Source organism: Ancylomarina sp. 16SWW S1-10-2, from assembly GCF_009669305.1.
In the GTDB taxonomy this organism is placed as follows: Bacteria; Bacteroidota; Bacteroidia; order Bacteroidales; family Marinifilaceae; genus Ancylomarina.
The window spans coordinates 1-57671 of the sequence record NZ_SADB01000009.1; the positions used below are offsets into that span (position 1 = coordinate 1).

41 protein-coding genes and 1 pseudogene (1 of these 42 running past the window's edge) are annotated in these 57671 nt (G+C 32.7%); 23 read left to right on the forward strand and 19 right to left on the reverse strand.

Translation table 11 applies throughout. The annotated features are described in order from the left end of the window. From EMN46_RS19635 to EMN46_RS08885, 7 genes are all read left to right on the forward strand, one after another. A partial coding sequence (locus tag EMN46_RS19635) for a transposase (RefSeq protein WP_368667511.1) occupies positions 1-204 on the forward strand: 204 nt, incomplete at its 5' end. Then, a complete protein-coding gene (locus EMN46_RS08860; RefSeq protein ID WP_154200449.1) occupies positions 201-686 on the forward strand; it encodes a hypothetical protein in 486 nt (161 codons plus the stop codon). The genes EMN46_RS19635 and EMN46_RS08860, both read left to right, overlap by 4 nt. A gap of 1012 nt (positions 687-1698) precedes the next feature. After that, the gene (locus EMN46_RS08865; RefSeq protein ID WP_154200450.1) at positions 1699-3291 is read left to right on the forward strand and encodes a DUF4435 domain-containing protein; all 1593 of its coding nucleotides are present in this window, start codon (positions 1699-1701) and stop codon (positions 3289-3291) included. Positions 3292-3468: 177 nt separating this feature from the next. After that, on the forward strand, positions 3469-5850 hold the full coding sequence (locus EMN46_RS08870; RefSeq protein ID WP_154200451.1) for a hypothetical protein: 2382 nt from the start codon (positions 3469-3471) through the stop codon (positions 5848-5850). Positions 5851-6021: 171 nt separating this feature from the next. Beyond that, the gene (locus tag EMN46_RS08875; RefSeq protein WP_154200452.1) at positions 6022-6306 is read left to right on the forward strand and encodes a hypothetical protein; all 285 of its coding nucleotides are present in this window, start codon (positions 6022-6024) and stop codon (positions 6304-6306) included. Positions 6307-6550: 244 nt separating this feature from the next. After that, entirely contained in the window at positions 6551-7282 is a 732-nt protein-coding gene (locus EMN46_RS08880; RefSeq protein WP_154200453.1) for a hypothetical protein, read from the forward strand. Positions 7283-7349: 67 nt separating this feature from the next. After that, positions 7350-7922 carry a GRAM domain-containing protein gene (locus tag EMN46_RS08885; protein WP_229130320.1) on the forward strand — a complete coding sequence of 191 codons (573 nt, stop codon included), beginning with the start codon at positions 7350-7352 and terminating at the stop codon, positions 7920-7922. A gap of 193 nt (positions 7923-8115) precedes the next feature. On the opposite strand, the gene hcp is transcribed toward EMN46_RS08885, so the two are convergent. Genes hcp through EMN46_RS08900 form a run of 3 tightly spaced genes read right to left on the reverse strand, consistent with a single transcriptional unit; the run spans position 8116 to position 10700 of the window. Further along, positions 8116-9771 carry a hydroxylamine reductase gene (gene hcp / locus EMN46_RS08890; protein WP_154200454.1) on the reverse strand — a complete coding sequence of 552 codons (1656 nt, stop codon included), beginning with the start codon at positions 9769-9771 and terminating at the stop codon, positions 8116-8118. 37 nt (positions 9772-9808) lie between these two features. After that, positions 9809-10498: a DUF2249 domain-containing protein gene (locus EMN46_RS08895; RefSeq protein WP_195715227.1), complete on the reverse strand. Its 690-nt coding sequence runs from the start codon at positions 10496-10498 to the stop codon at positions 9809-9811. A gap of 10 nt (positions 10499-10508) precedes the next feature. Next, on the reverse strand, positions 10509-10700 hold the full coding sequence (locus tag EMN46_RS08900; RefSeq protein ID WP_154200456.1) for a ferredoxin: 192 nt from the start codon (positions 10698-10700) through the stop codon (positions 10509-10511). A gap of 108 nt (positions 10701-10808) precedes the next feature. Here EMN46_RS08900 and EMN46_RS08905 point away from each other — a divergent pair, with 108 nt between their 5' ends. The 3 genes from EMN46_RS08905 (at position 10809) to EMN46_RS08915 (ending at position 13014) form a co-directional block, all read left to right on the forward strand. Beyond that, a complete protein-coding gene (locus tag EMN46_RS08905; protein WP_154200457.1) occupies positions 10809-11480 on the forward strand; it encodes a Crp/Fnr family transcriptional regulator in 672 nt (223 codons plus the stop codon). Between the two features lie 376 nt (positions 11481-11856). Then, positions 11857-12294, forward strand: a complete 438-nt coding sequence (locus EMN46_RS08910; RefSeq protein WP_154200458.1) for a Fur family transcriptional regulator — start codon at positions 11857-11859, stop codon at positions 12292-12294. A gap of 15 nt (positions 12295-12309) precedes the next feature. Further along, positions 12310-13014: a peroxiredoxin gene (locus tag EMN46_RS08915; protein WP_154200459.1), complete on the forward strand. Its 705-nt coding sequence runs from the start codon at positions 12310-12312 to the stop codon at positions 13012-13014. 94 nt (positions 13015-13108) lie between these two features. Here the strand turns inward: EMN46_RS08915 and EMN46_RS08920 are convergent, their stop codons facing one another. Continuing rightward, a complete protein-coding gene (locus EMN46_RS08920) occupies positions 13109-14926 on the reverse strand; it encodes an LTA synthase family protein (protein ID WP_154200460.1) in 1818 nt (605 codons plus the stop codon). Between the two features lie 23 nt (positions 14927-14949). Then, entirely contained in the window at positions 14950-15606 is a 657-nt protein-coding gene (locus EMN46_RS08925) for a phosphatase PAP2 family protein (RefSeq protein ID WP_154200461.1), read from the reverse strand. A 410-nt stretch (positions 15607-16016) separates the two neighbouring features. On the opposite strand from EMN46_RS08925, the gene EMN46_RS08930 reads away from it, so the two are divergent. Then, on the forward strand, positions 16017-17339 hold the full coding sequence (locus EMN46_RS08930) for a pitrilysin family protein (RefSeq protein ID WP_154200462.1): 1323 nt from the start codon (positions 16017-16019) through the stop codon (positions 17337-17339). 86 nt (positions 17340-17425) lie between these two features. Next, complete coding sequence (locus tag EMN46_RS08935; RefSeq protein WP_195715228.1) at positions 17426-19489, forward strand: pitrilysin family protein; 2064 nt, start codon at positions 17426-17428, stop codon at positions 19487-19489. A gap of 359 nt (positions 19490-19848) precedes the next feature. Here EMN46_RS08935 and aqpZ read toward each other — a convergent pair whose 3' ends face one another. The 4 genes and pseudogenes from aqpZ to EMN46_RS19935 all read right to left on the reverse strand — a co-directional run. Then, positions 19849-20535, reverse strand: a complete 687-nt coding sequence (gene aqpZ / locus EMN46_RS08940) for an aquaporin Z (protein WP_154200464.1) — start codon at positions 20533-20535, stop codon at positions 19849-19851. A 59-nt stretch (positions 20536-20594) separates the two neighbouring features. Further along, positions 20595-22991, reverse strand: coding sequence for a TonB-dependent receptor (locus EMN46_RS08945; RefSeq protein ID WP_154200465.1), 2397 nt, complete (start codon positions 22989-22991; stop codon positions 20595-20597). A gap of 522 nt (positions 22992-23513) precedes the next feature. After that, positions 23514-25178: a sodium:alanine symporter family protein gene (locus EMN46_RS08950; RefSeq protein WP_154200466.1), complete on the reverse strand. Its 1665-nt coding sequence runs from the start codon at positions 25176-25178 to the stop codon at positions 23514-23516. 354 nt (positions 25179-25532) lie between these two features. Continuing rightward, positions 25533-25699 (reverse strand): annotated as a pseudogene (locus tag EMN46_RS19935) (ISAs1 family transposase); the annotation flags it as partial. Between the two features lie 667 nt (positions 25700-26366). On the opposite strand from EMN46_RS19935, the gene EMN46_RS19940 reads away from it, so the two are divergent. After that, positions 26367-28865 (forward strand): endonuclease MutS2, encoded by a 2499-nt coding sequence (locus EMN46_RS19940; protein ID WP_368667512.1) that lies wholly within the window; start codon positions 26367-26369, stop codon positions 28863-28865. 280 nt (positions 28866-29145) lie between these two features. Here EMN46_RS19940 and EMN46_RS08960 read toward each other — a convergent pair whose 3' ends face one another. Continuing rightward, positions 29146-30324 (reverse strand): nucleoside recognition domain-containing protein, encoded by a 1179-nt coding sequence (locus EMN46_RS08960; protein ID WP_154200467.1) that lies wholly within the window; start codon positions 30322-30324, stop codon positions 29146-29148. Between the two features lie 363 nt (positions 30325-30687). Here EMN46_RS08960 and recQ point away from each other — a divergent pair, with 363 nt between their 5' ends. The 9 genes from recQ to EMN46_RS09005 all read left to right on the forward strand — a co-directional run bounded on the left by recQ (position 30688) and on the right by EMN46_RS09005 (position 45973). Next, on the forward strand, positions 30688-32805 hold the full coding sequence (recQ, locus tag EMN46_RS08965) for a DNA helicase RecQ (protein WP_154200468.1): 2118 nt from the start codon (positions 30688-30690) through the stop codon (positions 32803-32805). A gap of 111 nt (positions 32806-32916) precedes the next feature. Beyond that, positions 32917-33681: a LytTR family DNA-binding domain-containing protein gene (locus EMN46_RS08970; protein ID WP_195715229.1), complete on the forward strand. Its 765-nt coding sequence runs from the start codon at positions 32917-32919 to the stop codon at positions 33679-33681. 464 nt (positions 33682-34145) lie between these two features. Next, on the forward strand, positions 34146-35858 hold the full coding sequence (locus EMN46_RS08975) for a hypothetical protein (protein ID WP_154200470.1): 1713 nt from the start codon (positions 34146-34148) through the stop codon (positions 35856-35858). Positions 35859-35922: 64 nt separating this feature from the next. Beyond that, the gene (locus EMN46_RS08980; RefSeq protein ID WP_154200471.1) at positions 35923-36777 is read left to right on the forward strand and encodes a BT1926 family outer membrane beta-barrel protein; all 855 of its coding nucleotides are present in this window, start codon (positions 35923-35925) and stop codon (positions 36775-36777) included. Between the two features lie 127 nt (positions 36778-36904). After that, positions 36905-37666, forward strand: coding sequence for a LytTR family DNA-binding domain-containing protein (locus tag EMN46_RS08985; protein WP_154200472.1), 762 nt, complete (start codon positions 36905-36907; stop codon positions 37664-37666). A gap of 274 nt (positions 37667-37940) precedes the next feature. Then, positions 37941-40490: a hypothetical protein gene (locus EMN46_RS08990; RefSeq protein ID WP_154200473.1), complete on the forward strand. Its 2550-nt coding sequence runs from the start codon at positions 37941-37943 to the stop codon at positions 40488-40490. Positions 40491-40757: 267 nt separating this feature from the next. Next, positions 40758-44465 (forward strand): hypothetical protein, encoded by a 3708-nt coding sequence (locus tag EMN46_RS08995; protein WP_154200474.1) that lies wholly within the window; start codon positions 40758-40760, stop codon positions 44463-44465. Between the two features lie 10 nt (positions 44466-44475). Further along, positions 44476-45708, forward strand: coding sequence for a nucleoside recognition domain-containing protein (locus EMN46_RS09000; RefSeq protein ID WP_154200475.1), 1233 nt, complete (start codon positions 44476-44478; stop codon positions 45706-45708). A gap of 58 nt (positions 45709-45766) precedes the next feature. Next, entirely contained in the window at positions 45767-45973 is a 207-nt protein-coding gene (locus tag EMN46_RS09005) for an RNA-binding S4 domain-containing protein (RefSeq protein ID WP_154200476.1), read from the forward strand. Positions 45974-46048: 75 nt separating this feature from the next. Here EMN46_RS09005 and EMN46_RS09010 read toward each other — a convergent pair whose 3' ends face one another. From EMN46_RS09010 to recR, 4 genes are all read right to left on the reverse strand, one after another. Beyond that, the gene (locus EMN46_RS09010; protein ID WP_154200477.1) at positions 46049-46576 is read right to left on the reverse strand and encodes a GNAT family N-acetyltransferase; all 528 of its coding nucleotides are present in this window, start codon (positions 46574-46576) and stop codon (positions 46049-46051) included. A gap of 39 nt (positions 46577-46615) precedes the next feature. Then, positions 46616-49462 (reverse strand): PD40 domain-containing protein, encoded by a 2847-nt coding sequence (locus tag EMN46_RS09015; RefSeq protein ID WP_154200478.1) that lies wholly within the window; start codon positions 49460-49462, stop codon positions 46616-46618. Positions 49463-49720: 258 nt separating this feature from the next. Further along, positions 49721-51028 (reverse strand): dihydrolipoamide acetyltransferase family protein, encoded by a 1308-nt coding sequence (locus EMN46_RS09020; RefSeq protein ID WP_154200479.1) that lies wholly within the window; start codon positions 51026-51028, stop codon positions 49721-49723. A gap of 211 nt (positions 51029-51239) precedes the next feature. Then, positions 51240-51860, reverse strand: a complete 621-nt coding sequence (recR, locus tag EMN46_RS09025) for a recombination mediator RecR (protein ID WP_154200480.1) — start codon at positions 51858-51860, stop codon at positions 51240-51242. A gap of 208 nt (positions 51861-52068) precedes the next feature. On the opposite strand from recR, the gene EMN46_RS09030 reads away from it, so the two are divergent. Next, on the forward strand, positions 52069-53517 hold the full coding sequence (locus EMN46_RS09030) for a sodium:solute symporter (RefSeq protein ID WP_154200481.1): 1449 nt from the start codon (positions 52069-52071) through the stop codon (positions 53515-53517). 123 nt (positions 53518-53640) lie between these two features. Here the strand turns inward: EMN46_RS09030 and EMN46_RS09035 are convergent, their stop codons facing one another. From EMN46_RS09035 to EMN46_RS09055, 5 genes are all read right to left on the reverse strand, one after another. Continuing rightward, entirely contained in the window at positions 53641-54993 is a 1353-nt protein-coding gene (locus EMN46_RS09035) for a reductive dehalogenase domain-containing protein (protein WP_195715230.1), read from the reverse strand. 176 nt (positions 54994-55169) lie between these two features. Next, positions 55170-56249, reverse strand: coding sequence for a 3-oxoacyl-ACP synthase III family protein (locus EMN46_RS09040; protein ID WP_154200483.1), 1080 nt, complete (start codon positions 56247-56249; stop codon positions 55170-55172). A 214-nt stretch (positions 56250-56463) separates the two neighbouring features. Further along, a complete protein-coding gene (locus EMN46_RS09045) occupies positions 56464-57015 on the reverse strand; it encodes a chalcone isomerase family protein (protein ID WP_154200484.1) in 552 nt (183 codons plus the stop codon). Between the two features lie 18 nt (positions 57016-57033). Further along, positions 57034-57327, reverse strand: coding sequence for a PQ-loop repeat-containing protein (locus EMN46_RS09050; protein WP_154200485.1), 294 nt, complete (start codon positions 57325-57327; stop codon positions 57034-57036). Positions 57328-57376: 49 nt separating this feature from the next. Beyond that, positions 57377-57671, reverse strand: the 3' portion of a protein-coding gene (locus EMN46_RS09055; RefSeq protein ID WP_154200486.1) for a hypothetical protein. 572 nt of this gene lie beyond the right edge of the window; the window shows 295 of its 867 coding nt (coding positions 573-867); its start codon lies beyond the right edge, outside the window; it ends in the stop codon at positions 57377-57379.

The following is a 57671-nucleotide window of genomic DNA, read 5'->3' on the forward strand; positions in this document are numbered from 1 at the left end:
GAAAGAGGTGCTAATGAAAATACGAATGGATTAATCAGGCAGTACTTCATTAAAGGATCTTCTTTTGATGGAATAACAAATGAAAAAGTACAATGGGTGCAAGATAAACTAAATAATAGGCCTAGAAAGCGTCTAAATTACTTGACTCAAAATGAAAAATATAATTATGTTGTAAATAATCAAAAAGTTGCATTTGCAACTTGAATTCAGGTAATAAAATAGAAGATGTAATTGATAATAAAATCAATAAATCCGATGGTTCTAAAACAGAAAAGAATACTGATTCTGAAACTGATTCTGACAAAAATGGTTTTAAAGAAATTACGTATTTAGTCATACGGCTATTTCTAAATGTATTGAAATCTCCATTCAAAATATTTGCAAAATATTTAAGAGATGAATTTATTATAGCAATAAAAAAAGATGCTCAACTCTATGCATTGATTATGGGAATAATGGGTGTCTTATTTGTGGTCTTTTCTGTACTATGGCTTTCTATTTCTGTTGCAGTTGGTGTTTACTTTTATGAACATGGCTACTCAATATTAATTTCAATAATTTATTCTATCGGGTTTCAAATAGTTAGTTTTATTTTGATTGGTTTAATTGCTTATATCTCTTCAAAAAAACTTAAATCACTTAAAATGATGAAAAAACTTGCTAATGTTAAGTTGGATATCGACTGATTATAAAATAATTATTAGCTGATAAAACAAGAAATAGAATATGAGTTTAAACTTGGCGCTTCCATTTTGCAAGTTTAACTGCGGACTTTTTTGCTAGTATTTAGCGGTTTATTTCGCATAATTTTTGTGAGTCATCAGACAGATAAATTGTTTAAATAAAAATGAACAGATTGTATAATGGGAAGCTCAGTACAAGAGTAGAACGACATCCCATTTAACAATGGATGTCTATGCATTTATCGACGCTTTTGCTTGTTTTCTGATGACTATGGAGGGGGAATTAGAGTCATATTATTGGATTAATATTTATGATTAATAGTCTTTTGTCGACTACAGAGCCTTTGCTGGTGCGCGATTGTATCGCGTTTCCCTAGATTAAAAATAAAAACTACAATTGGTTGTAGCTCGCTTTATCTTTCTTGTAACTTGACAGGAAAGAGTAACACGGCATGCCATGAAACATTATATAAACGATTATACCATAAATATTTTCCTACATCAATATCAGCCAGTGAACAATGTAAGGCAAGGGATGTTCTTCGAAATCCTAAGTAAACGATTACCTTATTCTTCTGTTCATAATTATGTAGACCTATTCTATTTTATGTATGCTTTGTGCTTTCCCATCGTTTAATTTATTGTTTACTGTTTATCTTTTATAAGTTTGGTAAGCAAAAACGATGAGTCATTGATTTATTGGTCTGTTACGCTATTCGTTTGCCACAGATTTGTATGAGTAAGTTGTTGACTGAAGATCTATTCAAGAATGTCTGGGACATGGCAGTTCTAAAACGACTGAAATATATACCCATGTTTCCAATAAGGATTTTATTAGATTCAAAAATCCTATTAATAATCTTATTGATGACAAATAAATATTTTTATACACTTACACAACCATATCGGCTGTGTAAGTGTATGTTTTAAGATCGATAAAAGAAATATAAATGTAATACACATTTATAATCGTTGTGTTGCATTAGAAAAAAACTCTGCGAAAAATAAATCTACAATGAAGATAAATCTACCAAGAAAAAAGGAACATCCAGAAAACATTGAAATAGACGCAAGTAAAATTGTCGTAATTGGAGCAAATGGTTCAGGAAAAACCAGATTTGGTGCAAAGATTGAGGAAGGGTATTTGGATAATACACTTAGGATTTCAGCCCAAAAGTCCTTGACAATGCCAAAACACGTAAGTCCAAAATCTCGAGAAATTGCTTTGAATGAATTTTGGTACGGGCAAGACAATGATAACACAGATTGGCTGAAAAAAAATGGAAAACTTCACGGTCGTTGGAGCAGAGATTTTAATGTTTCTTTATTAGATGATTTTGAAAAACTTTTAGTGTTGTTGCATACAGAAGAGTATGAAGAATCTCTTAAATATAAAGAAGGGGAAATTGAAAAGCCTATTACTAAATTAGATAGAATACAATCACTTTGGGAAATTGTGTTGCCTCATAGAAAACTCATTAAAAGGGCGGGAGTCATTGAAACATGTCCAAGTGACAAACCTGAAGAAAAGTACAATTCTTCCCAAATGAGTGACGGAGAAAGAGTTGTATTCTATTTCATTGGTGAGGTAATTTGTAGTAAAGAGAACTCAATAGTAATTATTGACGAACCAGAATTACATTTACATAAATCAATAAGTGTAAGCCTTTGGGATGCTATTGAAAATGAAAGACCTGACTGTACTTTTATATATCTAACACATGACTTAGATTTTGCAACTTCAAGGAATAACTCAACGAAAATATGGGCAAAATCATTCGAAGGTGATAATACATGGGATTATGAGATTCTTTCTGAGAATGCACTTATACCTGAGCAAATATATTTAGAAATTATAGGCAGTAGAAAGCCAATTCTCTTTTTTGAAGGAGAGAATGGTAGCATAGACAAAAGGTTATTAGAAAAAATATATAAAGGCTCTACATTAAAGCCATTAGGAAGCTGTGAAAAAGTGTTTTCATCAACCAAAGCATTTAATGATTTGAATGGTTTTCATAATATTGAAGCAGTTGGTCTAATTGATAGAGACAGAAGAACTAATGACGAAATTGAGCATATAAATGATGCTAATATATTGGTAGCAAAAGTCGCAGAAATTGAAAATTTTCTACTTCTTGAATCTATAATTAAAGCGGTAGCAAGATTCATGAATAAAGATGCGGATGCTGTATTTGAGACTGTAAAGAATAATATTTTACAATTTTTTGAATCACAAAAGGAAAGACAAGCTACTGAACATACAATTTCAAGAGTTGAAAGGATTTTTAAAACAGTTACAAACAGTAAGGATTCTAAAACAATAGATGAACTAAAAAATGAATTAGACCAGTTTTGGGGTAGTCAAGACTTTAAAGCAGTTTATGATTCGATTATCGACCAATTTGATAAACTTCTTCAAGAAGGAGATTACTATGGAGTTCTAAAAGTTTTCAATAATAAAGGAATGCAAGCTAAATCCAATGTTGCAAATCTCTGTGATATAAACACAAAAAATGATGCTTATTTTAATTTAGTTCTTTCAATCCTACAGACTGAATCAGCTGACAGTTTGTCTATTATAGAAGAAATCAAGAGTATGATAGAATAATAACGCAACACAACATTTTGTATAAGTAATGGCAGGGACAGTGCTAAATATCAAGGGTTGCAACCCGCTCAAACTGCGTAGTGGTTTGACAGGGAATTACCACGCAATCTGCCACTACTCATACAATTTACCGTTGTGCATCATGCAAGAAGCTACCTACATTAAACAAACAACAAGATGAGTGATAAATTGAATGAATCAACATTAGAAGCTAGAATTGATGGGATTCTCAAGCAGATTTTTCCAACATTCAATGATGTTAATGTGCAGCATCAAAAATCTTTTAGCATACATTTTGGACATCATAATGTGTTAGTTGATTTAAAAGACCCATCTAAATATGCATCACGAGCAATATTGGATATACTTCTTACAATAAATGATAAAAATGTAATATTACTTGAATTAAAAAGAGAAGGACTAGCATTGACATCAAATGACAAAGAACAAGGATTATCGTATGCAAGACTTATTAATCCAATGCCTCCAATTACATTAGTTTCAAATGGAACTGAGAATCAATTTTACAATACATACACAAAAGAGAGTTTAGACTGTAATGAAGTTGATGTTTCTCTTATTAAGAAAATCACGGAAAGCTCTTTCAAATTAGCTTTGAATGATTTTAAAGAAGCTGTAAATACCTTACTAAATAATGACAATAGTATCTTTTCTAAAATAATTAATCAAATTTCTGCGGATAAGTTTGAGATACAAACAGGTAAAATTGATGACTTTTATAAGCCAATATGTTCTGAGTTTCAAATTGAACGCGAATTGTTAGAAGATATAGAAAAACTTTTCACAGATTCAAATTCATTAGTCGGAATAGTAGGTCATTCGTTTAGTGGTAAAACTAGTTTGCTATATCAATATTTCAAAAAACTTAACTCAGAAAATAATTTTCTCCTATACATTGATTGTTACGACCATAACTACTCAATATTACAGCAATTAGCTAATCATTTTTCAAGAAACACAAAAGTTTCAATAACGAAAGATAAAATTAGGGAGTGGTTAATAAATTCACTAAGCAATAATACAGAAGCAAAATTCTATCTTTTATTAGACAATTTCAACAATGAAGTTCCAGATGAAATTAAAAATGAGATTATCGAGCTAATTGATATTTTCTCAGGTATAAATCAGCATACTTTATATACAATTGATGAATTTAATTTCAAAAAGATAGCCTTTGTAGAAAATAGGAGATATAAAACTATTATCGGAAATCAAAGCAAAATACTACAGTTGGTTGAGTTTACTGATAAAGAATACTATGCTTCAGTAAATCATATGTATGAAAATTTTAGAGTAGCAATAGAACATGGAGGTCATTTTACTCAAGAATATAGACAACCAAGAGTTCTTAGGCATTTAGTAAGCATTTTCCACAAGGACATACCTGAGGAAAAGTATGCTAAAATCCTAGCTGTTCCTGATTTTAACTATTTAAAATCATTTGCTAGTAATAATCACTATACATCAAAGGTTCATACATTATATAAAAAGATTGTTGCCTGTTTTATTGCTGAGTCTAAGTTAAGAATAGATGATATTGACTTGAATATAGTCGCTTCTGGAACAGGTGCAATTAAAATTGAAACATTTAAAAGATTCTTTACAGATGATTTAGATGCATTAATTAAGTCTTCTTCTATTGTAATTAGAGAATTACGAAATGGTTTAATAGTTATTCTTCCAAAAATTCCAGAATTAATTGCCTTTCATTCTATTTCTGCAATAACAAATATCATAGCAAAAGAAACTTCTGATTATAAGGAGATATGTGATAAACTAATTGAGTTGGTAACTCCAATTCCATATTGCGATATTGTTGCTACTGGTGTTCTAATGAATTTTGGAAATGAGAAACATATTACTCTGTTTTCTGAATTAGTTCAAGAACTTCTTAAAATACCACCCCATTATGAAGAAATTGGTAAAGGAACAAAGACTTTAATGTATATGGAAGGGGTAGGTCATATTCAAATGAATTTTGAAGATGATATGGAAGACGGAGGTTTTATTGCAGACTTTATGCCATTTGCAATATTGTCTCAAGTTGCTGGATACCCTTTAGGTTTAGTGAATAATGAAGAATACTCTACGTATGCTTTTCACTTACATTTGCTTGAAAGGGTGGCATCGAATGAAAACTTTATTAGAAGAGCAGATGTAAGTTCAATTCAAAATATGAAATCCTATGAAAGTTATGATTGGGAAGGAATTGGGCATATCGTAAGTGGACATGAAGGGATAATTGAGCCAATAGTACAGTCTATTCAAAAATGCTTCTTTTCCATACCAAAAGAAATTGAGAGATTATACGAGAAGGGGTTTAAAGAAAATAACTTTCCATTGATATGGCGAATTTATCTTGCATTAAGACCTTTAACGGATTACTCAGATGAAGATATTACAAATCAAGTTAATAGTTTTTTAAGCAAGTTTGATGCATATTTTAATTCATTTATGTCTGATTTCTTTACAAGAAACATTGAGGATGAAGAAGAAAAGGAAAGAATAAAAAACAGATTGAAAAAGTTGAAAAAATAATAAAGCACGAATGCACAACAATGTATAAAAATAATAGCCGAAATAGCAGTAAATTCAAGGGGTGTAGCCCGCTTCAACTTTCTTGTAACTTGACAGGGAAGTGCAACGCAGTCGGCTACTATTCTTATACTTAACGTTATGTGGCATTAAACATTATGTAATAAAAATTAAATGAAGAATTCGAGAGGTCTATTATACCCAGCTTTACATAAATTCTATAGTGCTTTGTCTAGTTTAGAAAAATTTGAAAAAGGGTCAAACTTCTTCGATAATATTTGTCACTTAGATAATTTTTTTTCAGAATACAGAAACATCACATTTGTATTGCAAAAATCTCTGGCTAAAACAGAATTTAGGACTGTATATGAGAAATTAAGAGATAAATATCTTGTTAATGATGTAGGTAAATGGTTTATAGGGAAACGGAATAGTTACAGTCAAAGAACAACCATTTGATTTAGAGAAAAAAATAGTAATTAGTATATATTCAGGGAGAAGTATTTATTGCCTGCCTGATTTAAATTTCACGATTGAGAATGATGTCGATTTCTCGTCTATAATTGAATCATTAAGGACGTTTTTTGTTAATTTAGGTCAAATTGAAGTCTTCTTTTCTGCAGAGTTCACATTTTATGAGCGAGGATGCTCAAAAGATTTATATGATAATTTTATTTTTGGAATAACACAAATGAGACTCCTTTTGTCTGAAATGCAAAAGGAGTTGAATGAAGATTGTGTTTTGTCAGAAGAACTTGAGAAAAGAATAAGTAAGTTGACTTTTTATCATGTCCCAAAAGATTTTCTTTTTGCAGACGACTATGTTTTCAATTGTAAATATGAGAATTTTGAAAAAGCATCCAGAGCTGCATTCTCTTTTGGTCATGACAGTCCTAGGTCACCAATCGAAAATTTAGATAAAATCATACCGGATGGAGATTTACTAAAGAAGTTTGAATTAATGCATTTATTGTTCTTTCAAAAACAAAGTAAATTAATGCCTACTTGTATGATAGTATTTAGCGATAATACTTTTGAATTAAATAGTTTTGAATCTTCAATAAAAACGACAGTATATAGGAAGTTTAATGAAATAGCTAAACGCATTGAAAAAGAAGACATAGTCAATATTCTTTTTGTAACAGAAATGTATATTTACAATACAAATGATATAAAAAATCTTGACAGTCAAGAAAGGGGTAAACATGCGAAAAATGAGATTCTAATATTTTTCATGATTGATAATCAGCTGTCAATTAAGTCGCATAGCTATGATACAAAGAAAGTCAATGATTTAAAATATATCGCTTCTATCATGCATTCTAATCAAACTGAGCAAGAATTACCTGCATTTATGAATCCTGTAAAATTAGAATTCGAAAGATTGTTAAGAGATGTAGATGAGACAATAACGCCACATAACAATGGCTCATAAAGCATATTTTTTGCCGCAGGCGCAACACAAAAAATACGCTTCATAGCCGAACCGTTAAAACAAAATTATGGAAATAGGAACAAAAATGATAAAATTGAATTGGAAATACCGAATTATTACTGCCATTTTGATTGGACTTTTATATGTTGGAGTATTAATGGTATTCGACTATTTTTCTGACGAAAAACTTTATAGTATAAATAGTCTAATTTTTCAAGGAATTTTTATCGGAGTAATTATGGGTTTAGGATTTCCCTATGTAACTGAAAAGTTCGGAACAAGGTTTACATCGAAAATCGGAAAAAACATAAAACCTGAATTAACTCATGACGAAACTATTGAAATTGAGGGTCCCGCAAGTTTATTTCGTGGAATGGAAGGTGTTGGCGGAAAAATGTTTTTAACTAACAAAAAAATTGCTTTTAAATCTCATAAAATAAATATTCAAAAAGGACAAACTGACATTCTTTACGAGAATATTACGGAAATAATAAAAAGAAAAACAGCGAAACTAATAAATAACGGAATTCGAATAAAAACCAAAGACGGAAATGAATTTGACTTTGTTGTTAATGAACGAGAAAAGTGGATTGAAAAGCTGAACGAAAAAATAACGCACGACAACACCGTGTGTAATTAATTGCTAGGTCACTGCTGACTTACGAACATTCCTGCGGAATATTCTATCTGTGATTAGTTTGCTAACTTAGTCGCTAAACCACGTTACTAAACAGACACTCCAATGTTGCAAATTATAGCATTTGCCTTATTCCATTAAAATTACAGCTAAAATACTCTTGTAATTAAAGAATATTTTAGCTGTATTTGTTTATTTATGAATTCATAAATAGTTTAATATCGTCTTCGACAGAACCGATACTTGCAATACCAAAATTATCAACTAAAACCTTAGCCACATTTGGCGATAAGAATGCAGGTAGTGTTGGTCCCAAGTGGATATCTTTTACACCCAAATAAAGCAATGCTAACAATACAATAACTGCTTTTTGCTCGTACCAAGAAATGTTGTATTCTATTGGTAAATCATTAATATTTTCCAATTCGAATACCTCTTTCAATTTAAGCGCAATAACAACTAAGGAATAAGAATCGTTACATTGTCCTGCATCTAAAACGCGAGGAATACCATTAATATCACCCAATTGTAATTTATTAAAGCGGAATTTTGCGCATCCAGCGGTAAGAATAACCGTGTCTTTAGGTAGTTTTTCAGCAAATTCGGTATAATAATTTCTGCTTGTATGACGACCATCGCAACCTGCCATTACAAAAAACTTCTTGATTGCTCCAGTTTTAACAGCATCAACAACTTTATCGGCAAGCTGAATAACTTGATTATGAGCAAAACCTCCAACGATTTCTCCTTTTTCAATCTCAATAGGAGAAGCACATGTTTTAGCTAATTCGATAATCTCAGAAAAATCTTTGCGTTTACCGTCTACTCTTTCAGTAATATGTTTCGATCCAGGATAACCAGAAGTACCTGTTGTGAATACTTTATTGGCGTATTTAGCATCTTTTTTAGGAGGAACAATACAATTGGGCGTAAATAAAATGGGGCCATTAAAGCTTTCGAATTCTTCTTTTTGTTGCCACCATGCATTGCCATAGTTACCAATAAAATGTTTGTATTTTTTAAATGCAGGATAATAGTTTGCAGGCAACATTTCACCATGCGTATAAACATCAACACCTGTACCCTCGGTTTGTATTAAGAGGTCTTCCATATCTCTAAGGTCGTGACCGCTAATTAAAATACCTGGTTTGTCGCTAACCCCAATATTTACTTTTGTAATTTCAGGATTACCGTAAGTTGTTGTGTTGGCTTTATCTAAAAGAGCCATTCCATCAACACCAAACTTACCTGTTTCAAGCACAAGAGCAACTAATTCGTCAACAGTCAAATTATCATTAGTCGTATCGGCTAATGCTTTTTGCATAAAGGCACAAAGTGTGTTGTCTTCGTAATCTAAATTGAATGCATGTTCAGTATATGCTGCCAAGCCTTTTAAGCCGTAAATTACTAATTCGCGCAAGCTGCGTATATCTTCATTTTTGGTAGTTAAAACGCCTACTGATTTGTTTTTTGCTTCAAATTCTGCAACAGTATCGCCTGTCCATATTGCCGAGTCGTGTAAGTTTTCGGGAACAACACCTCCTGCTTTAAGGTAAGCACCTTTCAACTCTTCACGTATTTTTAAACCTTCTCTAATGATATCGATAAAACGATCTTTATCGAAATTTGCATTTGTAATAGTCATAAACAAACCATCAAAAACAAGCTTATTGGCTTTTTCATTTTCAATTCCTAATTCTCGTGCTTTAGTTGCAAAAATAGAAACACCTTTTAATACAAAGATTAATAGATCCTGCATATTGGCAAGGTCTTCTTTTTTACCACACACACCTGCAACTGTACAACCTGTACCTTTAGCAGCTTCCTGACATTGATAACAAAACATGCTCATGATTTATTTTTTATGATTTATTTGATTTTTACTTTACCTATTTATTAAATCCTGTTTCCGGATTTTTCTCGCCAAAAGTTTCGGTTAAAACGGCCATTATTTCTTTTTTTGATTTCCCTTTCTTTTCAGCATTTTTAATAGTGATATATGCCTTAAAAAGTGGAGACTGTGCTATTTCAGAAGCGAAATGGCCATTCCCCTGATTCCAGATAATCAATGAAAAAAGCTCGTCGAACTCAGCAACGCTAGTTCCGAGATAGTAAGACTTAATTAATTCGCGGGTTGCTTGCTTAATTCTGCCAGATCCAACTGCGTTGGTTAGCGAGAGTAAGAGTTTGGTTTTTAGTTCAATTGCCGGATTTTTTTTATTCCAAATATTGTCCCAAAAGTTTACGGTAAGGTCGGCTATAGCCTTATCAATTTCTGCAAACTTGGGCATTACAATCGGCTTCAATGGTAATTCAACATCACTAGCTTCCTTAACTTCAGTTCGATAAAAATAAACAACGTAGTTTGCATCGGTTAACTTCTCGGTTTCTGAAACAAAACCAATATTTTCCATGGTAGAATAGAGAGGTATGGGTTCAAAATTCTGAATCACTTTAATTCCTTCTCCAAGCTTGAGGCTTTTGGCCTTTTTGAGTATAGCCAAAAGAAAATTACCTTTTAAAGATCTCACATCTAATTCGATGAAACCCTCTTTGTTCTTAATTGCAGTGTTTTCCATACTAGTAGGTTTAGTCTTCATGACTTATAGCTTCAACTGGGCATTCGTTCTCTGCCTCAAGAGCGCAATCCTTACAATCGGAAGGTACCGGATTGATTTTCACATGAGATTTACCGTCATCTTTCATCTCAAAAACTTTAGGACATATGCTTTCACAAATTCCACATCCAATGCATGTTTCTTTATCTACACTTGTTTTCATATCAAATGATTTAATTAATTACAACAGTGTAAAATTGAGAAAGTAAATTGATACAAAATGTAACCCAGATTACATTTTGGGTTTATTTTTTATATTTGTAGAAAAAAAATGTTTTCAGAATTAGCAAACACATCAATTTTTAAAGGTTTAAAAACCTCAGAAATCATTCAAGTTCTAAGCGGTGTTCATTATAATGTCCATTCGTATGAACCGGAATGTACCATAGCATTTGCCAGTGACAAAAGTGATGAATTTTTCATCTTGCTCGAAGGGCATGTAAAAGGGGAAATGACATCCTATAACAACAAAAATATTATAGTTAGTGAAATTCATGCTCCCGATACTTTTGCTGAAGGTTTCCTATTTGCCGATAAAAATAAATTGTTGGTAGATATTATAGCCATAACAAGGGCAAAAGTTTTAGTCATTTCAAAAAATGAACTGTTGAAACTATTAAATAAAAACACTCAGATACTCAACAATTATTTGGTTGCAACCTCAAACCGTTTTGTAATTGTATCTGAAAAGCTGAAATTTTTGATGTTTAATACAGTAAGAAGTAAATTGGCTATTTATATTCTTGATATGGAAAAAGAGTGTATTGGGGAAGAAAGTTTTAGATTGGGAAAAACCCATGAAGAATTAGCCACCTTATTTGCAATTACTCGCCCAGCACTAACACGTAATTTGCTAAGCCTTAAAAAAGATGGTTTAATAGAAATTAAGAATAAAGAAATTAAAATAATTGATAGAAAAAGACTCATAGAATTACTAAACTAAAGGATGATAACATACTTCTAGTTATGCTTAAATGATAATGAATTGATTGAATAATGGGAAGCTTTTTTTAAGGCTTCCCATATTTTTACGTTCAATTTTTCGCAAATGGAAACAGTTGAGCAAGTTATTATTCTTATTTATGCTTGTGCAAGTAGATGCTAATTAGTTGTCTAGGAGTTTTTTATTCTTTAAAAAGTTGTCAGAGTAGGATAGAATAGTGATTTAGATCTCCCAAAACGGAGTCTTAAGCTAAGCTGTAATGTTAATTTATCCCAAAACAAAAAAAAATATATACAGATGATGCATGGAATTAAAATAAAAGGTGTAGTTTTGAATATAGTTTAAACAGGAATGATTCTTATTTAGAGTTTAGTCAATGATTGAAGCAATAGAAATACGAAATAAAATATCTGAAAAAGGATTGAAGGTTACACCGCAAAGAATGCGCGTGTTGGAAGCTGTATACAAGCTTGACAATCATCCAACGGCAGAAAAAATTATAGAATATATCAGAAAAACAGATCCAAATGTGGGTTCTGGAACTGTATATAAAGTTTTAGAGACCTTAGTTGAAAAGAATTTACTCAATAAGGTAAAAACAGAAAAGGATGCCATGAGATACGATGGTACTCTTGAGAATCATCATCATTTGTATTGTGTAGAGTGTGATTATATCGAAGATTTTGTTAACGAAAAACTTGATAAACTATTAAAAGATTTTTTTGAGGAAAATCAGATCAATAATTTTATTGTTGACGATATAAAACTAAATATCAGTGGGAATTTTATTATTCATAAAAATAAAAATCATTAATTAATAAAAATAGTTATGGGATGTGCAACTGGCATTAAGCCAAGAAAAAAAGTTACAGAAAATAATAATTTAAGTACAAATTTAAAACAAGAGGAGACTAAAACGATGAGCGCAACAATGGTTAGACAACAAATGCCAGAATTTAAAATGGATGCTTATAATGCTAAAACAGGTCATTATACAGAGGTGTCAAGTGAAGATTATAAAGGTAAATGGTCAGTAGTTTGTTTTTACCCTGCCGATTTTACTTTTGTTTGTCCAACCGAAATTGCTGCGATGAATGCACATTACGATGAATTTGAAAAACTTGGAGTTGAGTTATTACCTGTTTCAGTTGATTCAAAATTTTCGCATAAGAGATTTGCAGAAACAGAGCCTATTCTTAAGGGTTTACAATTGACAATTGGTGCTGATACAACACAAGAAGTAAGTCGTGCGTTTGGTGTGTTAATTGAAGAAGAAGGTGTTGCTTTAAGAGGTCGTTTCTTATTTAATCCTGATGGTATTTGTGTTGCTCAGGAAGTTCAAGCTGACTCTGTTGGTAGAAATGTGAAAGAATTCTTAAGACAAATTCAGGCTTGGCAACATGCAAGCAAAACTGGAGAAGTTTGTCCTGCTGGATGGAGACCTGGTAAAAAAACATTACCTGTAAATACTGATGTGGAAAAAATGACAGGAAAAGTTGGTGATTATATTACTATCGAAGAAATATTGAGCTAATTCTAAAATAAGAATATAGTGTTCTTGATATACAAAAATGGCTAGCTTTTCAATTGAAGAGCTAGCCATTCTTATGTTTTATGCTTTATAGAATCTAAAGCTTAAAAAAGCTGTAGTCTAAGTATTGTAGCATGGTTTCAGCATTTTTGTGTTTCTTAATTTCCGATTTCCAGTTGTTAGAGTTGAGATCGAAAATTAATTTTTCTTCAGAATTTACATAACCAAATCCATTGTTATAGGTAAAGTAAGCGTATCCTTCTTGATTTTTGTTGAAAAGGTTTTTCCCGATTGTAAAGTCACTGGCATCAATTCCCATTTGTGGTAAAAGAGTAGGGGCTATATCGGCTTGGCAACCGTATTTCTCAACTTTAAGACCTTTTTGTTTTAAGCAACCACCTAACCAAAGCATTGGTATTTTGTATTTATTAGGATCATTAGGCTGAAAATTTTTCACATAACGTACGCCATGATCAGCCACTAGAACTACCAAAGTGTTATCCCAACTTGGTAATTTTTTAAGTTTGCCTATAAACTCACCTAAACACTTGTCGGTATAATAAGCAGCATTCTTGAATAAGCTAGTTTCATCTGTTCCTTGTATTACAGTCTTCATAGGAACGTTAAATGGCTCGTGGCTGCTAAGTGTTATACAGGCTTTAAAGAAAGGTTTTGTCTCTAGTTTAATGTCGTGATACATTTTATCCAATAGAAATTCATCATGAACGCCCCATTTAGATGTGTTTAATTCACTGGGAAAATCATTCATCGATACCGTACTTTCGAAACCAATATTCGATAAATAAGAGTTCATGCTGGCAAAATGCAGATCGCCACCATAGTAGAATGTACTACTGTAGCCTTCTCGTTTTAAGCTATTACTCAAACTTGGTAGTTTTTGTACTTTACTCTGAAATTCAATTACAGGTTTTTGTGGAAGCGATGGAAAGCCTGAAAGCACACCAACGAGTCCAATTTTTGTTCTGTCACCAATGCCATAAAAGTTGGTGAATAGAATCCCTTCATTGGATAATGATTGTAAGTTTGGCGTAATGCCTTTTTCACCTCCAAGGTCTTCAATAATGGAAGCGGTGAAACTTTCTAGAACAATTAAAACAATATTTGGTGATTTACTTGTCAGTAAGCTATCTTGATCGACATTATTAGCCGCAAGCAGTTCTTTAAATCTGGATTGAACTTCATCGTCTGAAATAAGCTTAATTCGTTTCGTTTTATTCAATTTTTTAAGAGAGTACGAAAAGTTCCAAATTGGGTTAACCGATAATAAGTTGGCGTATGTCTTTGATGAATGGTAAACAAAACCAACATTCATAGGAGCAATGCCTAAACCACCTCTTATGGGAATAATCATGCTGGCCGTTATCAGTAACATAACTGGAAAGAACTTTAGTTTGGCAGGAACTATAGCATCGAGCCTTTTAATTACAAATTTATTTAACAACTTAAAGCCTATGATATACATGGCAATAAAGATCACAAATAAAATAATAAAGGTTGATATTGTTGTTGATGCAGCAGCTTCTTTAGGCGTTTTTAAATAGCTTAAAATGGTACCATCAATATGGAATCCCCAGTTACGGAATAGTTCTAAGTTTGGAACAACAATAGATAAGCTCACCAATAGAAGTAAACCATATAGAATTTGAAATACTAGTTTCAATTTTCTACCTGGTATCGTTATACTAAAGCTTAAAATTAAACCTGTCAACATTAGAATATAACCCGTAATGGAAATATCGTGATATAAGCCGTAAATAAAGGATAGTATAATGTCTCCAAAACTTAAAAGGCTAGTTTGTGAGTATTGATATAGCGAAAATGCAACGCGAATAAATATCATGAAAGCTAACCACGAAAGTGCTGCTGCAAGGAAAAATTTTAATCTTTCTTTCATAACTTATAATTGAATGTGTAATGTTATTTGAAAATAGAGATGATAGCCATAACTAATATTGAAAGGCTTCCCCAGGTTATAATATTAAATTTCCAATCCTTTTCGGTTGTTGGATTGTCTAGCTTAATGAACTTGAATTTTGGTAGAATTTTGTAGATTAAATATCCAAAGAAAATTCCAATACCAGTTCCCACAATAATATCACCAGGGTAATGAACACCAAGGTAGATGCGTGAATAGGATACTAAAATAGCCCATGAGAATAAGAATAGGCTTAGTTTCTTATTGCGGAAAAGAAAACTGCAGAATGTTGTCAATCCAAATACGTTGGCTGCATGCGATGAGGCAAAACCATATTTTCCACCTGTGTATCCATTTACAATATGAACTAAATGAGATATATCAGGAGATCGACTGGGGCGAAAACGCTGGAAATATGGTTTTAATATTCCCGATGCCATTTGATCGCAGCAGGTAATGACAAGTGCAATTGCAACTAATAAATACAAACAGTTTTTCCAGCCATAGCTGCGGTATATCTGAACGATGATTGCTAGATAAAAAACAGCCCAAACCAGTTTTCCTGAAATAAGATACATGAAAGAATCGAAAAATGAAGAGTGTATGCCATTAAGGAATAATAGTAATTCCTGATCGAGTTGGTTAAGCGTTTCGAGCATGTTTGTGTTCTTAATATAGAGTGCTAATAATAGATAGCAAGTTTTGAAATTTTAAAATAAGTGTAAAACTAGTGATAATCCTTATAATACACCGAATGGAAAATGAATTGAATAAATAAAATAATAATTTTTAACTCACAGCTAGGAAGAATTTATTGTTGGGAAGGTGCTTTCAGAAAATAAATTGTTTGTTTTAGCGTGTTGTATTTAACTTTTATCGTGTCATATTTCGTTTTGTCCAATAAAATTGGTTGAAAACAATAATAAGATTAATATTACTAATTAAATATATAATTCCACACCTTTAATAAACATAAACTAGGTGGTTGTTGCCTATTTTTAAGAGATTAAGAGTCTAAGCTATTGATCTTTTGTTTGGTATAACAATCAATAATCTAAAAATTATAGAGATGATTAGAAAACTGTTTTTATCGCTTTTGTTTGCAAGTATTTTTGCAATTGGAGGTATTGCTCAAACCGGAAAAATCGTGTTTGACGAGTATGATTTGGATAATGGCTTACATGTCATTCTTCAGCAAGATCATACGACACCTAATATTGTTGTTTCGGTAATGTACCACGTTGGGTCTAAAAATGAACAGCCTGAACTAACAGGTTTTGCCCACTTTTTTGAACATTTAATGTTTGAAGGAACCGAAAATATTCCACGTCACCAGTACGATAAATATGTATCGAGAGCTGGTGGTTCTTTAAATGCAAATACATCTAGCGATAGAACGTATTATTTCGAGATGTTACCTTCTAATCAATTGGCATTAGGTCTTTGGTTAGAGTCTGAAAGAATGATGCATGCTAAGGTTGAGGATATTGGAATTAAAACTCAAAAAGGTGTTGTTATTCAAGAAAAAAAACAAAGCTATGATAACAAACCTTATGGTAAAATTTTACCTGAGACTATGGCTCATGCCTATACAAAGCACCCTTACAGATGGATTCCTATTGGAAACGAAGAACATATTCGTAATGCCAAAACTGAGGATTTTGTAAAATTTTACAAAGAGTTTTATGTTCCTAATAATGCTGTTTTAACTATTTGTGGTGATTTCAAAAAAGATGAGGCTAAAAAATTGGTTTCCGATTATTTTGCTGCTATTCCTAAAAGAACTGAAGAAATTTATCGTCCTAACATTGTAGAGCCTAAGAAAACTGCCGAAGTAAGAGATACGGTTTATGACAATATTCAATTGCCAGCTATAATTCAAGCTTATCATATTCCAGCAATGGGAACCAAAGATTATTATGCAGCTAGCATGTTGGCTAAGTTGATGAGTGATGGTAAAAGTTCTCGTTTATATAAATCGTTGGTTAGCGAAAAACAAATGGCTATTGAAATGGTTGCTATGCCAATGCCAAACGAAGATCCAGGCTTAGCTTTAGCATTAGGAGTTCCAAATATGGGTGTTGATACAAAGGCTTTAGAAGATGAAATGAATAATGAGTTTTCTAAAGTTCAAGAGGAATTAATATCTGAAAAAGAGTATCAGAAATTGCGTAATAAAATCGAAAATGAGTTGGTAAACTCGAATGCAACAATTGCAAAACGTTCGGAGAATTTAGCAACTGCGTATACTTATTATAAAGATACTCAAAGAGTGAATGAGGAATTGAATAACTACTTTGCTGTAAGTCGTGAAGATATTCAGAAAGTAGCAAAAAAATATTTTGTACCTGAAAACCGTGTTGTCCTTTATTACTTACCAAAGGCAAAATAAGGATTAATTAATATGATTAAGAGTCAAATTTAAAAGACTCCATTTTATTGGGATAGGTTTAGGCCTTAACACATAAATTATAAATGATGAAAAAACTAAATAAATTTTTATTTATACTTGTTGCTATTTGTATGGTAACATCTGTTCATGCACAAGTGGATAGAACAAAAGCACCCGCTGCGGGGCCAGCACCTAAAGTGCAGTTGGGCGATTACGATTCTTTTACCCTAAAAAATGGCTTGAAGGTTTTGGTTGTAGAAAATCACAAAATACCTCATGTAAGCTTTTCATTAAATCTAAATATCGATCCTATTGTTGAAGGTGATAAAGCAGGATTTTCTTCTTTTGCTGGTTCGTTAATGGGAACAGGAACAACCACAAGAACAGATGCTCAACTTGCTGAAGAAATTGATTTTATTGGAGCAGATATAAATACATCAGCTGGCGGAGTTAGCGCTGGTGGTTTGTCTCGCTATAAAGAAAATATTATTGAATTAATGGCAGATGTTACATTGAACCCCTCTTTTCCAAAAGCAGAGTTTGATAAAATCGTAAAGCAAACTTTATCAGGTTTAGAATCTTCTAAAAATGATCCTAAGTCTATTGCTTCTAATTTGAGAAGTCGAATTCTTTATGGTAAAAATCATCCTTATGGTGATGTGATGACTGAAGCTACGGTTAAGAATATTACTTTAGGTGATTGTGAAAATTACTATGCTACTTACTTTAAACCTAATGTTGCAATTTTGGCAATTGTAGGTGATATTACGACTAAGGAAGCTAAGAAATTGGTTAAGAAATATTTTGGGAAATGGGAAAAAGCTGATGTTCCTACATTCAAGTACGATATGCCAGCTAAAATGATTGGCAAACGTGTTGTTCTTGCAAATAGAGATGCTGCGACTCAATCGTTGGTTCAGATTATTAATACGTTTGAACTTAAAAAGGGAGATCCTGATGTGATTCCTTCAAGAGTTATGAACTCTATGTTAGGTTCTGGTTTTTCAGGTTTATTATTTAAAAATCTGCGTGAAGATAAGGCTTATACTTATGGAGCTTATTCTAGTATTTCAAGTGATAAATTAGTTGCGAATTTTAGAACAACATCTAATGTTAAGTCTGTAGTTACTGATAGTGCACTTGTTCAAATGGTAGTTGAAATAGATCGTATTCGTGATACTAAATTGACTCAAGATCATTTAAATATGACAAAAGCAGCTATGGCAGGAGATTTTGCTAGAGCTCTTGAATCGCCTTCAACTATTGCAAGTTTTGCAATGGCTATTGAACGCGACAATTTACCTGCTGACTATTATGCTACTTATTTAGAGAAGTTAGATAAGGTAACTTTGGACGATGTTCAAGCAATGGCTAAAAAGTATATTGATCCTAATAACGCTGTTTATTTAGTAGTTGGTGATAAAAAATACAAAGAGAGATTAGCTAAGCTAAGCTCTAAAGGGGTTGTTGAAGAATATGACTATAAAGGTGATATCGTTAAGGTCGATCCTAATGCTATTCCAGAAGGTTTAACAGCTAATGCTGTGGTTGAAAGTTATATTAATGCTATTGGTGGTCGTGAAAAACTTGAAAGCATTAAAGACATGAGTGTGAAAGGCGAAATGAAAATGGGACCTATGGTTATTAGTGTTGATCAAGCATATAAGAATAATGATAAGTTTTCTATGTCTATGGTCATGAATGGACAGGTTATGCAAGCCATCAAATACAATGGAACTTCTGCAAAAATAGTTGCTCAAGGTCATGAGAGTGTTGCCAATGCTGAACAATTGAAAGGGTTTAAAATGCAAGCCCATATGTTTGCAGAGCTCGATCTTGAAGAATTAGGATTTACTACAAAAATTGTTGGTGCCGAAATGATCGATGGAAAGAAAGCATATAAGTTGGAGGTTGATGGTGTAGACGGTACAACAAAATATGACTTTTATAGTGCAGCTACCGGTTTAAAATTAAAGACTGTAGCACAACAAAATGGTATGTCTGTTACTATGATCTATGATAAATATACCGATGTGGAAGGCTTGAGATTTCCATTTTCGACAATTACTAAGATGGGACCTCAGGAAATGCCTTTGACCATTACTAGTTTAGAGATTAATAAAAATATTAAAGATGAACTATTCAATTAATAGTTGAACTGCTTAAAATGAAATAGCTGCCTTTGGCAGCTATTTTTTTTTGAATTATTGTATAATACACGCGCTTATTTCAAATATATGCTTTGTAACACCCTATTATTGGGAGTTGAATGACATATTTAAAAAATAAATTAAACTGTTTGGTAGTTTGTAAATTTTTCATATCTTTGCACACCGATTCAGGAGCGTAGTTAGTGGTTAGTTAACGCAATGATTGAATTGAATGTTTCAATATAATTATATAAGGATTTAGGGTTAAATTCATATTGAAAATTAATTTTGGGTTAGAAGAAAAAGGCAGGTGGGGACCTGCCTTTTTCATTTTTAAGCGATTTTAGTTTAAGCGCTTATTATTCTGTTTCTGGAGACATATATTTATACACCACACCTGCAATAAGAGCACCTACTATTGGAGCCAACCAAAATAGCCATAACTGATCAATTGCCCAATCTCCTACAAAAATAGCTTGACTTGTACTACGTGCTGGATTTACTGATGTATTTGTAACGGGAATACTGATTAAGTGAATCAATGTTAAAGATAATCCTATAGCTAAGCCAGCTAAATATTTTGGAGCCTTGGAATGTGTTGCTCCTAGTATTACGATTAGAAACATAAAGGTCATCACTATTTCGCATATTAATGCAGAGAGCATGCTGTAACCTCCATGTGAGTGTTCGGCATAACCATTGGCAGCGAAACCACCTAATTCAAATCCAGGTTTGCCTGAGGCAATTAAATAAAGAATACCTGCACCTGCTATACCTCCCAATACCTGAGCAATAATATAGGGCAATAGTTCTTTTTTGTCGAAGCGACCACCAGCCCATAAGCCAATAGAAACAGCAGGGTTAAGATGACAGCCAGATATATGACCAATCGCATAGGCCATAGTTACAACGGTTAAACCAAATGCAAGGGCTACGCCTACAAAGCCAATTCCTAATTCAGGATAAGCAGCTGCTAATACTGCACTTCCACATCCTCCGAGAACGAGCCAAAGTGTTCCGATAAATTCTGCAATTAATTTTTTCATAGTTTATTCATATTAAGATTAATAATTAAAATAGTGATTTTTATAAATGTCAGCTTTACTTAGAATTCTATCATTAAACCAATCGATGGTAGAATAGTTCCTGCTTCATAGTCAATTTCGTAGGTGTAGTATTTGTTAGAATCATTAGGGCCTTCTATTAAATTTCCATTATTGTCACGAAGAATGTCAAGATAATGTCTCGTGTCAGCTTTAAAATTATAGATGTTTTGAATATCAACATAGGCATTTAGGGACCACTTTTTGAAGAACCATTTTTTATCGATTCTAATATCTAGGGAATGAAATGTAGAGTTGCGTTTCTCATTTAAACGATCCCAGTCTGGTATGCCTTGATTGGTGATATCCCAGATCTCTTTTTGAGCTGATAGTTCAACATTATAAGGTGTATAAGGAGCTGGTTCCAGTAATCTGAATTTCATCCCAACTTCCCAATTGCGCGCTAGCTTCTTGCCTGCGGTAATATTTAAAATATGTCTATTGTCCCACGATGAAGGACGATATAATCCATGTTTATCCTTAAACTCACTTCGAACCCATGTGTATGAAATAAGACCATAAATAGAAGAGCTTAACTTTTGCTGTAAAAGAATCTCTATGCCATATGCACGACCTTCGGATGTTGATTCTGCAGCCTCGTTACCAATAACTCCAAAATCGCCTCCTAAATTGGCCATAGATATACTATCGGTTAAAAGAAAAGGATAGTTATTGTATTTTTTGTAAAAGCCTTCGATACTTATTTTTGAATAGGGTGTTGGGTTGAAATCTATACCACCTACCAAATGATCTACTTGAATGTAGGTTGTTTTTTTATTCGCTAAATTATTTTCGTTATCGCGAAAGCCCATAACAGTAAAAGCCGGTAGTTGGAAATAACGTCCCACATTAAAATTGAGGTTTAATTTAGGATTAATGGCGTAAGAAGCAGAAAGACGAGGTGAAAATTGCTCCAATGGCTTATTCATAGTACTTGAGTAATCAGAAAAATCGTTGCGAAAGCCAAAGGATAAACTTAGTTTATCATCTAGAACTTTTCGGCTAATTTGAGTGAATAGGGCATATTTAGCAAAATTGATTTTTGAATCGAATTCTACAATCGTAGACTCTCCATTTTGTTCTTTTTTATTAAAAGTCGAGTTGGTGTAAGTTACAAAATCAATTGAGCCACCTATATTCCATTTCCAACCCTTTAGCCTTTTTGTACTCTCAAATTTTAGTCTAGTCTCAATCTCTTCTGATTTATAATTTAGAAGTAATAAATCAGCTCGTTCAATATTGCCTTTATATTTTGTGGCCTCATTATTTAAATGGCTTCGACTTATGATGAGGCTTTGGTAGCTATTTTTTGAGTAATGTAGCCATTTTGCTCCAACTGTATAATTCCACTGGGTATTTACAGGTAGGTTGGCAACGATATATCGATTCTGGATATCTCTCGATGATTCGGGCGTGCCTTTATTTACTGATGTGTTCAGTTCAATATCGTCAATTGCTCCAAGTCCTAGCAAGGTGATTTCGTTTTTGGAATCAAGCTTAATGCTTTGCTTGAATTGCATATCGTTATAGGTTGGTAAAAAAGGAAGATCAAGTACCTTAAACAGAAACTGTAAGTAAGAACGTCGAACAGAGAGTATGAATGTTGATTTTTTACCCAATGGGCCTTCTAGGCTTAAACCAAAGTCACTCGATCCTACAGTTAAAGTTCCCGATAGTTTTTCGTCATTTCCTTTACGTTGTTTAAAATCGAGAATAGAACTTAAGGCATTCCCTTTATTTGCAGGAAAGGCTCCCGCATAAAAATCAACTTCTCTTATAAAGTTGACATTTATCATGCCTACTGGTCCGCCTGATGCGCCTTGTGTGGCAAAATGATTGATGTTGGTTACCTCAATGCCATCTAAATAAAATCTATTTTCGTTGGGACTTCCACCTCTTACTATAATGTCGTTACGAAAGGAAAGTGAGGAAGCAACTCCGGGAAAAACTTGTATTACTTTGGAGATATCTCGATTGCCTCCAGGATGACGAAAGATCTCAGTTGCATTAATGGTGCGCATACTTAAAGGACTTTCTTCTGTTTTATTGAAAGCAGGAGCTGTAACAAGAACTTCGGAAAGTTTTTGGTTCGATTCAAGAAGAGGGATGTTAAGCGTATTGGGTTTAGATGGACTGACAATAATTTCGTAAAAGTAATGGGTTTCGAATCCTATACTGCTACAAACTAAATTATAGCTTCCAGGTTTAAGTTTTTCAAAACGGTAGTTTCCATTTATATCAGCAGTTGTTCCTAATGTACTGTTGGCAATTGCAATATTAGCAAAAGGAATGGGTTCGTTGTTTATTTGATTGTATACGCGTCCTTTAATAACACTCGTCTGAGCCCAAGTAGTGCTTGTTGTAAACAGAATTATAAATAGAGAAAATAAAAATCTCATATTATCCGCTAGGGTTTAAGTTGATTTGTAAATAGATGCGTCTGTCTAATTTACGATTTAATGTTGGTACGATAAAAAAAATCTAACGAAGAATATAGTTAGAGATGTTTGTAGGCTAATTACTTATACAAATTAACAGTGCCATCAATCATTAAGTCTTATCAATAACCTGTTATAAATTTAATCTACCAATAAACAGTTTCTTCAATCATGATAATATCATTTATTTGACCTTATTCTGTGTGGTTAAAGTCCAATTGTCTTTTTCGGAATGAGAGTTGGGAAAATAAGATTGAAAATAATTTAGTTAGTGAATCCTTTTATCACGTATTCCTTTAATTTTTAATCCCATTAAATGGTTTAAAACAGAGGTAAATGAGTCTCAGAAAATTCGAGGTGTTTTTATTGATGGAAGTTGAGTTTGTTTTTTTGAAGATGTACTTGATGATAATAAAAAAAAACTGTACTTCTAACTCTAAACGAGTCTGAAGTGCAGCTTTTTTCTAAATGTTATATTTAAACTTAATCGTTAGGATGTTCTGATTTGAACTTAGACCAATAGCTATTCATTTCACCTTTCATATCTTTTCTAAGCATTAGAATACCAATAAGATTGGGGAAAGTCATCATCGCAATGGTTATACCAGATAATGTCCAAATGATAGTTGTGTCAGCAAAGGCTGCAACAAAAAATCCTATACAATAGATAATTCTATAAGGTAATACACCTTTTGCACCAAATAAATAAGTAACTGATCGACCACCGTAGTATGCCCAAGCAATAGAGGTTGAGAAAGCAAATAGTAATAGACCAATTGAAACGATCCAACGACCAGCTTCTCCAAAATAACTTCTAGTAAACGCTTCAGCAGTTAATGGAGCCGAATGAATTAGAGAGTTTCCTTTAAAGTGTACGTCATCGTTTGTGTAATTTCCGTTAACAACATTAACAGTTCCTGTCAATAAAGAATCTAGTTCATTATAAACTAAAACTTGCTCAGCAACAGAACGGTCATTAATAACAGTCAGTGAATTTTGAATTTGTCCATTTACAACTTGTAGGTCTCCATTAAAACGAGGAAGTTCCTTTTCATGAGCTAAGAATTTATATAGTTTGTCTTGATCAGCCTTAACAGTATCATCATAAACATCAGCCATAATAGTCATATCTGTAGCTTGAAATTGATTATGAATTTTTTCTTTCCAAACACCTGACGAAAGAATAACTAAACCTGTAAGAGTACATATAATTACAGTATCAATAAAAGGTTCCAAAATGGCAACCATACCTTCAGAAACTGGTTCGTCTGTACGAGCAGCAGCATGGGCAATAGGAGCAGAACCTTGACCAGCTTCGTTACTAAATAGGCCTCGGTTTACACCACGATTAAAAGCATAGGCAAAACTAGCACCTAAGAAACCTCCAGCAGCAGCAGTACCTGTAAATACAGTAGAGAATATTGAAGCAAAAGCAGGACCAATATTTTCGATATTATAGAAGATAACAGCAAGTGCACCTATAAAATAGACAACAGCCATAGTAGGTACTAATTTTTCAGTTACCTGTGCAATACGTTTAATACCACCTAAAATAACTACACCAAGTAAGATAGCAAGCACGGCTCCGGTTAATACTTTGTCAATTCCAAAAGTTGAAAATAATGAATTCGAAATTGAATTAATTTGTGGAAAACTACCTTGTCCAAAAGAAGAAATAATTGTCATGGCAGCAAAAAATCCAGCTAACCAAGGCATTTTCAGTCTGTTCTTCATGTAATACATCGGTCCTCCAGAGATAAAACCTTTTTCATCGACCTCACGGTATTTGTGAGATAAAGAAACCTCAACAAATTTGGTTGTCATACCAATAACTGCAGTTACTATCATCCAGAATAATGCGGCAGGACCACCAAGATAAATAGCGAAAGCTACACCAGCAATATTACCTGTTCCAATTGTTCCCGAAAGGGCTGTGGTTAAAGCTTGAAAGTGAGAAGTATCTCCTTTGTGGTGACTTTTGTCGTATTTACCCGAGACGACTTTGAGGGCGTGTTTAAAAAATCGTATTTGTGGAAATTTAAGATATATGGTAAAGAATATACCTGTTCCAAGTAATAAAAATATAAACCACTGGCTCCCTCCAATGTACTGTTCTAATCCCTGTAAGAAGATGTTTACGTTGTGCATAAAAAAAATTATCTGTTAATTAATACTGTGTTTTATTATTCATTCTAACTGTCTAAAGTTAAAATTATTATTATGCGAGAGTGCCCAAACACGCCTATTTATGCATTAGTTTTAGAACATGTTAATTTATTTTTTTTGGCATTTTTTTTTCTAAAAAAAAATCCTAATTTAACATCGACTTTTATCTAGTGCTTTTTTATTTAGATTTGAAAAGTGCAGTGGAGGTAATATAGAAACTTGTTTTATTTACTTGTTTCTATTCACCATGATCATAATTAAGATTTTTGTCGCAATCCTTTGCGGAAAAATTCAAAAACGATTTTGAATATCCTCTTTGAGTTTTCTCTGTTTTTCCTTAACAGCAAGAATATAATTTGCTTTCTTTTTTACAGTTTTCTTTGCGATGTTTTTCTGAAGTTTCATTAGGGTAATTATATAGTCTTCGATTATTAAGTAATTGTTTGTATCTCATTAGATTTTTCTTCTGTTTTAACTTGTCCAAGAATAAGTTTATTTTGAGCGACAGATGCTTTCACAATATGAGTGTTGTTTTGCAGCCTTTATTTCTTGATTCTCTTATTGTTTTTCCATCGATATTTACATTTTCGTTATACCTTATATACTAACATTATCGACGAAAGGAGACAGTTTTGAATTCATTTGCATCTAGGAAGAAGAAAACGATTAAAGGTTCCCTGTGTTGGTATCCTCATAGGGTATAATAGAATTCGATTGAGCCATCTTCTTTATTTCACTGTATTCTTGTATATCTATTCATGCTTTACCTCTATAATGAACTGATGGAATAGCAATAAATACGATATCATTAAAAATATGACGTCTTGTTCTATCAATTTAGGAATTTCCATTTTTGAAAAATAGGTTGACGATTTGTCTGTGAAACCATGTCTTATCTGTTTTATTAGAAAATGAATAGTCTAATTGGTCAATATTGGGAGTAGATTGTTATGCTGATATTATCGTGTTAATGAGGTTAAAGTGTTTGGATATGTTTGCTTTGTGGTATAAGCGCTTTAATTATATGGCTAAAACCTGAAAACTTTATGGATAGATAATGAATATATTTAGGATGAAATTTATAATTGGAATATTTAAAAGAGTCCTTTTGCCTCTTCGAGCTCTTTTGTTAATTTTGCAGAAGAAATAACTAAGATTGTAAAAACGCGCGTGATATATCCAGATAATTTTGAAACGAAAATACGGTTCGATAAGCTTAGAGAACTATTAAAGAAACAATGCTTAAGTCAACTGGGGAAAGATCTAGTTGATGGACTGAAATTTTCTGAATCTTTTAAGCGTGTTACTCGCCGGGTTAACGAAACCAACGAATTTAAAACGATTTGTCTTGAAGAGGATAATTTTCCTTTAGGACATTTTATTGATGTACGTGAAAGTTTAAAGAAGATTCGAATTGATGGTACTTATTTAGAACTTGAAGAACTGTTCGATTTAAAGCGTTCTTTAGAGTCTATTTCAGCTATTCTACGTTTTTTCAAGAATAAGGAAGAAGGCAGTTATCCTTATCTTATGAGGTTAACAGGAAATGTGAAAACATACCCTTATATCTTCGATAGAATAAATGCTATATTGACTAAGCATGGTCGAATGAAGGATAATGCATCGCAAGAACTATTGCAAGTCCGTAGTAGTTTAAATCAGAAACGATCATCTATTTCAAAGCGGATGCAATCTCTTTTGCGTGCTGCTCAAAAGGATGGGTGGGTTGATCATGATGTATCTCTTTCGGTTCGTGATGGACGAACAGTGATCCCTGTATCTTCGGCTTACAAACGTAAGGTGCAAGGTATTGTTCACGATGAGTCGGCAACAGGTAAAACGTCTTATATAGAGCCTGCTGAAATTGTAGAAACAAACAATGAAATTCGTGAGCTAGAATATGCAGAACGTCGTGAGATGATTAAGGTTTTACGTGAGTTTACGGAGCAGGTTCGTCCTTATGTTGATGATTTGTTTTTATCCTATGAATTTTTAGCACAAATAGATTTTATTAGAGCGAAAGCAAAATTTGCTATTCAAGTAAATGGTCTTTTGCCTCAAATAGTAAAAACCTCAAGCGTACTCTGGGAAAAAGCAGTGCATCCCTTACTTTATTTAACTTTGAAAGGTGAAGGTAGAGAAGCTGTTCCTTTAAATATAGAGATAAATGATAATCAGCGAATTGTCCTAATTTCGGGACCCAATGCTGGTGGTAAATCGGTTTGCTTGCAAACTATGGGTTTATTGCAATATATGTTCCAATGTGGTTTGTTGGTTCCGATGGGTGAAAAATCGAAGATGGGTATTTTCGATAATATTTTCATCGATATTGGTGATGAACAATCTATGGAGAATGATTTAAGTACCTATAGTTCTCACTTAATGAATATGAAGCATTTTTTGAAGTATTCAAATGCTGAAACATTGATGATGATTGACGAATTTGGTACGGGTACAGAGCCTGCTCTTGGTGGTGCTATTGCTGAATCTATTCTCGATAAATTGAACAGAAAGCAAGTTCGTGGCGTCATTACAACACACTATACTGGTCTTAAACATTATGCTTCGGAAGCTGATGGTATCGAAAATGGTGCTATGCTTTACGATTCTCATAAAATGCAACCACTGTTTCAACTAGAAGTAGGAAAACCCGGTTCGTCATTTGCTTTTGAGATTGCTCGTAAGATTGGCTTGCCCGAGGAAATTCTAAAATCGGCTACTGAAAAAATTGGTGGAGATCATATCAATTTTGATAAGCACTTGCGCGATATTGTTCGTGATAAACGCTATTGGGAAGGGAAACGTGATAAGATTCGTGTTAACGAAAAGAAATTAGCACAGTTGGTCGAACGTTACGAAGTTGATTTAAAGGAAACCTCTAGTTTGAGAAAAGAGATTATCTCTAAAGCTCAAGAGGAGGCAAAACAGCTTTTAAATCAGGCTAATAAATCGATAGAGAAAACGATTCGTGAGATTAAGGAAAGTAAAGCTGATAAAGAGAAAACACGACAGGTTCGTAAAGTATTTGAAGAACAAAAAATAGTGATTACTCAAGGCGATTTGCAAGAGGAAGCTCGCATTAATCGAAAAATACAAAAGTTAAAGGATAGAGAAAATAAAGCGAAGAAATTTAGAGGGAAAGAAACTGCTCCAGTAACAGTTAAAGCTGTTCCTCAAAATAAAAAGCAATTTGATCCTAGTATTATTGAAAAAGGAGATAGTGTAAAATTAGATTCTCAGCGTACCGTTGGCGAAGTGATTGAGGTTAATGAAAAGACAGCAGTGGTTGCTTTTGGAGCCATGTTAACGTCTGTAAAGGTGAATAGATTAACTAAGGTGAGTAAAACTCAAGCCAAAAAAGAAAGTAACACTTACAATCAGACTTCGGCTTTGGTTCAGGAGCGAATTTCTAAACGTAAGCTAACTTTCCGTCGTGATATTGATGTGAGAGGCTTGAGGGCAGAAGAAGCTCTTCAAATTGTGATGGATCATGTTGATGAGTCTATCATGTTAGATATCTCAGAGTTTAGAATTTTACATGGTACTGGGCATGGTATTTTACGAACCTTAATACGTGACTATTTGAAAACAGTTCAGCTGGTGCGTTCTTGTACTGATGAGAAAATTCAACAGGGAGGTTCAGGTATCACTGTCGTTCATATGGAATAATTAGATTAGAATATAATGATATTTAAGGCTTACTAAAATAAATTAGTAAGCCTTTCTTTTTTATTATTCACAGAATGACAAAATTTCCAGAAAAAGTAAGTCTGTTATCCCGATATTTATCGGGATTGAAAATTATGTAATTATGTGAATTTTATTTGATGAGCGTTAGACAGAAGAATTTTTTAATTTTGTTAAATATGTGAATTAATATATCTTAAATAGAAAAAGGCTTGCTGATATTGAATCAACAAGCCTTTGTATATCTATATTACTTAGTGTGCTATATGAATAGCATAATTAAGACGTAAAAGTAGTGAGCAAAACAACCTGCTACAATACCACCAATGGTGTGAGAAAATAGAGCTTTAGATGTTAATTCACGGTAATTTAAGGTATCAAGCATAGCCGTGTGAGTACTTAAGTATCCACTCCAACACATCCCCATTGCAGTAAATACAGCAATTACATTTCCATCAATAATTCCCTTGGCAATAAATGCTTTTACAAGAGATAAAGCAGCTCCTACAGCGCCTAAGGAGGTTACTGGGAATGCAATTAGTTCAGGGTTTTTGAAACCGAATAAACCTTCGAATAGCCACCAAATATGACCAGCTAAATCTGGCAGTAAGGTAACGCCTTCGTAAGCTAAACCTTGGTATCCAATAGTAGGATTTTTAGGACCGAATGTAAGCATCATTACCATGGTTGAGATAATTAATACACCTGGAATAATAGCTAATCCCAAATCAACACCAGACTTACCTCCATCAAGAATCGAATTTAGAAAACGAATGAAAACACTACCTTCTGATTTGAAAGATATTTTCTCCGTTGCGCCATTTAAGTCTTTGTTTTTGTGAGGCTTAATCACATTTTTAATTAAGCGTTGCATCAATCGAGTTGAAACAATAGCACCAACTAATGCTCCAGTAAAACCAATAAGAGCTGGAATAAATAAGTTTTCGTCATTACCTGGAATCTGAAGTGTCGACATAAAGGTCATCACAATTAGTCCCATTCCAAAAGCAGTTCCAAAATTGGTTAAGGAAACCAATTGATAATTTTTAAAATACTTACTAAAGTTTTTGTCGTTAGCTAAACTGATAATAGCTGGATTATCTGAAAGAAAAGTGAGGACTCCCGCTAATGCTCCCACACCCGGAAGGTTAAAAAGAGGTTTCATTAGTGGGGCTAGAATTTTTTCTAACAAGCGTACAACGCCAAATTCGATAAGTAATTTACCAAGCGCTCCAGATAAAACAGTAATTCCCATTATATAGAATACGGTGTTCATAAGAAGATCCCAGGCTGTGTTCATAATCGTATTTAGCATATTAGCTACTCCCATGGAGTGACTAACATAACCAAAAATGCCAAAAAACGTGATTAGAAACATAACTGCTTCATATCGCCGTTGTTTAAGGAAATTAGTCTCTTTAATGGACTTAATTGCGTTCATGTTTTGTCGTATTATTGCTTTGTTGTGTTGTTTGATTTCTCTTGTTAGAATTTGTGGCAAACATAGATTTTTACGACACTTCTAGTTATGATTTTTATCATGTATTTGTGAATATCATACGTTTTTAAGCAAATGATTTAAAACGTTTGCATTTTGTGTAGATTCTTTAAAATATTCTAATGTAGAATTGTGAGCAAATACTTAAATGTGAAGACTGATTTTTTATTTTGACTAAGGCTGTGTCTTTGTTGATAACTAAATCTGTAAATACTAGTATACCTTTAGACTTGACATTACTTTTGTTTTCTCAATTCTGACGATTGTAATAATTAGATGTATCCATTAAAAACTCTTCTTCGATAAATGAAATTGGCAAATCGCATATTAAAAAAATATTTTGGGTACGATAAATTTCGACCATTGCAGAGTGAAGTTATTCAATCAATTCTTGATGGTGATGATGCCTTAGTAATTATGCCAACAGGTGGAGGTAAATCACTCTGTTTTCAGATCCCTGCATTAATGATGGAAGGTGTTGCTATTGTCGTATCGCCTTTGATTGCTTTAATGAAAGATCAGGTTGAAGGTTTACAAGCCAATGGTGTTAATGCGGCCTTTTTAAATAGCTCTCAAACGGCTAATGTACAGAATGAGATTATTGAAGATATCCATAAAGGTAAGATTAAGTTACTTTATGTTTCTCCAGAGAAATTGGTGAGTGAAGAATTTTACTATTTATTATTACAGCTTAAGGTTAATCTTTTTGCAATTGATGAGGCACATTGTATTTCGGTATGGGGACATGATTTTCGTCCTGAATATTCGAAAATGGCTTATCTTAAAAAGCAATTTCCATTGGTGCCTATTGTTGCATTAACGGCTACGGCTGATAGTTTAACACAAAAAGATATCGTTAAACAATTAGGTTTAGATGAGCCAAAGCTATTTCTCTCGTCATTCGATCGTCCAAATTTAAGTTTAAATGTTGCTCCTGGTAAAGATAAATTTAAAAGTATATTAGGATTTATTCGTCAACGTCCACATCAATCGGGTATAATTTATTGTTTAAGTCGAAAATCTTGCGAAGGCTTGTCTGAGAAGTTAAGCAAAGCTGGTGTAAACGCGAGTTATTACCATGCAGGTTTGTCTCCAGAAGAAAGGGCCAAGCGTCAGGATGCTTTCATTAATGATGAAATACCAATTATTTGTGCAACTATTGCTTTTGGTATGGGAATCGATAAGTCGAATGTTCGTTGGGTAATTCATTATAATTTACCACGAAATATAGAGTCTTATTATCAAGAAATTGGTCGTGCTGGTCGTGATGGTTTAAAGGCTGATACGCTCTTGTTTTATAGTTTTGCAGATGTGATTGTTCATCGTAAATTTATTGAAAAATCAGCATTGAAAGATGTATCTAACGCAAAATTAGAGCGTATTCAGCAGTTTTGTGATGCGCAAATTTGCCGACGTAAAATTCTGCTTAGCTATTTTGGTGAGCATTTAGAAGAAGATTGTGGCAATTGTGATGTTTGTAAAAACCCACCTAAGCAATTTGATGGAACTTTAATCGCTCAAAAAGCACTTTCTGCAGTTGTAAGACTAAAGGAGCATGAATCTGTTGGTACTGTTATCGATGTTTTGCGAGGTTCATCTCGACAAGAGATTATTTCTAAAGGTTACAATAAGGTTAAAACCTATGGAGCTGGTAAAGATATATCACATCAGGATTGGCAACAATACATGCTTCAGCTTTTGAACCTTGGTTATATTTCTGTGGGATACGACGAAGGAAATGCACTTAAATTAGCCGAGCAAAGTAGGGAGGTTTTATTTAGTGGACGTAAAGTCAATTTGGTTCATTTGGCATCGATGAATTCAAAAGTGTTGAAAACGCCTGATAAGGCTAAACCTTCAAAACAAATTTATAGAGAAGATTTATTTGAAGCACTTCGTAAATTGAGGTTAAGAATATCTAGAACTTCGAGAATTGCACCATATTTGGTGTTTTCTGATGCGACTTTACATGAAATGGCTGAAGAAAAACCAACTAGTGAGTTCGAGATGAAAATGATTTCGGGCGTTGGAGAACGTAAGTACCAATTGTATGGGGAATTCTTTATAAATGAGATATTAGGGTTTGAGCAAAGTAAAAACCAGGAAGCTAAAAAAAGTAGTCAATCGTTTTATGAAACCTATGAGTTTTATAAACAAGGCTACTCGGTAGATGAAATTGCAAAAATTAGAAATATTAATCCTGTAACAATATATTCGCATTTAGCATCTTTATACGAAAAAGGAGCTGATATTGATATTTTATCCTTTTTGCATGTTAATGAATTAGAAAGTATTCAAAATGCAGTTAGTGAATCTGGTTCTTTAAATACCAAGGATTTGTATGTGTATATGAATGAGGAATTACCATATTATAAAATTCGACTTGCAACATCGTACCTAAAAGTGGCTACTGAACTTAAGTAAATTTTGGAAACTAGTTTATGGAAAATATTGTTTCTTAAATCATAAAATAGTTCTAGAAAAGACCTTTCTTCAAGGCTCTTTTTTATATATTTCGATTCTAAAAGTATGACTATGATAAAAACCATTATCGTTGACGATGAGATGAAAAGTCAATCTTCTTTGTTTAAACTGCTGGAAAGATTTTGCCCCGATGTTGAAGTTATTGGTTTCGCATGCAATGTTAAGACTGCCGTAGAACTTATTAATCAAGAAAATCCAGAGCTTGTTTTCCTTGATATATCAATGCCCGATGGTAATGGTTTTGATGTTTTAGAACAAGTTAATTCTCGTAACTTCGAAGTGATTTTCACAACTGCATATAATGAATATGCATTAAAAGCGATTCAGTTTTCTGCTTTACATTATCTACTTAAGCCAATTAATTATACCGAGCTTAAAGAGGCCGTATTCCGATTCCAAGATTCCAAGAAAGATGTTACTCTTGATGAAAAATTCAAGGTTTTATATGATAGTTTAAAAAACGAATATAAAAAGATAATTCTCCCAACTGCTAACGGTCTTAGAATGGTTGAATTGAGTGATATTGTGCGATGTGAAGCAAATGGATCTTATACTGATTTTTTTCTTGATAAGAAAGAAGATTTAATGGTCTCAAAACCTCTATCTAATTTTATGGATATACTTCCCGAGCATTTATTTTGCAGAGTACATAATAAGCACTTGGTTAATTTAAATTTCGTAGAGCAATATATTAAGGGGCGAGGTGGTCGAATTATATTGAAGGATGGAAAGGAAATTGAAGTCTCAGAGGGAAAGAAAAAGGATTTTATTGAAAGCTTAAAAAAGTTTGCACATTCTTTACCTGATAAGAAATAATTTTTTTCGAATTAGAAAATTACTCATACCACATACAATAACATACAAGCCTGCACTTTAAAGTTATCAAAATATTACATTCTACACGTGTTTGTATATATGTATTAATATATGTGTATTGGTGTTTTTGTGTGTATTTTGTTTAGTATTATCATGTTGGTTGTTGTGTTGTTATGTTTATGATTTTTTGTTTTGATGAGTGTTTGTGAGGTAGTTATGATTATAAGTGAAATTTAAATTGTGCTTGTGAATAATTTCTTAAGCCCCATTAATGTTGGTTTTTATAAGGTTTTTTTATGGTTTTTATTTTCTTTACGTAGATATGAGTTGAAACAACGCACTTATATATTTAAGCTAGTTATTTTGTAATTAAGTTAATAGTTTTGCCTGTATTAATTTTCACCCATGTAAGAGTGGGTATTTTAATAAGACATAATAAAATTTTTAACTTTAAATTTAATACGATGAAATTGAAATTTATTCCTGTAGCCTTAATGTTGGTGCTAGGTTTTAACGCCTGTGACACTTACGACGAATCTGATTCTGTTGCTGCTATGCGAAATGCTAGAGCAGAAGTTTTCCAATCTGAAGCGGCTCTTAACTTAGCACTAGCGACAGTTGAAGAGGCTAACGCTGCCTATAGAAATGCTGAAGCGGCTATTAAAACTTTTGAAGCTGCCCTTAAGGAAGCTCAAGTTAAGGCAGCAGTACTTGCTAATGCAAAAACTGAAGCTATGGATGCAATGGATATTGCAGAAGCGCAAGCAGCTAGTGATAATGCTATTCTTGAATTGGCGAATGAAAAAGTTGGTTTATCTAATGCATTAATGGTGCTTGAAAATGCCAAAATTGCTTTGGATGGACAAAAATTAACAGCTGAATATGAATTTTCTGTTCTTGCTCAAGGTTTAATTACTAAGGCAAATGATGATTTAAATAAAGCTTATGGTCTATACACAGCAGCTTATGGCGATTGGAATACTGCAACAAACAACTTGTTAAATGCAAATAACGATTTGATTTACAGCAAATTCACTTTAGCTAGCTTGATGTATGACTTTGACAATATGGATGTTAAAGGTGATAAAGAAGCAGATATTGCTCTTTTAAATACAACTAAAGCAGAGCTTGCTGCTAGTTTGGCTGTTGTAAGCAACTTAAAAGAAACTAACGATTGGGATGCTTTTATTACTGCAAAAGAAGCTTTAGAAGCTGAAAAATTGGCTGCTGAAACAATTAAAACTAATAAGTCTGATGCTGATGTAGCTGCTGCTATGATTGCTAAAGATGCTGCTGATGACGCTGTTGAAGTAGCTGAAGCTGCTGTTACTGATGCAAATGATGCTAAAGATGCTGCCGATCAAGTTGCTACCGATGCATATTCTGATATTACGACTTGGGTAGGAGAAAATGCTGGTGCGGCTTCTAACGAAGAAAAAGGTATTTATTTGACAGTTGCAGCTAGACAAAATGGTTTTGATGCTGCTAAAGCTGAAACATCAACGGCTAAAGATGTTATGGATGCTAAGCAAGATGAACTTGACGCTGATGATCTAACTACATATGAGACTGAATTATTAGAAGAAGAGTTAGTTGCTTTAACAGAAGAGTATAATGCTAAAAAAGCAATCTCTGATGCTTTTGTAGCTACTTTTGATGCTGATGTAGCTTCTTTAAATGCTGCATATACTGCTGCTCTTGCTGGTGTTGATGCTGCTCAAGATGCTGTTGATGCTGCTCAAGATGCTAAAGATGCTGCTGATCTAGTTGCTTCTGATGCTGAAACTGCTCTTACAGATGCTCAGAAAGTTGAAACTGATGCTATTGCTGTAATGACTAAAGAAATTACTCGTTTGGGTGCTTTAGAATTTATTTACAAGACTTCTACTGATGATACAGAAGTAGCGATTCTTTCAGCTATGACTGATAACATTGATGCTGCAATTAAAGACATAGAAGATGATATCAAAACTAACGAAGAAGCAATCTATGCTCAAGAGAAAACTCTTGCTGAAATTGTAGCTGGAAACTATTCTCAAGCTAACGCTGTTAGAGATCAAGAAGTAGTTATAGCTGAAGCAGAAGCTAACATAGAAAGACTTACATTACTTGTTGCTGAAGCTAAAGCTGATTTAGATGCTAGACAAGCTGAATACAATGCTTTATTAGAAGACTAGGGATAAAGAAAGTCTCCTCGTATGAGGAGACTTACTTTGGAATTCAAATTTAAAAACAAAGATTATGTATAGAAAAATTATTTCTTTGATTTCCCTGTCACTTCTAGTAAGTTCTGTTGCTTTTTCGCAAGATACATCTGAAGATACCAATTCATATATACCTAAAAAAGGAAGTTTTACAGTTTCTGCAGTATTGGGTAGCAATGATGTATCATCAATAGATCCAAGTGTATTAGACTATGGTAACGGAACCGTTGGTACTGTTTCTAGATTGGGTTATGAAGGGAGCTTCTCAACAGAAGAACCATCTTCAATTACTAATTTAGCTGGTATTTCGTTAAACTATTTTTTAACCGATAAGATTTCTTTAAACTTATTTGGTTCTTATGGTTCTAAATCGAAAGATGGAGCAGATGCTTATGAAGGAATTTCAGCTGCGCTGGATTCAGATGGTAACGAAATTTTAGGTTCTGAAATTCCTGCAATTGAGGGAAGTCCAGAAACAAAGAATTATAAAATTAATATTTCTGCTGGTGCAGATTATCATTTTGATTTTACTAAAGATCAAAGTTTTCTTAAAAATGTTGATTTGTATGGAGGTGCTCGTTTTAATTTTCAATACGAACGTTTAGAGAGTACTCAAACAACTTGGTTAGCTGATAATAATGAGGATTTAGTTATTGGGTCTGATGGAACAGCTACTGCTACAGCCGTAGGTTTTGGAGGAGCAATAGTTGGTGGAGCTAATTATTATTTTACAAGAAACTTTTTCCTAGGAATTGAAGCTAACATTTTTAATTATATGTATCAGCATACTGAGACTGTTATAGTACCAGGAACTCAGGGTGCAGATGAAAATACTACTTTTATAAATGGACTATCTTTTCCACGTTTAAAAATTGGAATTAAGATTTTTTAGAACTTAAATTTATTTCTATTAAACAATAGTGTTTAGTATAGTGGTTTATTTTTTATAAAGTGCATATTTCGGTTCCATAATTTATTATGGAACCGTTTTTGTTTAAAATTTGAAAGACATAATTCTAATGGATAAAATAAGAGCTATTCTTGTAGATGATGAGGACCTAAGCATCTATCTACTGTCAAGCTTAATATCTAAGCATTGTCCAGAAATAAAAATAATTAAAACGGCCAATTCAGTAAGCTCAGCCATTGAACAAATAAATCTACTAAACCCAGATTTAGTTTTTTTAGATATAAATCTTAAGGACGGTACAGGTTTTAATGTTCTTGAGCAAACAAATAAAAATTCTTATGAAACAGTTTTGGTTACTGCTTATGATCAGTATGCAATTAAGGCAATAAATTGTTCGGTACTTAATTATCTACTTAAACCCATAGTAGTTGAGGAATTAATTGAGTGTGTTTCACGTTATCTATGTAAAAATAGAGTTCAAGATATGACCAATGTAGATGGCGTATTTGATTTAATAAAAAGAGATCGTAATCGTCTTATTTTACCTGACACTTATGGTTTTAAACTTGTAAATATTAATGATATTATTAGATGTGAGGCAGATGGTTGTTATACGCATTTATATATGAAAGATAACTCAGAAATAACTGTGTCTAAACCAATGTCAAATTTTGATGATATTTTACCTCACGATTCATTCTGTAGGGTCCATAATAAGCATATCGTTAATTTGAATTTTATGAAACAGTATGTAAACGGACGAACCGGTAAAATTGTTTTGGAAAATAATGACGAAATAGTCGTTGCGGAGAGAAAGAAAAAAATCTTTTTTGAACAGTTAAAACAATTAGCAGATCCCCTGCCTCATTAATCAAGAATATTTAAGAATTATTTACAATAGGTTAAGTGAGTTTGTTTATATATCGCTTGTTAATCATTGTTGTGTTAAATAGATTAGTGATTTGTTAAACCTAATGGTTTTTATGATGTTATAAGTGTTTAATCCTTTAGGATATTGTCATAAACGCACATAGAAACTCATATGACGTAAATATAAAACCAAAGGACGTAATTAGTAATTGGTGGTTGTTTATAGTATAAAGTAAGTATATTTTTATACTGCTATAACTAATAAAAGTTGCGCTATGCTTGAATATCTTAAAAAAGAAATCCTTAATAAGTTTGGCCAAGAATTATCTTACAACAAAGATTGTGAGGTTTTATCTGAGATTATTTGTGAATCTACAGGCGGAAGAATAAGTGCAACTACAATTCGTCGACTTTATGGCCTTCTTAAATCACCTTCAACTCCTTCTAAGTTTACCCTAAATTTATTAGCACAATATGTGGGCTTTAAATCATGGACTGATTTTGAATATAACTATGTAATTGAATCTAATGATTCAACAGCTAAACCAACCACCTGGGAAGCTTTTCAAAAAAGAGCTTACGAGTTAAGCAACGATGCTTACAATCTTATAAAAAGTCAGTCTGGGATTCCTTTTAACGCTGTAGTAAGTCGAAAAATTGGAGAGGAAAAAATAAGTGAATTTCTTGAATCAGATAAGATGGCACTTAGCTTTGTTGCACCAGGAGGTGCAGGAAAGTCAACCATGCTTGCAAAATGGTATGAGAGAATAAGACAAGATGTATCAAGTGAGGATGTTATTTTATTTTTTGATGCAAGTTTCATGATTAATTGTTTGAGCAGTGATTTTATGTTAGAACGCTGGCTTGAAGATCAATTAAATTCCAATTCAAAATCGGATATTAAATATTTTTTTGATAGACCTAATATTTGCAAAGGCAAGATCATTTTAATATTGGATGCCTTAGATGAGGTTAGTTATGATAATATAAAATTGGAACGTCTATTTTTGCAATTGAATCAATTCATTGCAAATCGAATGAAATCAAATCATATCAAGTTGATTGTAACAGCGAGGACAACGACTTGGGAGAAATTTGCAATTCCTTTTATTCAAAGAGAAAATGGTCTTTCAAATGCTTGGTATGATATAGATATTGATCTCGATCAAACTGATAAACGCAATTTTCCTCCATTAAATGATTTAGAGATTCAGTCTGTTTTTGATGAAACAGTTAATCATCAATACTTTTTTGAACTTAGGACCGAAGACTTGGATTATTATCAACGAAATACCATCTCAAATCCTTTTTTCTTGGAATTGTTTATCAAGACTTATGCTCCAAATAAATCGAGTGAATTAAATGATGGCTACAAGTTGATTGAAGAATTTTTAAAGAATAAGATATATTATTCTCGTTATTCAGAGGAGAAATTAGATATTCTAAAAGGGATTCTTAAAATTCAAAAGTATGGTAAAGCTTCACATTCTATTAAGAAAGTAGAATTGAAGGAGATGTTTCCTATCCATCTAAAAACAGCAGGGAACTATTATTCTGCCTACGAAGAAATGTTGAGCTATGGTTTAATATCCGAGTATGTTTCTGTTAATGAGTTTAATAGTTATTGTAAGTTTGTGAAAATATACAATGAGCAAATTTTTGAAGTTTTAGTAGTTAAGGAATTACTTGAAAAAAATCAGGGAATTGATTTTGCTTTATTCAAGAAAATTGAGTTGGATTATCAAGATTCAGAATTGAAGAATAGATTAATTGCTCAGTTGTTTAATATTGCTGTTGGTACTGAAAATTTTGAAGCAGTTTCTAAATTTTTCGAACTTAACGAGGATACTTTAACTAGTTGTGTTGTAACTGATATGTTAACTATTGTTATCTCCAATATGGATGATAAACATATCGATTTAATTAAAACATATGCTACAGGTACTCGTTCAGTTGAATTTATGTTTGCTTTAACAGGTAATCTTAATCGTCTTAGTGGTGATTTTGCAAAAGTTGTTGAGTTTATATCAGAAACGAACGAAAATCAATCAATTAAAATAAAATCATTAAGTATGCTGCTTATGACTTCTTTAATGTCATTGGAGCAGAAACTTGCTGATAAATATTATACCTTATTAAATAAATTAGAACCAGATTCAAGCTGTTCAGCTTATTCAATTGCTTTGCGATTCACTAGTATCTTGTTTTATAATCATATTACAGGAAAAAGTAATGAATTAGAATTATTTCGCATATTCTATTATCGTCAAATGGCATATTCGCAAATTGTAGGTAAGAATGAGAGTTGGAGTGGAGAGTTCGAGGTTCTTGTATGTAATGTTTTATTCTACATAAAAGCCTATCATAAGGTTATTCAGTTAATTGAAGATGCCGAATTATTCTATGATCAATTGGCAGTAAAAACATATTTTTCAAATCATAAGTTGTTGAGAGCATATAAATTGATAGCTCAGAATAAATTAGGTTTGAAATTATCGGAAAGTAATATTCAGGATTTAGAATTTTGCAATGACAGTTTAATGCGCTCGAAAGCATACCCATTGCAGGTGTTTTTTAAGAGTTTCTTATCTGAGACTTATTTTGACTCAGGTGATAGAGAATTACAAGAAAAACATATGAATAGAGCTTATGCAATTAGTGAATTTGCTCGATATGATTTTTGTAAGGTTGTATTATTGACAAAAATGGCAAGATATTATGGATCTTGGGATGAACTAACCAAAGAAAATTTATGTTTGAAAGAACGTGATGAAATATTGAAATTAAAAAATATAGAAGATCTAGCTAAGATTGTAGAAATTTAAAAAAGAAGTCTAATTAAGTGATTCTTTATAATAATGTAATATCCTGAGAGCTTAATTGGCTCTCAGGATGTTCTGTATTAGGGTGTTATCTTGTAAGTCGTTCGCTTTTTTTATTGATAATTAGTGCTGATTTGAGAAAATTATTTTTTGTCTTCTGAATTTAAGTCTTCACCAATTTTGGAACTAGGCAAATACTAGTTATATTTCTTTATTTTTGTTTCTAGATAGGAACTATTAATAGTAGAATAATATAATTGGATTCAATAAATGAGAACTATCATTTTAAAATATACTCGCTTCGCTTTTTTTATACTAGTGTTAACTCTTTTCTCTAATCATAGTTATGCTCAAGAAAGATGTATTGTAAAAGGGGATGTTACAGTTGATGGAGGCGATCTTGATAATGTGAAAATCACACTTTATAAAGACTCCGAACAAGTGAGTGTCAAAAGTGTTCCTAAGAATGGTAAGTTTTCCTATACTTTAAATTTTGGGTACGATTTTATATTTGAATTTTCAAAAGAGGATTTTGTAACTAAAAGAGTTAGTGTTTCGACATATGTTCCTCAGGATGTTCTTGAAAGAGATAGCCGTTTCCCTCCATGTAAATTTTCTATTGAATTGTTCAGGTTTTTCCCAGGTATCGATTTGTCTATTTTTGATCAGCCTATAGGCGTAATCATGTATAATAATGAAACGGATTTAATTGAGACGGACTTGTCGTTTCTTACCGATATTGAGGATGAACTTAAACGTATTGAGGAAGAAACTAGACTAAAACAAAAGGCGTATTTGGCTGAAAAGGCTAGAATAAAAGCGGCGTATAATTTGGCAATTAAAAAAGGCGATATCGAATTTCAAAAAAAGAGTTATGCCGATTCTAAATCTTATTATAATGAAGCCTTAATGCTTAGACCTTACGAAGTTTATCCTAAAGATCAAATTTCTAAGATAAATAATCTATTGTTAAATCAGGAAGGCCAACTTGAAGCTCAACGACTTATTGATGAAAAATACAACGGACTAATTGAATTAGCTGATAAGGATTTTGCTATTGCCAATTACGAACAAGCAAAAGTTAACTATAATGCGGCTATTCAAGTTAAGCAAGCAGAACGATACCCAAAGGATCAGCTTGCTAAAATAACGAAAATTGAACTTGATTTAAGATTGAAAAAAGAGAATGAATCCAATAGATTAGCTGCAGAAAAAGCTTTACAAGAAAAATATGATGCCTTTATCGTATCGGCAGATAATGCATTTGATCTTAAGGAGTATGAAGCTGCAAAGGTTCAGTACACATTGGCCCTTAAACTTAAGTCGGAAGAATTATATCCTCAAGAACAGATTCAGATTATAAATGATAAGTTGGATTATCAGAGACAGTTAACAGCTGCAAACGCCCAATTTATTGCTGAACAGAAAGCATTAGTAGCTGAGTATAATAAAATAATTGAGCTAGCTGATAATCAATTTAAAAAGAAAGATTATTTAACCTCTTTGGCTTCTTATAAAAAAGCTCTTGAGCTAGCTGTTGATGACGTTTATCCTCAAACACAAATTCAAGCGATAAATGATGTTATAGCTAGAGAAAAAGAAATGGCGGCTAATAAGCTAAAACAAAAAGAAATTGATAAGAAATATAAGTCCCTTATTATTTCTGGGAATAAACAGTTTAAGAGTAAGGAATATATTCAGTCAAAACAAAATTACACCGATGCTTTAGGCTTAAAACCCAATGAGACTTATCCTAAAGCTCAACTCCTTAAAATTGAAAGTTTATTATCTAGACAGGCTAAATTGATTGCCGAGAAGGAAGCGCAAGAAAAAAAATATTTAGAATTAGTTGCCTTAGCCGATTCTGGAATGAACATTGAAGCGTTTGAAAAAGCCTTGAGTAATTACCAACAGGCACTTTTAATTAAGCCTAAAGTTGCTTATTTAAAGGATCAAATAGAAAAGGCAAAACAAGGTTTACTTGACAAAAAACAAGAACAAGAAGAGAAAGCAAAACTAGAATTGGCCAAGCAGCAACTTGAAAAGAAATATGCTGCCCTAATTGTAAAAGGAGATAATAGTTTGGCTGCTAAAAAGTATTATGATTCCAGAGAATATTATAAAGCTGCTCTAGATATTAAGCCCAACGAAAAGTATCCTAAAGATCAATTCAACAAACTTGAAGAACTAATGGCGGAAGAACTTCATCAGGCTTCAGCTATTAAGGAATTTGAAGCTAAGTATAAGGAATTTATAGAAAAGGGAGAATCTCAGTTTGGTTCAAAAGAATATGAACTTGCTTATAAAAGTTTTATGAGTGCTTCTAAAATGAAACCTGATGCAAAATATCCTAAAGAACAAATTCAGAAACTCGAAGGATTTATTGCTGAAGCCAATAGAATTAAAGCAGATAGAAAATTGCTAGATGATAAATATCTTGCTTTAATAGGTTTAGCTGATGGCGAATTTAAAGCTGAAAAATATGTTGCAGCAATAGAAAACTATCAGTCTGCATTAGATTTAAAATCTAAAGAATCTTATCCGAAGGAACAAATAAAGCTTGCTAACTTGAAATTAGATGAGCTTGATCGTTTAGCTAAAGAAAAGGAGAAAGAGGAACAAGAAAATAGATTAATTGAGGAGAAATATCAAAATGCAATTGCTGTTGCTGATGAGGCCTTTAATAATAAGACTTATAAAAGTGCAAGATCTGATTATAAAAAAGCTTTAGAGTTTAAACCTGGCGATTTATATGCTACGGCTAAACTTTCAAAGATTAGAGATATAATTGCTGAAAATGATAAAAAGTTAAAAGCAGCTGAACTTCTATCTAAAAAGAAAGCTCTTCTAAATAAGAAATTTGGGGCCTTTATAAGTGAAGGAGATAATTGGTTTCAGAATAAAGAATATGCTAAATCAATTACGGCATATGAATCTGCACTGCAAATTATAAGAAGTGATGAATACGCTTTAAAACAGATTGATTTAGCAAATGAAGAACTAGCTAAGTTGAAACAAGATGAGGCAAATCAATTAGCTCTTATAAAGGAATATGAGGGTTATATAAGTTCTGCAGATAAATTATTTGCAGAAAAGGATTGGGTGTCTGCTAAAGACAAGTATCAGTCGGCTATCGATTTAAATTATAAAAAATCATATCCAAAAGCTCAGATTAAGATTATTGATGTGGCTATTGCCAATAATGATAAATTAAATAGACAGCATAACTTGCTTGAAAAAGAGTTTGAAAAAGCTCTTGCTGCAGCAGATACTCATTTTAAAAAACAGTCATACTCAATAGCTCGATTCCACTATAAGGAAGCAGAGGAAATTAAACCTCAAGATGCCTATGTCAAATCTCAACTTAGAGAGATTGAAATGATTTTTAAGGCTAAAAAGCAATCTGAAGAGGATGAGCTTTTGGCTAAAAATTCAAATGCTTTCAGGGAAAATTTATTAAAAAAGAAAGAAAAAGAGTATAAAGCCTTTATTACTAAAGCTGATGTGGCAATAAAGGATAGATATTTAAGCAAAGCAAAAGCCTATTATGAAAAAGCTTTGGGCGTTTTTGATCGTGATTACCCAAGAGAAAAGTTAAGTGAGATTAAAGAGTTAAGATTTGCTTTTAAATCAGAAAAAGATCGCAAAGCATACAACAGTTTTATGCAATCTGGAGAGAAAGAGTTTGAAAAGAATAATTATTCGGTATCTCGATATTATTATAAGAAAGCCTTAGCATTGGCTACAGATAGAAGTATTATAGAAGATAAATTGAACGAAATTGAAGAAGCTATTGATAAAGATAAAACGGATGCTCTAGATTTAGAGTATAAGGATCTAGTAAATAAAGGTAATTCAGCATTTAAATCGGGTGATTTATCTGTAGCTAAATTCTATTTTATAAAAGCTTTAAAAATAAAACCCAATGATACTCAAATGAAAGAGAATTTGGAGAGTATTAAAAATTCACTGAAGTAAAATAAGACTTATGGCATTAAATTATATCTGGGTTTTCTTTTTTGTATTGGCGTTTATTGTTGGTCTAATTAAGTTGATTGTTTTTGGAGACATGGAAGTTTTTCCTGCAATGGTTAATTCAACTTTTGATATGGCGAAAACGGGTTTTGATATTTCGCTTGGTTTAACTGGCGTTTTAACCCTTTGGTTGGGTATCATGAAAATTGGTGAAAAAGGAGGGATAATTAAAATTTTTTCTCGTTTGATAGGTCCATTTTTCAATCGCTTATTTCCGGAGTTACCTAAAGATCATCCAGCTCATGGTTCTATTATGATGAACTTAGCAGCAAATATGTTAGGCTTGGATAATGCAGCAACTCCTATGGGTTTAAAAGCCATGACTCAAATGCAAGAGGCTAATCCTATAAAGGATCGAGCATCGAATGCGCAAATCATGTTCTTAGTTTTGAATACATCTGGATTAACCATTATTCCAATCTCTATAATGGTTTATAGAGCTCAGCTTGGTGCTGTTAACCCATCTGATATATTTATACCCATATTATTAGCAACATACTTTTCAACTATTACGGGTTTAATAGCTGTTGCAATAATGCAAAAGATAAAATTATGGGATAAGGTCATTCTACTTTATTTAGGAGGAATGACAGCTTTTATTATTGCAATTATTATGTATTTTTCAAGTATCGAGAAAGAACAAATTGCTTTAATTTCGAGAGTTGTAAGTAATGTTTTTTTATTCTCCGTAATTGTATCTTTTATTTTGCTTGCTTTTATTCGTAAAGTAAATGTATATGAGAGTTTTATTGAAGGAGCTAAGGATGGTTTTAACATTGCCGTAAAGATTATTCCTTATCTGATAGCCATATTGGTTGCCATTGGTGTTTTTAGAGCATCTGGCGCTATGGATATGTTTATTCAGGCTGTAGAGAAACTTTGTATTGTATTAGGTGTTAATGGCGATTTTATACCTGCTTTACCAACTGCTTTAATGAAACCGTTGAGTGGATCTGGAGCCCGTGGTATGATGGTTGATGCGATGACTCAATATGGAGCAGATAGTTTTGTTGGACGTACGACTTCGGTTTTACAAGGAGCTACTGATACAACTTTTTATATTGTAGCTGTTTATTTTGGATCTGTTGGTATAAAGAATACGCGATATGCTATTACCTGTGGATTAATTGCCGATTTTGCTGGAATTATAGCTGCAATTGGTATTGCTTATTTATTCTTTCATTAGTCTTTAGAAAATAATATCTTTGCCACTCAATTTGTATAAATATAATAAGCATTAGGCTATGATTAACTTTAAATTAGATACTGAGTATATTGAACTTATAAAGCTTATAAAAGCTTTGAGTATTAGCGAAAGTGGGGCACAGGCTAAGATCTTTGTAGAAGATGGTCAAGTTATACGTAATGGTGAAGTTGAGTTCCGTAAAAGGGCTAAAATTCGTCCAGGAGATAAAATTGAAATCTTTGACGAAGTCATTATTGTTGAATAATAATTTAAAGTCAGTTTTTAAAATATAAAAGTCCAGCATTGCTGGACTTTTCTTGTATAAAACGTTTATCTACTGTTAGGAATTAATCAATTGAAGAAAATATTCATCTTTCCATCCTTCTTGGCTTTTAATCCATTGTTTTTTTGTTCCTGTTATTTCGAATCCCTTTGAACTAAAAAGATTAACACTTGCTTGATTACAAGTTGTAATGTTGCAATAGAGTTGATGTAATTGCAAACTTTTAAAGCAATAGTTAATTAATGTTTCTAAAGCTTCGCTGGCATAACTTTTTTGACGGTGTATTTTATCATGAAGGAGTACCCCAATTCCCGCTCTATTGTGAAAAGGATCAAAGTCGAATAGATCGATTAAACCAATTGCTTCATTATTTTCCTTCAATTCAATAACTAATCTAAGCTGTTTACTTTCATAAATATCTAGATGAGAACTTTCTAAATATTGCTTTAATACGAATAGCGAAAATGGCTTTTGACAATGACTAACTTCCCAGATATCTGAATTATTCTCCCACCTATAAAGTAGTTGAAGATCTTCAGGCTCTAAAGCTCTTAATTGGATCGATTTATTTTCCAAAATTTGCATAAAGTCTATTAAAACAATAATGAGTATTCAGTTGCTAATTTAGTTTTTGTTATACCATTTAATTGTTCTTGTAAAGGCATCGAAATATCCCTTTTTGAAAACAACATTTAGGTATGATTTTGCCTCTTCTTTATTTTCAAATGCATCGTAAGTATACCTCGATAAACCATCTTTCCCCTTATTCATATTAAGTCTTTCAACAGGTAAGTTGTTAAAATAATTTAGCGATTTTGGATTGTTTAAAGCCATAATCTGAATGGTATATTTATTCGATTTCTTAGTGCCTAAATTAGAGAATAGAACTTCTTCACCCCAATATGCTTTACGTACAAAGGCATCCCAATAATTTTTTCTTAGAACTTCGCCAAGTGCAAGTTGTGCTTCATATTTCGAAGGGAAAATTTTATAGCTATATCTGTAAATATCGTTAGAATCTCTATATATATTTACACCTTTCAAATTTTTAAAATATGTAACAGGTCTAGCTTCTTTAAGAGACATTAACTGTATTGTGTAAGCTGTACTTGTTGAGAATTTCATTTTAGGATAAACCAGTTTATCATTAATTACGGTTTGTATAAAAGAATCCCAATAACCCATTCTAATAAGTTTGTTCAACTCATATTTAGCAGCAGTTAATGTTTTAAATTTCATATAAGTGTACCTACTTAAACCGTCTTCGCCTCTGTGTATTTTAACATTATCGAGTTGGTTAAATATTTCTGGTGCTATTGGAAGCTGCAATGCTAATATTTGTATGGTGTAATAATTATCTTTCTTTTTAGGTTCTTTTAGAAGTTTATTCTTTTGGATCATTAGGATCTTTATATTCTTCAAACCTTTGTTTTCTAGTTCTTTTTTTGCTTTTACGACATCTTTGTAGTTTGCATATTTACCAAGAATGTATGAGAATTTATTTCCAGGGTTTTTAACTTCTTTAACTCCGGGTATATCTTTATATTTCTCAATAATACTTGAATCAGATGTGGCTAACTCATTTGTGAAAAATAAAGAACCCAAAGGAGGAATAGTACCAAGACTTTTAATCTCTACTTTTTTAGGTTCATCAGGCGTCTTTATTAATCGTTTAATAATTGGTAATTTTTTTGTCTCTGCAGTTTTAGGTAAAGTATCTGCTTTTACCTCAGGAACTTCGATGCCTTTTTCTACTCCTTTAATTTTACTTGCTTCGAAATCAATTAGTTTAAGTTCAGCAGGGTAATCCTCTTCGTCTTCCAAACGTAGTGCAAGTGGTAGGAGAGTTATGACACTGTGGTTTTCCTTATTTGCATATTCTTTTGGGATATTCATAACGGTACTTAAAGGTCTATAACCTTTAGCTATAATTTCTAGATTGTATTTTTTCCCTGCATTAATAATAAAAAGGAACTTACCTGTAGCTGTATTTGGTTGATACAAACCAACAGTTTTGTTATCTGTGCTTATTTTTATTTTAGCGTTTCCTACAGGTTTACCTTTTGTGTTAACGAGTTTCCCTTTTAGAACAAATAGACCCGTATTTTCAGCATCAGGAAGTTCAATCTTGAATATATCCATTCTACCAAGTGTCCCTTCTCTATACGAAGCCATATAGGCTCTTTTACCATCAGCAGTTGGTGTATAGTAGATATCTTCTCTGGTAGAGTTTATAGGAAAACCAACATTTACTGGTTTACTCCAATGCCCATTTTTTAATGTTGACTTGAATATATCAAATCCTCCCATCGTTTTATGTCCCTTAGAACTAAAATAAAGATGGATACCATCATGGTGGATAAAAGGAGCTTCATCGTCATAAATCGTATTAATATTTGGACCTAGATTCTGTGCAGGTCCCCACTTTCCATTAGGTAATTTTTTTATGCTATAAATATCCATTTTTCCATAACCACCTGGTCTATTACTAGAAAAATAGATGGTTCCACCGTCAGCAGTGATAGAAAGATGGCTTTCCTTGCTGGAGGAATTAATATTGGCATTTAATTTTTGTGGTTTAGTCCAATTTTCACCTTCTTTTTTGCTGACGTAAATATCACCATTACTTGTTTTACTATCTCTATCGTAACTTGCTTTATAAACATAAATTTCTTGTCCGTCAGCAGAAATCGAGATTGAAGCATCATGATCTTTTGAGTTTAATATAGGAATGCCTTCAGGTTTAGACCATACACCATTAACCTGATTTGAAAGATAGATATCTTCGAAGAATTGACCATCTGTATCAACTTTACTACCTGTACCATTTCGTCGAGAAGTGAAAACCATTGTTGCTTCGTCAGCAGTTACACCTGGACTATGTTCTGTATATTCGGTATTGATTGAATTTCCTAAGTTTTTGACTGTTATATTTACAGGATGTTCTGTTAATTGAATAGCATTTCTGCATATTTCAATTTCATGTTCAACGTCAGCAATATAATCTACATCGTCCCGAGCTATCAAGTTTAAAAGGTTATTGAAGGTTCTTATTGCCTTGCTAAATTGATAATTAATATGATATGATTTACCTAGGTTGTAATAGTAGGCAAGAGGAATATTATTTCTTGATTTCGTGTATTTAATTGCATTTTCTAGATATTCTGTCGACTTTTCTTTTTCAGATTCTAGGTTGAAGTAGCAAACTCCAAGCATATTGTTTAGATCTGCATTTTTTCTATCAAGCAGTAGTAAATCGAAAAGAATAGGAGCTGCGTCACTATAATTTCTATTGGCAAAATACATTTCTGCCATCTTTGTTTTTTTTCGTTTACTCGTTTTGTCTTGGGTAGAGAGCGAATTACTAGCAAAACTGTTGTTGATACCAATTGCTACAATTATAAAGAACAAAAAAGTTCTTAAAAGTTGAGTGGATGTTTTTTTTTGAATTCCAGAATTCAATCTCAGCATATATTTAAATATTACAGACAATCAGTTATCATACAAAATTAGAGTGTAGGGTTCTGTTTTTAATATCATTAATTAATAATGATTACAGATTTCAAAATAGCTTTATTTTATCAAATAAAAAGGCAGAATCATTTTGATGTAACCCTTATTACTACTTAACAACACAAGATATGAAAAACTTTGATTTTTTGCATAAAAAAAGTGCTAAATTAGAATTAAGCACTTTTTTTTGATAAATATTAAAGAGGTAAATTTATTTTATAATAATTGATTGGTATCAAAATTTTCTAGGTTTTCAGCAATTCGTTTTAAGAACATGCCACCAAGTCCACCATCAACCACACGATGGTCGTATGATAATGAAAGAACCATGATATGTCTGATTCCAATACTGTCACCTTCTGGTGTTTCAATAACTGCAGGTTTCTTCTTGATTGCTCCAATTGCAAGAATCGCTACTTCAGGCTGATTGATAATTGGAGTACCTGTTGTACTTCCAAATGCTCCCAGATTGGTGATTGTAAAAGTGCTTCCTTGAATTTCATCAGGTTTCAACTCATTAAGTCTAGCACGATTAGCAAGTTCGTTAACCGATTTACTTAAGCCAATAAGATTTTTCTCGTTTGCATCTTTTATAACTGGAACAATCAGGTTTCCATTGGGTAGGGCAGTAGCCATTCCAATATTGATGAAATTCTTACGTATAATTCTGTCACCATCAACCGAAACGTTAATTAAAGGATAATCGGTAATTGCTTTAGTAACAGCTTCGATAAAAATTGGCGTATAAGTTAATTTTTGATTATGTTTTTTAACAAAATCATTTTTAATCTTATTTCTCCATTGAACAATAGGTGTGACATCAACATCTATAAAAGAAGTTACATGGGCTGAAACCTGAAGTGAGTTGGTCATATGTTGAGAAATCAGTTTTCTCATTCTGTCCATTTCAATTATTTCAACGTTTTGTCCTGTATACGACTTGTGGGCTGTAGTGCTTATTTGAGGTGTAGGGGCAGGTGCTGAAGTAACAGGCTTTGCAACTTTAACTACTTTACGATCTTTAATATATTGAAGAATATCTTTTTTTGTAATTCGCTTAGCTTCCCCAGATCCAAGAATAGAGTTTAGTTCTTGGTTTGTAATGTTTTCGGCTTTTGCAATTGTTCTTACAAGAGGCGAAATGAAATTACCATTTTCAGTTTTGGATTTCATTGGCTCATTTTCCTGAACAGGAAATGGAGCTAATGTCATTTCAGGTTTTGCTTCTTCAACAGGAATATCCTCAACTATTGAAGGTGAACTTGAGTCTTCAATGCTTTCACCATCTGTTGTGATTATGGCTACGATATCGCCAACTTTTGGGACATCACCTTCTTCAAATAATATTTTAGCAATGATACCGCTAACAGGAGCAGGAATTTCAGAGTCAACTTTATCTGTTGCAATTTCCATGATTGAATCTTCCTCTTCGACAGAATCGCCTTCTTTTTTTAAGAGCTTTGTAATTGTAGCTTCAATGATACCTTCTCCCATAGCTGGTAGAAAGATTTCGTATTTTGCCATATTGTTGTTGTTTATTTAGTCTAAATAGAATACAAATTTAATTAAAAAAGAGAAAAAGACAAGTATATCTTATTAATGAATTAGTTAACTTTTTTAATTAATAGCTGTTTTTTTATATATCATAAGTTACTTCTTGAAGATAAGCTTTCTTAACGAATTAAATACTGACAAAAGCTAAATTCTTTTAAAAAATATAATCAAGGAATTGAAGTTATAAACTTTTATCGAAAGGCATTCTGTTTAGTAGAGAACGACCTAAAGTTATTTCATCAGTATATTCAAGTTCGTCACCAATGGAAACGCCACGAGCAATTGTAGTAATTGGAACTTGATGAGGTTTCAATTTTTTGTATAAATAAAAATTTGTTGTATCACCTTCCATTGTGGTACTAAGGGCTAAAATTATTTCGGTTAGATCTCCTTTCTCAGCTTTCTCAATGAGTGGTTTAATTTGCAAATCGCTAGGACCAATTCCATCCATAGGAGATATTATGCCACCTAAAACATGATAGATGCCATTGTACTGCTGTGTCCTTTCAATTGACATAATATCTCGAATACTCTCAACGACACAAATGGTCGTTTTATCTCTTTTAGGACTTGCACAAATGTCGCAAATATCTGTATCTGAAATATTAAAACAAGATTTACAATGTTTAACTTCTTCACGTAATTGAATGATGGTGTTCCCAAATTTCCTTACATCTTCTTTGTTCTGATTAAGAAGGTGTAAGACCAATCTAAGAGCTGTTTTTCGGCCTATTCCGGGGAGTTTTGAAAATTCAGAAACGGCATTTTCTAGTAGTTTAGATGGGAAATTATCGTAATTCATACTTTAATTAATAAGCAATATTTGCAAGAGATCAAATTTCTATTTCTAGCTCAAATGTAGGTATTTTTCGGATTAATTAATCTTGAGGGAGTTTAAGATTTTGATGAAGCATATACCTCTTAAAATATGTTTGGTTTAAAATATGGAATAATTTGACAGCATTATGATGATAATTTTTACTTTTGAGTCTTATTTTTAAAAGAATTCTATGTCACCACTAAATATTATACTTGTAGTTGTAGGTTACTTTTCGCTTCTACTGAGTATTTCATATTTCACGAGCCGAAAAGCAGATAATAAAGCCTTCTTCCTGGGAAATAAACAATCTCCATGGTATGTTGTTGCATTTGGTATGGTAGGCGCCTCACTTTCGGGTGTTACTTTTATATCGGTGCCAGGTTGGGTGAGTTCTACAGAGTTTTCGTATATGCAAATGGTGTTTGGATATATGCTGGGTTATATTGTTGTAGCAAATATTCTTCTACCACTTTATTATCGATTGAACTTGACTTCAATTTATTCCTATTTGAAAGGTCGATTTGGTGTAGTTTCCTATAAAACAGGAGCTTCTTTCTTTTTATTATCAAGAATAATTGGTGCTTCATTTCGATTATTTTTAATGGCAAATGTGCTACAAATTACAGTATTTGATGCTTGGAATGTTCCTTTTGCACTTACTGTACTTATTACCATTATGTTGATATGGTTATATACATTTAAGGGAGGTATTAAAACCATAATATGGACTGATAGTCTTCAAACCTTATTTATGCTCCTTTCTGTTGGTATTAGTATTTATCTTATTATGGATAAGTTAGATATGAATGCAGCTAGCTTGGTGAGTTCCATTAATGATTATGGCTGTGGAAAAATGTTTGAATTTGATGATTGGTCGAGTAAACAACATTTTGTGAAACAGTTTTTCACGGGTGCTTTTATCACTATAGTGATGACAGGACTTGATCAGGATATGATGCAAAAGAATTTGAGCTGTAAAAATTTGAAAGAGGCTAAAAAGAATATGTACTGGTATGGTCTTGCTTTTATTCCAGCCAATATGTTGTTTCTGTTGCTCGGCGCTTTACTTTTAATGTTTGCCCAACACGAGGGTATTGCTTTACCTCAACGAGGCGACGATTTATTCCCAATTTTGGCGACTCAATATTTAGGACCCGTTGTTGGCCTTTTCTTTTTGGTTGGTTTAATGGCTGCAGCATACTCGAGTGCCGATTCGGCACTAACATCCTTAACAACTTCTTTTACGGTTGATATTTTAGGTGCAGATGAAAATGATGAAGTAAAGACTAAGAAACTTAGAATTCGTTCTCACCTTTTATTTTCTTTTGTTTTATTGCTTGTTATTTTAATTTTCAAAGCCATTAACGATGATTCTGTTATCTCAGCCATTTTCACGGTTGCCGGATATACTTATGGACCACTTTTGGGCTTATATGCCTTTGGTTTATTCACTTCTATACAAGTAAAGGATAAATGGGTGCCTGTTGTGACAATTGTTGCGCCTATTCTTTGTTATGTATTAGCTCAAAATTCAATGGAGTGGTTTGGCTTTAAACTCGGCTTTGAATTATTAATGTTGAATGGATTATTAACCTTTATTGGTTTGCTGATAATAAGGAGAAGTAAGGCTAAATCTTAAATTTAAGGCTGAGTGAAACAATTCCGATAGCCATCGGAACGCCTCAGGCGTGATGAGAAAAGGATTTTTTTTATTTTCCACATTGTCATATAATGAACTTTCGACTCAGCTTAGGATACCACATTATCGAATCCACTTAGGAAGTTTCTTTGGTTTCGGTTTACGTCCATAAAAGAGATTATCTAAAGGTGCTGCAATACGTCTAAATAGGGGCGAATATTTTATTCCAAATCGAATAGCATTGTGTAATAAGTTGTCAGGATGAGAAAAAGGACAAGTTGCTAAACAGCGTCCACAATCAGTTCCTGCTTTGCACCAATAAGTGAAACAAGATTCTGAATTAATTTGCCATCTTTTTACGCCATCAATCATTTTAGGATCTTCTAAAGATATAGATTTACTTGGGCAAACTTCTGCGCATTTTTTGCAATGTAGGCAGAAGTCTAGCATGTAATTCAATTTTTTTCGATCCCTTGTTTCCAAAGGAAAGTCTGTGGTAACCACACCTACCCGAACTCTTGGTCCTTGTTTGGGAGTCATGAGTAAACCCATACGACCAATTTCACCTAAGCCAGCATCTCTAGCTACCAAAGGACAAATAACTTGGTAATTACCATCAATATGAGCTCTTGCTGAATAACCCAAATGACGTAGAAATTCTGCAATTTGAATGGCAACTCGACCAGAATCGAGGTATTGTTGTGCCGATTCCATTATAATAGAAGATTGCGGTGCAGCTTTCACCATTCCCTCAGTCATTTCGACAGTAAAAGCGATGGCATAAGAATGTGGGTTGTTTATGATATCGCCATATTCGTTTCCACGTCCTTTGTACGAATACCAATGGTAGTCTTTTAGCTTACAAAAGTCAACATCTAAAGCACCTAGTTTCTTAGCCCATGGTTTTAAGAAGATGCCCATATCCTTTGATGAAATTTTTTTTTTCTCAGGATTAACCTGTCCGTCAACAACTTTTTTAAATTGTCCTACGGTAAAGAAACTAGCATGTGCTGCAGCAAAAGCAAGTGTATGATTGAATATTGCTTTTTCTGAACCTAAGCCAGCTTCTCTTCTAAAGGCATCATCTAATACTTTTTTTTCGGGATGTTGTTTATAATAGGTTTTGTAATTTTCACTACCTACTTCTAGTTCATTTCTTGAGAACATAACATCTCTTTCATCAACTTTGTTTAGTGGAGTTTCATCACAAATTGTATCGGAAGTTTTAAAAGGATATATAAATAATAATCCAGTAAGTATGATATCCGCAAAGAGAATTAGAGCTAATATATTGTAATTGTAGTACCAAGCAACGAAATAGGGGATAGGTAATAGTGTACTGATAAGCAATGCAATAAGAGCTGCTTTTTTTTCATTTTCGATATAAAAGATATAAGTGCTGTATAGAAATATGACTAAAAAAGCTAACGAACAAATAAAACAGAATAGTGTTGATAGATTGAAAAGATATGCCATAGCTAATAGTTGCTTATGATTAATATTTGTGTGTATCAATATAGGCTTATTTTTTTGTTTGATAGTAGATTGATTACAAAAAAATAGAGAGGTATGTATCTAGATTATTGGGCTGTATGCAAAAGAGCCTCAATAATATGAGGCTCTTTAGTTATATGTGAGTTTTAGAATATATCCTAAAATTGATAAACGAAGGCATTAATGCTCATACCTGCACCTACGGATGCAAATACAACGTGATCACCTTTCGTGAAATTGTGACCTTCGAGTTTTCCTTTAGCAATCATATCGTAAAGAATAGGCACGGTTGCTACCGAGTTATTCCCCATTTTTTTAATGATCATTGGCATCATGTTATTAGGAACATCTCCTTCTCCATATAGTCGGAATAAGCGTTTAGCAACAGCTTCATCCATTTTTTCGTTGGCTTGATGAATCAAGATTTTTTTGATATCCTTTAAACCTAAACCTGCTTTTTCAATACATTCTTTAACTAACTGAGGAACATTCGAAATGACATATTGATAGATCTTATTTCCTTGCATTTTAATGTAAAAATCACGGTCCCTATTTTGAAATTCAGGATTGTGAGAAGCTCCCGACCAAAGTAAATAAGCTTCATTTAAAGTATCGGTACGAACGGAGTGAGATAAAATACCTGTTGGCGTATCACTTTCAACTCCCTCAAGAATTGTAGCACCTGCACCATCAGCGTAAATCATACTGTCTCTATCGTGCGGATCACAAACTCTCGATAGGGTTTCAGAACCTATAACTAAAACGCGTTTAGCATCACCTGATTTAATAAAATAGTTGGCTTGAATCATCGCTTGCACCCAGCCTGGACAGCCAAATAGAATATCGTAAGCTATGGTCTTTGGATTTTCAATTTTAAGTAAATGCTTGACACGTGCAGCTAAACTTGGCATAAGTTGTGGCGCTACAGTATTAGCAGAAACGTCACCAAAATTGTGAGCAACAAGGATATAATCAAGGCTTTCTTTATCAATGCCTGATGATTCTATAGCTCTGCTTGCTGCAATAAATGCTAGATCTGAAGCTTTTTGGTCCTCACGAGCATAGCGTCTTTCTTCAATTCCAGTAATGTTATAGAATTTTTCTATTACTTCATGAGTTGTTGCACCGTTGGAACTACCATCTGCATTGTAGAAGGTGTTTTTGAGAAATTCTTTGTTCGCTACTTTTATTTCTGGAATATAACTTCCTGAACCAATAATTTTTGAATATATGCTCATCTTTGTTTTTTTTAATATTAAGACAGAGTAGGGTATATGAAAAAAGTTTAAGGTAAAAGTCTTGAAGTTCGTTTAAGTTACAAGTACTTATTTCAAATAAGAGTGTTCTATTATAAAGCGGCGACTAAGATAGAAATTAATTTTAAGTTACGATTTTTTAGACAAAAAAACGCAATCATAAAATGATTGCGTTAAGGCATATTGTAATATATTCTTATTTCAGAAGTTCTGCTTTCAATTTTTTATCAACAGGATTTTTACCTAACCAAATGCCCCAAAGCGCTTGTTTAAAAGCAAGTCCTTTAATTTTAGCAAGCTCTTTACCATTTTTTGAAATAGTAGTTCCTAATTCTACTTGATAGGTGAATTGGAATAAATCTTCTTTATCAACGCCGAGTTTAAAGACGTTTAAAAAGTCTTTAATTTCAGTTTGGATAGGCTCGGTTTTTCCTTGGGTCGATTTTTCGAACCCATCGCGAATAGCTTTATCCATTTTTTCAGCAGTAATTAAACCTGAAATAATACTTAAACGCACAATTGATGTATCATCTCCAGATACAATTTTGTTGGCATCTTGTTGTGTGTCAGAAATGAATAAGCCTAGAGTGTACATGTCCATCCACAGCTTTTCACGAGTTCCTGTTCCTTTTAACTTAAGATCTACATTGTCGATTTTTAAATCAGTTGGAAACGCTTCCGTTTCGTTTTGCGATAGGGCATTTAAACTAAAAAAAGCCAGAATTATTGGTACGAGTAATTTTTTCATCGTATCGATTTTAAAAGTTTAGCTATAAATAATTTTAGCATAACATAAATAGAAGGTTGCTATAATATTAACCATGTAATTAAGCCAAAGAGGGTATTGTCTCTTGCCCGATTTTAGATCGCCTTCCACTATGTATATAAAAGTAAATAGAACACCAAAAGCCCACATTAGTAGGAATGACCAATTGAAACTACTAACATCTTTGGTTTCCCATGTTTGAACAACTTGTGGAATTACACCAATGCTAAGAATGATGTTCCCAAACCAACCTAATGACTTGAAGAAGTCTATTTTCTTTAATAATTTACGCATAATTGTATGGAATTTTTATTTATTAAAAACAATAATACAAATATTCTTACTATAAATTCAGCATATACTTGATTATAGCTTCATTAAAACTGGTATGTCTAACCTTATTGGTCTTATTTGCAAGCTGTTTCGTTCTAGCCATATTACCCGTATAGGTTTTATGAAGAACTCCGAAGCCAGCCATATAGCCTGTGAAATAAAATTTGGTGAATATTTGTTGAATCCCTAGTGCTAAAAAGGCTCCATTAAATAGAAAAGTAAAAGATCCTTCAGTAATTTTGCCGCAATATATTTGACCTGCACCGGGTATAAAACGAGATAGATTTTCGGCTTTTTCTACTGAT

Excerpts from the sequence above, each read along its gene's own strand:
- EMN46_RS08970 (WP_195715229.1), top strand. The coding sequence starts at position 32,917 with ATGATAAAAACCATTATCGTTGACGATGAGATGAAAAGTCAATCTTCT.
- EMN46_RS08870 (WP_154200451.1), top strand. The coding sequence starts at position 3,469 with ATGAGTGATAAATTGAATGAATCAACATTAGAAGCTAGAATTGATGGG.
- EMN46_RS09035 (WP_195715230.1), bottom strand. The coding sequence starts at position 54,993 with ATGGCATATCTTTTCAATCTATCAACACTATTCTGTTTTATTTGTTCG.
- recQ (WP_154200468.1), top strand. The coding sequence starts at position 30,688 with ATGAAATTGGCAAATCGCATATTAAAAAAATATTTTGGGTACGATAAA.
- EMN46_RS08885 (WP_229130320.1), top strand. The coding sequence starts at position 7,350 with ATGGAAATAGGAACAAAAATGATAAAATTGAATTGGAAATACCGAATT.
- EMN46_RS09030 (WP_154200481.1), top strand. The coding sequence starts at position 52,069 with ATGTCACCACTAAATATTATACTTGTAGTTGTAGGTTACTTTTCGCTT.
- EMN46_RS08925 (WP_154200461.1), bottom strand. The coding sequence starts at position 15,606 with ATGCTCGAAACGCTTAACCAACTCGATCAGGAATTACTATTATTCCTT.
- EMN46_RS08910 (WP_154200458.1), top strand. The coding sequence starts at position 11,857 with ATGATTGAAGCAATAGAAATACGAAATAAAATATCTGAAAAAGGATTG.
- recR (WP_154200480.1), bottom strand. The coding sequence starts at position 51,860 with ATGAATTACGATAATTTCCCATCTAAACTACTAGAAAATGCCGTTTCT.
- EMN46_RS08985 (WP_154200472.1), top strand. The coding sequence starts at position 36,905 with ATGGATAAAATAAGAGCTATTCTTGTAGATGATGAGGACCTAAGCATC.
- EMN46_RS08900 (WP_154200456.1), bottom strand. The coding sequence starts at position 10,700 with ATGAAAACAAGTGTAGATAAAGAAACATGCATTGGATGTGGAATTTGT.
- EMN46_RS08945 (WP_154200465.1), bottom strand. The coding sequence starts at position 22,991 with ATGAGATTTTTATTTTCTCTATTTATAATTCTGTTTACAACAAGCACT.
- EMN46_RS09005 (WP_154200476.1), top strand. The coding sequence starts at position 45,767 with ATGATTAACTTTAAATTAGATACTGAGTATATTGAACTTATAAAGCTT.
- EMN46_RS09050 (WP_154200485.1), bottom strand. The coding sequence starts at position 57,327 with ATGCGTAAATTATTAAAGAAAATAGACTTCTTCAAGTCATTAGGTTGG.
- aqpZ (WP_154200464.1), bottom strand. The coding sequence starts at position 20,535 with ATGAAAAAATTAATTGCAGAATTTATCGGAACACTTTGGCTCGTTCTC.
- EMN46_RS08995 (WP_154200474.1), top strand. The coding sequence starts at position 40,758 with ATGAGAACTATCATTTTAAAATATACTCGCTTCGCTTTTTTTATACTA.
- EMN46_RS08975 (WP_154200470.1), top strand. The coding sequence starts at position 34,146 with ATGAAATTGAAATTTATTCCTGTAGCCTTAATGTTGGTGCTAGGTTTT.
- EMN46_RS09040 (WP_154200483.1), bottom strand. The coding sequence starts at position 56,249 with ATGAGCATATATTCAAAAATTATTGGTTCAGGAAGTTATATTCCAGAA.
- EMN46_RS08915 (WP_154200459.1), top strand. The coding sequence starts at position 12,310 with ATGGGATGTGCAACTGGCATTAAGCCAAGAAAAAAAGTTACAGAAAAT.
- EMN46_RS09000 (WP_154200475.1), top strand. The coding sequence starts at position 44,476 with ATGGCATTAAATTATATCTGGGTTTTCTTTTTTGTATTGGCGTTTATT.
- EMN46_RS08990 (WP_154200473.1), top strand. The coding sequence starts at position 37,941 with ATGCTTGAATATCTTAAAAAAGAAATCCTTAATAAGTTTGGCCAAGAA.
- EMN46_RS09015 (WP_154200478.1), bottom strand. The coding sequence starts at position 49,462 with ATGCTGAGATTGAATTCTGGAATTCAAAAAAAAACATCCACTCAACTT.
- EMN46_RS09010 (WP_154200477.1), bottom strand. The coding sequence starts at position 46,576 with ATGCAAATTTTGGAAAATAAATCGATCCAATTAAGAGCTTTAGAGCCT.
- EMN46_RS09045 (WP_154200484.1), bottom strand. The coding sequence starts at position 57,015 with ATGAAAAAATTACTCGTACCAATAATTCTGGCTTTTTTTAGTTTAAAT.
- hcp (WP_154200454.1), bottom strand. The coding sequence starts at position 9,771 with ATGAGCATGTTTTGTTATCAATGTCAGGAAGCTGCTAAAGGTACAGGT.
- EMN46_RS08920 (WP_154200460.1), bottom strand. The coding sequence starts at position 14,926 with ATGAAAGAAAGATTAAAATTTTTCCTTGCAGCAGCACTTTCGTGGTTA.
- EMN46_RS08935 (WP_195715228.1), top strand. The coding sequence starts at position 17,426 with ATGAAAAAACTAAATAAATTTTTATTTATACTTGTTGCTATTTGTATG.
- EMN46_RS09020 (WP_154200479.1), bottom strand. The coding sequence starts at position 51,028 with ATGGCAAAATACGAAATCTTTCTACCAGCTATGGGAGAAGGTATCATT.
- EMN46_RS08960 (WP_154200467.1), bottom strand. The coding sequence starts at position 30,324 with ATGAACGCAATTAAGTCCATTAAAGAGACTAATTTCCTTAAACAACGG.
- EMN46_RS08980 (WP_154200471.1), top strand. The coding sequence starts at position 35,923 with ATGTATAGAAAAATTATTTCTTTGATTTCCCTGTCACTTCTAGTAAGT.
- EMN46_RS08865 (WP_154200450.1), top strand. The coding sequence starts at position 1,699 with ATGAAGATAAATCTACCAAGAAAAAAGGAACATCCAGAAAACATTGAA.
- EMN46_RS08950 (WP_154200466.1), bottom strand. The coding sequence starts at position 25,178 with ATGCACAACGTAAACATCTTCTTACAGGGATTAGAACAGTACATTGGA.
- EMN46_RS08895 (WP_195715227.1), bottom strand. The coding sequence starts at position 10,498 with ATGGAAAACACTGCAATTAAGAACAAAGAGGGTTTCATCGAATTAGAT.
- EMN46_RS08875 (WP_154200452.1), top strand. The coding sequence starts at position 6,022 with ATGAAGAATTCGAGAGGTCTATTATACCCAGCTTTACATAAATTCTAT.
- EMN46_RS08905 (WP_154200457.1), top strand. The coding sequence starts at position 10,809 with ATGTTTTCAGAATTAGCAAACACATCAATTTTTAAAGGTTTAAAAACC.
- EMN46_RS08930 (WP_154200462.1), top strand. The coding sequence starts at position 16,017 with ATGATTAGAAAACTGTTTTTATCGCTTTTGTTTGCAAGTATTTTTGCA.